General features: G+C 65.6%; 43 protein-coding genes (1 of these 43 cut by a window edge). 24 read left to right on the forward strand and 19 right to left on the reverse strand.

Annotated elements, in window-relative coordinates:
- The first annotated feature begins 406 nt into the window (after positions 1-406).
- Genes ACNQQL_RS04790 through ACNQQL_RS04800 form a run of 3 tightly spaced genes read left to right on the forward strand, consistent with a single transcriptional unit; the run spans position 407 to position 2,329 of the window.
- Positions 407-775, forward strand: a complete 369-nt coding sequence (locus tag ACNQQL_RS04790; protein WP_034181513.1) for a response regulator — start codon at positions 407-409, stop codon at positions 773-775.
- The gene (locus tag ACNQQL_RS04795) at positions 768-1,394 is read left to right on the forward strand and encodes a chemotaxis protein CheC (RefSeq protein ID WP_347063380.1); all 627 of its coding nucleotides are present in this window, start codon (positions 768-770) and stop codon (positions 1,392-1,394) included. The genes ACNQQL_RS04790 and ACNQQL_RS04795 overlap by 8 nt, the downstream gene beginning before the upstream one ends.
- Positions 1,391-2,329 (forward strand): diguanylate cyclase, encoded by a 939-nt coding sequence (locus ACNQQL_RS04800; RefSeq protein WP_347063381.1) that lies wholly within the window; start codon positions 1,391-1,393, stop codon positions 2,327-2,329. Before ACNQQL_RS04795 ends, ACNQQL_RS04800 begins: the two co-directional genes overlap by 4 nt.
- Before the next feature lie 51 nt (positions 2,330-2,380).
- On the opposite strand, the gene ACNQQL_RS04805 is transcribed toward ACNQQL_RS04800, so the two are convergent.
- The gene (locus ACNQQL_RS04805; protein ID WP_347063382.1) at positions 2,381-3,265 is read right to left on the reverse strand and encodes an alpha/beta fold hydrolase; all 885 of its coding nucleotides are present in this window, start codon (positions 3,263-3,265) and stop codon (positions 2,381-2,383) included.
- A 194-nt stretch (positions 3,266-3,459) separates the two neighbouring features.
- On the opposite strand from ACNQQL_RS04805, the gene ACNQQL_RS04810 reads away from it, so the two are divergent.
- The 10 genes from ACNQQL_RS04810 (at position 3,460) to tssM (ending at position 22,604) form a co-directional block, all read left to right on the forward strand.
- Positions 3,460-3,792, forward strand: coding sequence for a hypothetical protein (locus ACNQQL_RS04810; RefSeq protein WP_034181517.1), 333 nt, complete (start codon positions 3,460-3,462; stop codon positions 3,790-3,792).
- Positions 3,793-4,061: 269 nt separating this feature from the next.
- A complete protein-coding gene (gene hpnD / locus ACNQQL_RS04815; protein WP_105391294.1) occupies positions 4,062-4,910 on the forward strand; it encodes a presqualene diphosphate synthase HpnD in 849 nt (282 codons plus the stop codon).
- A 13-nt stretch (positions 4,911-4,923) separates the two neighbouring features.
- On the forward strand, positions 4,924-6,177 hold the full coding sequence (gene hpnE, locus ACNQQL_RS04820) for a hydroxysqualene dehydroxylase HpnE (RefSeq protein ID WP_347063383.1): 1,254 nt from the start codon (positions 4,924-4,926) through the stop codon (positions 6,175-6,177).
- An 11-nt stretch (positions 6,178-6,188) separates the two neighbouring features.
- The gene (gene shc / locus ACNQQL_RS04825) at positions 6,189-8,162 is read left to right on the forward strand and encodes a squalene--hopene cyclase (protein WP_347063384.1); all 1,974 of its coding nucleotides are present in this window, start codon (positions 6,189-6,191) and stop codon (positions 8,160-8,162) included.
- Between the two features lie 54 nt (positions 8,163-8,216).
- Positions 8,217-8,873 (forward strand): phosphorylase, encoded by a 657-nt coding sequence (locus tag ACNQQL_RS04830; RefSeq protein WP_416392528.1) that lies wholly within the window; start codon positions 8,217-8,219, stop codon positions 8,871-8,873.
- 371 nt (positions 8,874-9,244) lie between these two features.
- A complete protein-coding gene (tssF, locus tag ACNQQL_RS04835; RefSeq protein WP_347063386.1) occupies positions 9,245-11,122 on the forward strand; it encodes a type VI secretion system baseplate subunit TssF in 1,878 nt (625 codons plus the stop codon).
- Between the two features lie 70 nt (positions 11,123-11,192).
- A complete protein-coding gene (gene tssI / locus ACNQQL_RS04840; RefSeq protein WP_347063387.1) occupies positions 11,193-17,117 on the forward strand; it encodes a type VI secretion system tip protein TssI/VgrG in 5,925 nt (1,974 codons plus the stop codon).
- A 278-nt stretch (positions 17,118-17,395) separates the two neighbouring features.
- Positions 17,396-17,650 (forward strand): PAAR domain-containing protein, encoded by a 255-nt coding sequence (locus tag ACNQQL_RS04845; RefSeq protein WP_347063388.1) that lies wholly within the window; start codon positions 17,396-17,398, stop codon positions 17,648-17,650.
- Between the two features lie 267 nt (positions 17,651-17,917).
- Positions 17,918-18,622 carry a type IVB secretion system protein IcmH/DotU gene (icmH, locus tag ACNQQL_RS04850; RefSeq protein ID WP_347063389.1) on the forward strand — a complete coding sequence of 235 codons (705 nt, stop codon included), beginning with the start codon at positions 17,918-17,920 and terminating at the stop codon, positions 18,620-18,622.
- 28 nt (positions 18,623-18,650) lie between these two features.
- On the forward strand, positions 18,651-22,604 hold the full coding sequence (tssM, locus tag ACNQQL_RS04855; protein WP_347063390.1) for a type VI secretion system membrane subunit TssM: 3,954 nt from the start codon (positions 18,651-18,653) through the stop codon (positions 22,602-22,604).
- Positions 22,605-22,713: 109 nt separating this feature from the next.
- On the opposite strand, the gene ACNQQL_RS04860 is transcribed toward tssM, so the two are convergent.
- Positions 22,714-23,718, reverse strand: a complete 1,005-nt coding sequence (locus ACNQQL_RS04860) for a VacJ family lipoprotein (protein WP_347063391.1) — start codon at positions 23,716-23,718, stop codon at positions 22,714-22,716.
- Entirely contained in the window at positions 23,711-26,344 is a 2,634-nt protein-coding gene (locus ACNQQL_RS04865) for an MMPL family transporter (RefSeq protein ID WP_347063392.1), read from the reverse strand. Before ACNQQL_RS04865 ends, ACNQQL_RS04860 begins: the two co-directional genes overlap by 8 nt.
- A 328-nt stretch (positions 26,345-26,672) precedes the next feature.
- On the opposite strand from ACNQQL_RS04865, the gene ACNQQL_RS04870 reads away from it, so the two are divergent.
- Positions 26,673-27,269 (forward strand): MlaC/ttg2D family ABC transporter substrate-binding protein, encoded by a 597-nt coding sequence (locus ACNQQL_RS04870; RefSeq protein WP_034181524.1) that lies wholly within the window; start codon positions 26,673-26,675, stop codon positions 27,267-27,269.
- An 85-nt stretch (positions 27,270-27,354) separates the two neighbouring features.
- On the opposite strand, the gene ACNQQL_RS04875 is transcribed toward ACNQQL_RS04870, so the two are convergent.
- From ACNQQL_RS04875 to glcD, 8 genes are all read right to left on the reverse strand, one after another.
- Positions 27,355-27,999: a response regulator transcription factor gene (locus ACNQQL_RS04875; protein ID WP_347063393.1), complete on the reverse strand. Its 645-nt coding sequence runs from the start codon at positions 27,997-27,999 to the stop codon at positions 27,355-27,357.
- A gap of 30 nt (positions 28,000-28,029) precedes the next feature.
- Positions 28,030-29,412 carry a cache domain-containing protein gene (locus tag ACNQQL_RS04880; protein ID WP_347063394.1) on the reverse strand — a complete coding sequence of 461 codons (1,383 nt, stop codon included), beginning with the start codon at positions 29,410-29,412 and terminating at the stop codon, positions 28,030-28,032.
- Positions 29,413-29,586: 174 nt separating this feature from the next.
- Positions 29,587-31,152 carry a sensor domain-containing diguanylate cyclase gene (locus ACNQQL_RS04885; protein ID WP_072439895.1) on the reverse strand — a complete coding sequence of 522 codons (1,566 nt, stop codon included), beginning with the start codon at positions 31,150-31,152 and terminating at the stop codon, positions 29,587-29,589.
- 566 nt (positions 31,153-31,718) lie between these two features.
- The gene (locus ACNQQL_RS04890) at positions 31,719-33,893 is read right to left on the reverse strand and encodes a malate synthase G (RefSeq protein ID WP_347063395.1); all 2,175 of its coding nucleotides are present in this window, start codon (positions 33,891-33,893) and stop codon (positions 31,719-31,721) included.
- A gap of 229 nt (positions 33,894-34,122) precedes the next feature.
- Positions 34,123-34,527 carry a GlcG/HbpS family heme-binding protein gene (locus ACNQQL_RS04895; protein WP_072439899.1) on the reverse strand — a complete coding sequence of 135 codons (405 nt, stop codon included), beginning with the start codon at positions 34,525-34,527 and terminating at the stop codon, positions 34,123-34,125.
- Between the two features lie 19 nt (positions 34,528-34,546).
- Positions 34,547-35,767: a glycolate oxidase subunit GlcF gene (gene glcF / locus ACNQQL_RS04900; protein WP_347063396.1), complete on the reverse strand. Its 1,221-nt coding sequence runs from the start codon at positions 35,765-35,767 to the stop codon at positions 34,547-34,549.
- Positions 35,768-35,786: 19 nt separating this feature from the next.
- Complete coding sequence (glcE, locus tag ACNQQL_RS04905) at positions 35,787-36,863, reverse strand: glycolate oxidase subunit GlcE (RefSeq protein ID WP_347063397.1); 1,077 nt, start codon at positions 36,861-36,863, stop codon at positions 35,787-35,789.
- Complete coding sequence (gene glcD, locus ACNQQL_RS04910) at positions 36,863-38,362, reverse strand: glycolate oxidase subunit GlcD (protein ID WP_347063398.1); 1,500 nt, start codon at positions 38,360-38,362, stop codon at positions 36,863-36,865. Before glcD ends, glcE begins: the two co-directional genes overlap by 1 nt.
- A gap of 224 nt (positions 38,363-38,586) precedes the next feature.
- Here glcD and glcC point away from each other — a divergent pair, with 224 nt between their 5' ends.
- The 4 genes from glcC to ACNQQL_RS04930 all read left to right on the forward strand — a co-directional run bounded on the left by glcC (position 38,587) and on the right by ACNQQL_RS04930 (position 42,096).
- Positions 38,587-39,357, forward strand: coding sequence for a transcriptional regulator GlcC (gene glcC / locus ACNQQL_RS04915; RefSeq protein WP_204422139.1), 771 nt, complete (start codon positions 38,587-38,589; stop codon positions 39,355-39,357).
- 657 nt (positions 39,358-40,014) lie between these two features.
- Complete coding sequence (locus ACNQQL_RS04920; RefSeq protein WP_347063399.1) at positions 40,015-40,776, forward strand: hypothetical protein; 762 nt, start codon at positions 40,015-40,017, stop codon at positions 40,774-40,776.
- 61 nt (positions 40,777-40,837) lie between these two features.
- Entirely contained in the window at positions 40,838-41,221 is a 384-nt protein-coding gene (locus ACNQQL_RS04925; protein ID WP_072440275.1) for an ATP-dependent protease, read from the forward strand.
- A gap of 473 nt (positions 41,222-41,694) precedes the next feature.
- Positions 41,695-42,096 carry a hypothetical protein gene (locus ACNQQL_RS04930; RefSeq protein WP_347063400.1) on the forward strand — a complete coding sequence of 134 codons (402 nt, stop codon included), beginning with the start codon at positions 41,695-41,697 and terminating at the stop codon, positions 42,094-42,096.
- Between the two features lie 358 nt (positions 42,097-42,454).
- Here ACNQQL_RS04930 and ACNQQL_RS04935 read toward each other — a convergent pair whose 3' ends face one another.
- Positions 42,455-43,327, reverse strand: a complete 873-nt coding sequence (locus ACNQQL_RS04935; protein WP_347063401.1) for a LysR family transcriptional regulator — start codon at positions 43,325-43,327, stop codon at positions 42,455-42,457.
- A 148-nt stretch (positions 43,328-43,475) separates the two neighbouring features.
- On the opposite strand from ACNQQL_RS04935, the gene ACNQQL_RS04940 reads away from it, so the two are divergent.
- Both ACNQQL_RS04940 and ACNQQL_RS04945 read left to right on the forward strand, forming a co-directional pair.
- Complete coding sequence (locus tag ACNQQL_RS04940; RefSeq protein ID WP_347063402.1) at positions 43,476-44,120, forward strand: hydrolase; 645 nt, start codon at positions 43,476-43,478, stop codon at positions 44,118-44,120.
- A gap of 160 nt (positions 44,121-44,280) precedes the next feature.
- A complete protein-coding gene (locus ACNQQL_RS04945; RefSeq protein ID WP_347063403.1) occupies positions 44,281-44,628 on the forward strand; it encodes a MoaF-related domain-containing protein in 348 nt (115 codons plus the stop codon).
- Between the two features lie 218 nt (positions 44,629-44,846).
- Here the strand turns inward: ACNQQL_RS04945 and ACNQQL_RS04950 are convergent, their stop codons facing one another.
- The 5 genes from ACNQQL_RS04950 to ACNQQL_RS04970 all read right to left on the reverse strand — a co-directional run bounded on the left by ACNQQL_RS04950 (position 44,847) and on the right by ACNQQL_RS04970 (position 51,187).
- The gene (locus ACNQQL_RS04950) at positions 44,847-45,698 is read right to left on the reverse strand and encodes a carbohydrate ABC transporter permease (protein ID WP_072439912.1); all 852 of its coding nucleotides are present in this window, start codon (positions 45,696-45,698) and stop codon (positions 44,847-44,849) included.
- Positions 45,699-45,715: 17 nt separating this feature from the next.
- Complete coding sequence (locus ACNQQL_RS04955) at positions 45,716-46,660, reverse strand: sugar ABC transporter permease (protein WP_347063404.1); 945 nt, start codon at positions 46,658-46,660, stop codon at positions 45,716-45,718.
- 54 nt (positions 46,661-46,714) lie between these two features.
- The gene (locus ACNQQL_RS04960) at positions 46,715-47,974 is read right to left on the reverse strand and encodes an ABC transporter substrate-binding protein (protein WP_347063405.1); all 1,260 of its coding nucleotides are present in this window, start codon (positions 47,972-47,974) and stop codon (positions 46,715-46,717) included.
- A gap of 69 nt (positions 47,975-48,043) precedes the next feature.
- Positions 48,044-50,029, reverse strand: a complete 1,986-nt coding sequence (locus ACNQQL_RS04965; protein WP_347063406.1) for a beta-galactosidase — start codon at positions 50,027-50,029, stop codon at positions 48,044-48,046.
- A 9-nt stretch (positions 50,030-50,038) separates the two neighbouring features.
- On the reverse strand, positions 50,039-51,187 hold the full coding sequence (locus ACNQQL_RS04970; protein WP_347063407.1) for a sn-glycerol-3-phosphate ABC transporter ATP-binding protein UgpC: 1,149 nt from the start codon (positions 51,185-51,187) through the stop codon (positions 50,039-50,041).
- Positions 51,188-51,376: 189 nt separating this feature from the next.
- On the opposite strand from ACNQQL_RS04970, the gene ACNQQL_RS04975 reads away from it, so the two are divergent.
- The gene (locus ACNQQL_RS04975) at positions 51,377-52,411 is read left to right on the forward strand and encodes a LacI family DNA-binding transcriptional regulator (protein WP_347063524.1); all 1,035 of its coding nucleotides are present in this window, start codon (positions 51,377-51,379) and stop codon (positions 52,409-52,411) included.
- A 105-nt stretch (positions 52,412-52,516) separates the two neighbouring features.
- Here ACNQQL_RS04975 and ACNQQL_RS04980 read toward each other — a convergent pair whose 3' ends face one another.
- Positions 52,517-53,158 (reverse strand): GntR family transcriptional regulator, encoded by a 642-nt coding sequence (locus ACNQQL_RS04980; protein WP_072439924.1) that lies wholly within the window; start codon positions 53,156-53,158, stop codon positions 52,517-52,519.
- A 135-nt stretch (positions 53,159-53,293) separates the two neighbouring features.
- Between ACNQQL_RS04980 and ACNQQL_RS04985 the strand changes: the two genes are divergently transcribed.
- The gene (locus ACNQQL_RS04985) at positions 53,294-53,770 is read left to right on the forward strand and encodes an OsmC family protein (RefSeq protein ID WP_204422131.1); all 477 of its coding nucleotides are present in this window, start codon (positions 53,294-53,296) and stop codon (positions 53,768-53,770) included.
- Positions 53,771-53,887: 117 nt separating this feature from the next.
- Here ACNQQL_RS04985 and ACNQQL_RS04990 read toward each other — a convergent pair whose 3' ends face one another.
- Complete coding sequence (locus tag ACNQQL_RS04990) at positions 53,888-54,838, reverse strand: LysR substrate-binding domain-containing protein (protein ID WP_204422130.1); 951 nt, start codon at positions 54,836-54,838, stop codon at positions 53,888-53,890.
- Between the two features lie 114 nt (positions 54,839-54,952).
- Here ACNQQL_RS04990 and ACNQQL_RS04995 point away from each other — a divergent pair, with 114 nt between their 5' ends.
- Complete coding sequence (locus tag ACNQQL_RS04995; protein ID WP_034181546.1) at positions 54,953-56,704, forward strand: IlvD/Edd family dehydratase; 1,752 nt, start codon at positions 54,953-54,955, stop codon at positions 56,702-56,704.
- 79 nt (positions 56,705-56,783) lie between these two features.
- Positions 56,784-57,671, forward strand: partial view of an MFS transporter gene (locus tag ACNQQL_RS05000; RefSeq protein ID WP_347063408.1) — the 5' portion only. It continues 474 nt past the right edge of the window; the window shows 888 of its 1,362 coding nt (coding positions 1-888); its start codon is at positions 56,784-56,786; its stop codon lies off the right edge, out of view.

Below are 57,671 nucleotides of genomic sequence, written 5' to 3' on the forward strand. Positions count from 1 at the left end.
CGCCGTACGAGCACGATCCCGTCGATTCCGACAGGGGGAAATTGTCGGATTGAAAACGCGACGAATCCGGCAGCGCAAACGTACACAAGGAAAAATTTTGCGTACTTATCTCGAAAATGGTCGGGGCTGTTTTCGGAATGACGCGCGATCGGATCGATTCTGTTCGAAATGGTGAAAATGGCGAGTTGCACCGACTTCGGTTTACTCCGAGAATCGCGCCTTGCTTTCCCTATGACAGATATATGCGCCCGCCGGCGTTCGCCGCGCGGTGCGTCGCGCGCACCTGCGTCGCGGCGCCCGCGCCCGGCCGCCAGGCGGTTGCCTGCGCCCGAACGCATGGCGCCTCAAGAAGTGCGCCGCGCGGCCGTTAACGCGAGAGAGACCACTCCGTATACCGCATCGCCCCATGCCTTTGCCGATTGTAATTGCCGACGATTCGCTGCTCGCTCGCAAACTTCTGACAAAGGCGTTGCCGGGAGACTGGGACGTTGACGTCGCGTATGCAGCGAATGGTCGCGAGGCCCTGGCGCTCTATCGTGACGGCAAAGCTTCCGTGATGTTTCTGGACCTGACGATGCCCGACATGAGCGGATATCAGGTCCTGGAAACACTGCGCCACGAAGATCTGAACACGTTCGTGATCGTGGTATCCGCCGATATCCAGCCGCAGGCGCAAGCACGCGTGCGCGAATTGGGCGCGATCGCATTCGTTGCCAAGCCCGTGACGTCGGACGCATTGCTGCCCATTCTCAAGGAGTATGGGTTGTATGCCTGAATCGGTGTTCACGGCGGAGCAACGCGACGCGTTGCAGGAAATCGCCAACCTTGCAATGGGCCGCGCCGCCGCGCGGCTTGCGTTGCTGCTCGGGCGCTTCATCGAGCTGTCGGTGCCGCGCGTGCGCGTCGTGAAAGCGGCCGACGCGGGCGACGCGCTGCGCGAGATGACTGGCATTCACGACAACGTGACCGCCGTGCGCCAGGGCTTCCGTTCCGACATCAAGGGCGAGGCAATCGTGCTGTGCCGTAGCGCGGGCGTCGCGCGGCTCACGACGATCGTCGACCGCACGTTCGGCGATGGCGTGTACGGCGGGATGGCGACGCCGGACGAGCTCATGTTCGACGTCGCGAACGTGCTGATGGGCGCATGCGTCGCGTCGATCCTCGACGAGCTCGGCCGCAAGCCCGTGTTCTTTCCGCCGGGGCTGCTCGGTTCGAACGTGTCGTTCGACGATGTATTCCAGCCGCCCGAGCTCGCGTGGAGTGTCGCGCTGCTGCTCGAGGTGAACTTCGGGCTCGAGGATCATGCGTTCCGTGCCCACTTCGTGATGCTGATGGCCGAGGATTCGATCCGGCTGATGGGCGACGCGCTCGACGCGTTGCTGTCCGCGCTATGACGGCCGCCGCGCCGTCGCTGAGCGACCTCGTGATCGAGCGGGTGGGCTTCGGCCTGTTCGTGCTCGACCGTTCGATGAGCGTGCTGATGTGGAATCGCTTCATGCAGGATCACAGCGGCATCCCGGCCGCCGACGTGATCGGCCGCAACCTGTTCGACTGCTTTCCGGAGCTGCCGCGCGCATGGCTGTCGCGCAAGCTCGAGAGCGTGTTCCAACTCGGCAGCTTCGCGTTCAGCTCGTGGGAGCAGCGGCCCTACCTGTTCCGCTTCGAGCACGACCGGCCGATCACCGGCGGCGTCGACTACATGCAGCAGGACTGCACGTTCATGCCGCTCACGCGCGGCCGCGAGGTCGAGGCCGTGTGCGTGACGATCTCCGACGTCACGCATGTGAGCGTGATGCAGCGCGAGCGCGAGGAAGCGGTCGCGAAGCTGCGCGAACACGCGAATCGCGACGGCCTGACCGGCATCGCGAACCGGCGCTTCTTCGAGGCGCGGCTCGGCGACGAATTCGCGCGCTGGCAGCGCTACGGCGGCGACATGTCGGTGCTGCTGTTCGACCTCGACCACTTCAAGACGATCAACGACCGCTTCGGGCATGCGGCCGGCGACGCCGTGCTGCGCGAGACGGCGCGCCGCGTCGCATCGATCGTGCGCGCGCAGGATACGTTCGGCCGTTTCGGCGGCGAGGAATTCGCGCTGCTGCTGCCGTGCACGAGTCTCGACGAGGCCATGCTGGTGGCCGACAAGGTGCGCGACGCGATCGGCAGCTCGCCGGTCGATGCCGAGGGCGTCAGCGTGCCGGTGACGGCGAGCGTCGGCGGCGCGTGCGCGAAAACGGGCGCGCCGACCTGCGACGTGCTCGTCAACGAGGCCGACGCCGCGCTCTATCGCGCGAAGCGGCTCGGGCGCGATCGTTCGGTCGCCTACGCGTAGGCGCGCCCGCCCCGCATCGCGCGAAGCGGCTTCGCCCCGCGCGTGCCGCGCTCAGCTTTTCGCGATGTCGGCCAGTACGCCGGCCAGCACGGCCGGTTCCGACACGAACGGCGAATGGCTGCTGTCGAGCTGGTGCACGTGGGTCGGGTTGCCGGGCGCGAACGCGTCGGCTTCGTCGATGAAGCGCTGCTGCAGCGCGGGCAGGATCACGCGATCCTGCAGGCACTTGATGTAGTGACGGTCGATCGCGCCCCAGCGCGCGGCGGTCGTCGGGACCGCGGTCGCGAACGGCGCGGCCGGCACGTCGCAGGTCATCAGGTTCGCGACGGCCTCGAAGTCGGCCTGCGGTGCGTCGTCGTACAGCGCGCGCTTCATCGTGTCGCGATACGCGGCGTCGCCGCTGCGCGGATCGATGCGCAGCGCACCGGCGACGCGCGGGCTCGCGAGCATCAGCGCGCCGAGCATCTCGCCCTTGTTCTCGGGCGCGCGCACGTAGTCGAGGCCCGGCACGCCCGAGGCCGGCATGAACGCCGCGAGATAGACGATCTTCGCGATCTTTTCCGGCGCGCGTTCGGCGGCCGCCGTGATCGCGAGGCCGCCCATGCTGTGCCCGACCAGCACGACCTTGCCGCGGCCGAGCGCATACGCGTCGTCGACGGCCTGCATCACCTGCGTCGCGTAATCGTCGAGCGTCGTGTTCGCGACCGGCGACGGCTCGGCGCCGAACGCGTCCTTGTCGAGCGGCCGTTCGAGATATGACGCGGGAAAGCGGGCGTTGATGCCGTGCGCGGGCAGGTCGCGCGCGATCGACAGGTAGCCGCGCGCGGCCAGCGCGGCAGCGACGTGCGCGTAGCACCACGCGCCGTGCCAGGCGCCATGCACGAGCACGAACACGGGATGGTCGGCCTGCTGGGGGGCGGTTATGTTCGTCTCCATGGGGTGTTCGTGTTTTTTCGGGAAAGCTGTCATCTTAGACGAACCCGTGCGCGTCCAAGCGCGAACGCACGGTGCGATCGCGTTATCGACAGCGGTCCGTCCCTCTTGTCTCGCGCAGGCCACATTTCGTTCGGATCCGATATGAATTTGAGCCGAAGCGCGCTAATTTGTTGCTTTGCTCGCGATTGCGCCCCATGAACGTCGACTATCTCTTCTACCGGAAGCCGGACAAGCCCGGCCCCTATTCGCTCGACGACCTGGGCGACATTGCGCCGCCGATCGGCCCGGGCGACCTGGTGCGCGCGGGGATCGCGCGCGTGTTCGAGCAGATCGACTGGCAGGAATCGCCCGACGTGCCGGGCGCGTGGTTCGGCACGGGCGGCGCGGTATTCCAGTTCACCGTGGAGCCTGACGGCCGCGTGACGAGCTTCATGGGCTCGCGCCTCGAACGCCGCTCGATGCTGCAGCTCACCCGCGAAATGGGGCTCATTGCGCTCGACCTGCAGCGCGATATCGTTTACGGCTGACGGGCCGCCGGCGCCCGCTGGTGTCAAGTGGCGCCCGTTCCCGCCGAGGCCGGCCTGCCAACGGCCCCCGGCGCCCCGCCGGGCATGGCGCGTGTCCGCCATCGAACTTCAAAGATTGCTATACTTTCGCCCAATTCCGGCTTCCGGCCGGTAATTTGTGCCTGTCTGCGTCGATCGTTCGCATATCTCGCACGCATTGACACCCTGACCATCCCAGCCGGGCATGGCTTCTTCAATCGCCCCGCGTGGGTGTCTCCGTGGAGCTTGTCTTGGCCGTTTCCAATTCCGTCGTGGACGAACAAGAAACCGACGCCGCTGCCGTCACATCGGGCAGTTCCTTCTATCTTGCGATGCGCATCCTGCCGGCCGTGCAGCGCGATGCGATGTTCCAGGTCTACGCGTTCTGCCGCGCGGTCGACGACATCGCCGACAGCGACCTGCCGCGCGCCGAGCGTACCGCGGGCCTCGATCGCTGGCGTGCGGACATCGACGCGTGCTTCGCGGGCCGCCCGCCGCGCCATCTGGCCGCGCTCGACCGCGAGATCCGCGCATTCAACCTGCAGCGCGACGATTTCCACGCGATGATCGACGGAATGGCGATGGACGCGGTAGAAGACATCTGCGCGCCCGACGAGCCGACGCTCGATCTCTTTTGCGATCGCGTGGCGAGCGCGGCCGGCCGGCTGTCGGTGAGGATTTTCGGGATGCCGGAAGCCGAAGGGATCGAGCTGTCGCACCACCTCGGCCGCGCGCTGCAACTGACGAACATTCTGCGCGACATCGACGACGACGCGGCGATCAACCGCTGCTACCTGCCGCGCGAGCTGCTTGCGCGCGAAGGCATCGCGATCGCCGATCCGGCGACGATCGTGCGCGATCCGGCGCTGCCGCGCGTGTGCGCGACGCTCGTCGAGCGCGCGCTCGAGCACTTCCGCCAGGCCGACGCGGTGATGGATACCTGCCCGCGTGCGCAGGTGAAGGCGCCGCGCATCATGTCGGGCGCGTATCGCTGCATTCTCGAAGCCGCGATCGCACGCGGCTTTGCCGCCCCGCGCGCCCCGCTGCGCAAGCCGAAAGCGCGCATGCTGATGATCGCCGCGCGCTACGCGCTGTTCTGAGTCGACCGAGTCGATGCCCAGAACCGTCCACGTGATCGGTGCCGGACTCGCGGGCCTGTCGGCCGCGGTCGAACTGCAACGCCGCGGGCGGCACATCGTGCTGCACGATGCGCACGCGCATGCGGGCGGCCGCTGCCGATCGTGGTTCGACGGGACGCTGAACACGACGCTCGACAGCGGGCTGCATGTGGTATTCGCGGGGCAGGCGGCAACGCAGCGCTACCTGCGCGCGATCGGCGCGGCCGATCAGCTGGTCGGGCCCGCGCTGCCTGAATTTCCGGTCGTCGACGTCGCGTCGCAGCAGCGCTGGACGCTGCGCTTCGGCAACGGGCGCTGGCCGTCGTGGCTGTTCGACGCCGCGTCGCGTGCGCCTGGCACGACGCCGCTCGACTACCTCGCGCTCGCCCCGCTCGCGTTCGCGCGCACGGGCCGCTCGCTCGCACAGACGATGCGATGCGACGGCGTGCTGTGGGATCGTTGGCTGCGGCCGTATTTGCTCGGGGTACTGAACGTCGAGCCGCGCCACGCGAGTGCCGAGCTCGCGCGCGCGGTGCTGTGCAGCACGTTTGCCGCGGGCGGCCCCGGCTGCCGTCCGCTCGTCGCGCGCCACGGGCTCGGCAGCGCATTCGTCGAACCGGCGCTGCGGATGCTGCAGCACGGCGGCGCGCAGATCCGGCTGAACTCGCGGGCCGACGCGTTCGAGTTCGGCGCGCACGGCAATGCGGTCGATGCGGTCGCGATCGGCGGCGAGCGCGTCGATCTCGCACCGGGCGACGCGGTCGTGCTGGCCGTGCCGCCCGAGGTCGCGTTGCCGCTCGTACCCGAACTCACCGCGCCGGATACATTCAGCGCGGTCGTGACCGCGTATTTCGCGGTCGAGCCGCCGGCCGGCAGCCCGTTGCAGACGACCGTCGTCAACGGCGTCGTCGATGCGGTGCGCGCCGGCGGCGGCCAGCTCGCGGCGACGATCCGCGATGCGGGCCGCTGGCTCGACATGCCGCACGACACGCTCGCGCGGCGGATCTGGGAAGACGTCGCGCGCGTGATCGGCGCGAACCCGGAAACCATCCCCGCGTGGCAGCTCGTCGTCGAGCCGCGCGCGGGCTTTGCGGCGGTGCCGTCGCAGGAAATGAAACGTCCGGCCGTGCGTACGCGCTGGACCAATCTTGTGCTGGCGGGCGACTGGATTGCCACCGGCTTGCCCGCCACGATCGAGGGCGCGATCCGTTCCGGCCAATTGGCCGCGGACGTGCTCCAGACACAATAAGAGAGGGACCGATGAACGATCTCACCGAAATGGCTACCCTGTCCGCCGGCATCGCGCCGGCCGGTGTCGACGCGGCCGTCGCGCGTGCGACCGACGCGCTGCTGGCCGCGCAGAACGCGGACGGACACTGGGTCTACGAACTCGAAGCCGATTCGACGATTCCCGCCGAATACGTGCTGCTCGTCCACTATCTCGGCGAGACGCCGAACCTCGAGCTCGAACAGAAGATCGGCCGGTATCTGCGCCGCATCCAGCAGGCGGACGGCGGCTGGCCGCTGTTCACCGACGGCGCGCCGAACATCAGCGCGAGCGTGAAGGCGTATTTCGCGCTGAAGGTGATCGGCGACGACGAGAACGCCGAGCACATGCAGCGCGCGCGCAAGGCGATCCACGCGATGGGCGGCGCCGAGATGTCGAACGTGTTCACGCGCATCCAGCTCGCGCTGTACGGCGCGATTCCGTGGCGCGCGGTGCCGATGATGCCGGTCGAGATCATGCTGCTGCCGCAATGGTTCCCGTTCCACCTGTCGAAGGTGTCGTACTGGGCGCGTACCGTGATCGTGCCGCTGCTCGTGCTGAACGCGAAGCGCCCGCTCGCGAAGAACCCGCGCGGCGTGCGCATCGACGAGCTGTTCATCGATCCGCCCGTCAACGCTGGGCTGCTGCCGCGCCAGGGTCACCAGAGCGCCGGCTGGTTCGCGTTCTTCCGTGTGGTCGACCATGCGCTGCGCGCGGTCGACGGCTTGTTCCCGAGCTATACGCGCGAACGCGCGATCCGCCAGGCCGTATCGTTTGTCGACGAGCGCCTGAACGGCGAGGACGGCCTCGGCGCGATCTATCCGGCGATGGCCAACGCGGTGATGATGTACGACGTGCTCGGCTACGCGGAGGATCATCCGAACCGCGCGATCGCGCGCAAGGCGCTCGACAAGCTGCTCGTCGTGCAGGAGGACGAAGCGTATTGCCAGCCATGCCTGTCGCCGGTGTGGGACACGTCGCTCGCGGCGCACGCGCTGCTCGAAACCGGCGATGCGCGCGCCGAGGAAGCCGTGCTGCGCGGCCTCGACTGGCTGCGTCCGCTGCAGATCCTCGACGTGCGCGGCGACTGGATCTCGCGCCGCCCGAACGTGCGGCCCGGCGGCTGGGCGTTCCAGTACGCGAACGCGCACTACCCGGACGTCGACGATACGGCCGTGGTCGTGATGGCGATGGACCGCGCGCAGAAGCTCAGGCAGTCGGACGCGTACCGCGAATCGATGGCGCGCGCGCGCGAATGGGTCGTCGGCATGCAGAGCAGCGACGGCGGTTGGGGCGCGTTCGAACCGGAAAACACGCAGTACTACCTGAACAACATCCCGTTCTCCGATCACGGCGCGCTGCTCGATCCGCCTACCTCCGACGTGTCGGGCCGCTGCCTGTCGATGCTGTCGCAGCTCGGCGAGACGGCCGCGAACAGCGAGCCGGCCCGCCGCGCGCTCGACTACATGCTGAAGGAGCAGGAGCCGGACGGCAGCTGGTACGGCCGCTGGGGGATGAACTACGTGTACGGCACGTGGACCGCGCTGTGCTCGCTGAACGCGGCCGGCCTCGGGCCTGAAGACCCGCGCATGAAGCGCGGCGCGCAGTGGCTGCTGTCGATCCAGAACAAGGACGGCGGCTGGGGCGAGGACGGCGACAGCTACAAGCTGAACTACCGCGGTTTCGAGCAGGCGCCGAGCACGGCGTCGCAGACGGCCTGGGCGCTGCTCGGCCTGATGGCGGCCGGCGAGGTGAACAACCCGGCCGTTGCGCGCGGCGTCGATTACCTGATCGCCGAGCAGAACGAAGAGGGTCTGTGGGACGAGACGCGCTTCACGGCGACGGGCTTCCCGCGCGTGTTCTACCTGCGCTACCACGGCTATCGCAAGTTCTTCCCGCTGTGGGCGCTCGCGCGCTACCGCAACCTGAAGCGCGACAACGCGACGCGCGTCGCGGTCGGGATGTAACGCGTGGGCGCATCACGGCACAACGGCGCATTGCCCGTCATCGCGGTGACGGGGATGGCGTTCGAGGCGCGCATCGCGCGCGGCGACGGCGTCGAGGCCGTGTTCGCCGCGCGGGCCGACCGGCTCGAGCGTGCGCTGGCCGACGCGACCGCGCGCGGTTGCGCGGGCATCGTGAGCTTCGGCACGGCGGGCGGGCTCGCGCCCGATCTGGAACCCGGCGCGCTCGTGATCGCGAACGCGATCGACGGGCCGTTCGGCCGCGTCGAGACCGATACGGGCTGGAGCGCGCGGCTCGTCGCCGCGCTGCACGACACGCCGGTCTGGGCGCGCGTCACGCGCGGCACGATCGCGGCCGTCGGTGCGCCGGTCGTCAGTGCACAGGAAAAGGCGTCGCTGCACCACGCGAAGGGCGCGCTCGCCGTCGACATGGAGTCGCACATCGCGGCGGCCTTCGCGGCCGCGCGCGGCGTGCCGTTCGCGGTGTGCCGCGCGATCGTCGATCCGGCGTGGCGCACGCTGCCGCGCGCGGCGACGGCCGGCCTGCGCGACGACGGCAGCACGGCGATCCTGCCGATCCTGCGCGAACTGCTGAAGCAGCCGTCGCAGCTCGGCCCGCTGCTGCAGGTCGCCAGCGATGCGCGCGCGGCGCGTACGACACTGATCCAGGCACGCCACGCGTTCGAGCGTGCGGGTGCGATGCGGATCGTCTGAGCGGCGTTCGCCGCTTTCTGCTTTTCCCCTCCCCTTCTTTTTTAATTTTGCGTATGCGCAAAATGCGCGCTGCATCATGCAGCGCGCTTCGTCCATTCGAGACCAGTGCAATTAGCACAACGGTGTGGAGAATGAGATTCCTGAGATCTCCAAGCAAGGAACGCCGACACTGAATTTCAGCGGTGGATCCTATTGCGGATGATCAGGATAACGACTCATATCTCACAAAAGCTCACGGCTTAAGGCATGCGAATCCAGCCTATCAGTTCCGTCAGGTATTTTTTGAGATGGCCTTTGAGGCTAGCATTCAATGCATTGTCGACAGCGAGTCTGTCGGAGGTCTTGTACGGAATCCAGAATTCTCTCTCGTCATGAACCCTCGTCTCCTTGATGCTTACAACCGGGAATTGCTCTATTTCAAGGAATTGATGGAGGAGTTCGCCCAGGCACGTCCAAAAATAGCGCGTCGGCTCGGCATGCATGCCGGTGAGATCGCCGACCCCGTTGTCGAACGTCTGGTACAGGCAGCGAGTTTTTCAACCGCTCGGCTGCAATTGAAACTGGATGCAGAATTCCCCCTGCTGACCAGTCGACTGCTGGAAACCGTCTATCCGAATTACGTCGCACCGACGCCCTCGATTGCCGTTGCTTGCCTCCATCCCGATGATCAGGAAGGCAGTTTGCTCGAAGGGTTTTGCATACCTCGCGGCACGGAGTTCGCGAGCCGTGTGCCGGACGGCGAACGCACCTCCTGCACATTTCGTAGCGGTCTGGACGTGACGCTGTATCCGTTGGAGATCGTTTCTGCGAGGTTGACGGGGGTTCCACCTGATATTCCATCGATAGAACGATATGGCGTCGCACACAGGCCGATTCGCGGTGCGCTGCGTCTCAGGCTCCGTACTACGGGCGAAGCACGATTCAATGAGTTGCGCGGTCTGGATCGATTGCCCGTCTACCTGGCAGGTGACGAACGTGTGGCGTCACGGCTGTTCGAGTTGATCCACGCTGGCGCCGTGTCATCCGTGACGGGGGGGCCGAGCCGCTTTGCTGATCCCGATCAGGCACTCGGGATCGTCTTCGATCGGGCGGTCGACTACACGGGATTGACTACCGACGAAAGTTTGCTGCCACTGGCCGGGTCGAAGTTTCACGGTCATAACCTGCTGCACGAATATGCAGCGTGCCCCGCGCGTTTCTGGTTTTTCACGCTGACCGGTCTGAATGCGGGGCTGCGACACGTGACCGATCGTGAAGCCGAAATCGTCGTGTTGCTCGATCGCTTCGACAGTGCACTGGCCGAGCACGTCGACGCATCCCGGTTTGCACTCTTTTGTACACCGGTCATCAACCTGTTTCGTCGCAAAACCGATCCTGCCGAGATACCGCGCATGGGCGGCGAGATTCTGTTGCAACCTGACAAGCAGAACGGCTCGGACTACGAGGTGTTCGCGGTGGAAGCGTTGCATGGTCTTGTGAGCAAAGGCGCGGCGTCGCTTGAGTTTCGTCCCTTGTATCGAGCACTGGTGAACGACGAAACCAATCACGGGCGCCATTTCACGACGCGCCGCGAACATCGCATGACGGAGGCGTCATGTCGCCGTTACGGTGCTCGCGTCCCGTACACAGGTACCGATGTTTACGTTTCGCTGGTTGATCAGGACGAGGCACCCTATTCACAGGCAATGAAATATCTGTCGGTCGACGTCTGGTTGACGAACGGTGGTCTGCCAAGCTTGTTGATACCTGATGGCACGACGGACCTGACCGTTGGTATCAGTGCGCCGGTAAGCCGAACCAGACTGATTCGTGCGCCGAGCCCTGCGCGTGCGCCGCTTGCACAGGGGAGCGTGGCATGGCAGTTGATCGGTCAATTGAATCTCGGCTACGGCAAGTTGGAGGCTAAGGATGGAAGCGGACTGCGCGACATTCTCGCTTTGTTCGCTGCTGCCGACGATGTGCGCTTGCGCCGTCAGATCGACAGCCTGATCCATATCGATACGCGTCCCGTGACGAAGAAGCTGCCCGGGCAGAGCCAATTGCGGTTCGGTCGCGGCATCGAATGTGTGCTGACGGTGGATGAAACGGGCTTTGACGGCACGAGTCCGTATCTATTCGGGACGATCCTCGAATACTACGTAGCGCGTCACGTTTCGACACATTCCTTTACTCAGTCCGTGCTGCGCTCGCTGCAGCGCGGCGAGTTGATGCGCTGGCCGGTTCGAATGGGGACGCGCAGCGCACTCTGATTCACGGGGGAAATCGGCTCATGCAGTCGGTAACACAGAACAACAATCAAGCGAACGAGGGCCAGCACGCATGTTGAATTTCAAGACGAACCGGACGCTTTCGGTCAGCGGCCCTGCGCTGCCGGAGCTGGAAGGCATCGCATCGCTGCTGTATCTGAGCGCGATCCGCGGTGCGGAACGACTCTCCACGTTGTACGCCTATGAATTGTGGCTGACGACGCCCGCCGATCCGCTGCTGCCGGTCGACGTGCTGGCCAACCTGGATTTGAAGGCGATGCTCGGCAAGGAACTGACCGTCACGATTCAACTGGACGGGATGGGCAGCTTCGTCGCGGGAATGGCCGGGCAAGCGGGCGCCGTCAATCTGGGTGCCGGCACGCGAGAAATCAGCGGTGTCGTGACGGCGGCGAGTTACGTGGATCAGTTGAATCGTCAGTCGCGCTACCGGGTCGTCCTGGAACCCTGGTTCGCATTGGCGCGAGAACGAACCGACTACCGCATCTTTCAGCGCAAGAGCGTGCTGGACATTCTGCGCGAGGTGTTCAGTCTTTACCTTTACTCGTTCGAGATGCGCGTTGGCCGCACCTATAAGCCGCTACGCTATCAAGTGCAGTACGGCGAGTCCGATTTCGCATTCGCGCAGCGATTGATGGAAGAGCACGGCATCACGTGGTTCTTCGAACATTCGCAAGGCATCCACCGAATGGTACTGGTCGATGGTCCAGGTGCTTACCGGCGCGTGGAAAGCGTTGCGTACCAGACGCTTGCGTACTACCCGCCGGGCCAGAAGATCGATCGCGAGTATGTCGACCATTTCGAAGCAACCGAGCGTCTGCGCTCGGGGGGGTGGACCACGGACGATTTCGACTTCGAGAAGCCGGGTGCGACGCTGACCACGCAGAATAGCCTGCCGCGCGATACCGCGCACAATCAGCTCGAACGTTACGAATGGCCGGGTGACTACACGGAAACAGAGGACGGCCGCGTATTCGCGCAGGTACGCATGGAGGAGATTCACGCGCAGGGCGAGCGGGCGAAGGGCGAGGGCAACTTGCGCAACGTAGTGTGTGGCACGACCTTTGTGCTGACTGGTCATCCGATGGCGATCGCCAATCGCGAATATCTTGTGATCGAGTCAGAACTGGACGTGAAGGAAACCGGACAGACCACCGGGTTTTCAGCCTACGCGATTCGCAGCAAGTTTATTGTTCAGCCGTCAACCACGGTATTCCGTCCGCCGCGCACGATCGGGAAACCGCGCACGCGCGGTCCGCAAACGGCGATCGTGACCGGGCCCGAGGGTGCGGAGATCTGGACCAACAAGAACGGCGAGGTGACGCTCAAGTTCCATTGGGACCGATCTAGCGTGAAGGACCAGAATTCATCGTGCTGGGTGCGGGTGTCGTATCCGTGGGCGGGCAGCAACTTCGGCGGAATCCATATTCCCCGAGTGGGCACCGAAGTTGTCGTCGATTTCGAGAACGGCGATCCGGATCGACCGATCGTGACCGGGCGCGTCTACAACGCGATGACGATGCCCCCGTGGACGTTGCCGGCCCATGCGACGCAAAGCGGGATCCTGACGCGCTCGACCAAGGGCGGCGGATACGGCAACGCCAATGCGATCCGCTTCGAGGACAAGAAGGGTGCGGAGCAGGTCTGGATTCAGGCCGAGCGCAATCTCGATGCGGTGATCGAAGCCGACGAAACACACACGGTGGGGCATGACCGCACGAAAAGGATCGGCCACGACGAGACGGACCATATCGGACGTCACTGGAAGTTGTCGACCGGCGGCTACAAGTTCGAGACGGTGACGCTCGCGTCGGTGAAGAGCGTGGGCATGGGCGCGATGCTCAACGTCGGGATGGCGTACAACGTCAACGTCGGCGGGCTGTACTTGCGTAACGTCGGATTGCACATGGCGAGCACGGTCGGCCAGAACCGGACCGATCGCGTCGTGCAGGACTGGACGGCGGATGTCGGACACACCTACACGCTGACCGTGCGCGGTAAGGCCGTTGGCGACGCGGTGAGCGCCGACCAGGCGAACCCGATCGAACCGTCGCCCGACTTCGCTCCGCAACTGCCGGTGCCGGTATCGAGCTCGAACGCAAACCAGCTGCGCATCGCGGATACCGGCGAAAGCAGCCTGTCGGGCGCGAAACAGGCGCAACTGACGGGCCCGGGCGGGACGGTCACCATCGACGAATCCGGTATTCACCTGAAAGGCACGGCGATTTACCTGCAAGCGCCGACGATCAGCATGACGAACGGCGATGCAGGCGGCCTGGTGCCGGTGACCGAAGCCGATTGCGCGGAGTGCGCGAAGAAGACCGTCAGCGGGAACCCGGTTGACCTTGCAACGGGACAGAAGGTGCTGTCGCATACGGACTTTACGTTGCCGGGGCGCGTCTCGATTCACTGGAGCAGGAGCTACCGAAGTGCGGACCAGCGCAGCGGTAGCCTGGGCGTGGCGTGGAAGTTGCCGTATGCGACCGAGGTGCGCACGAGTTCGGCGGGATTGGTCTACTTCGATGCGGACGGGCGGCAATTGCAGTTTCCGGCGCTGAGCCCCGGCGAAGAACACTTCCATCCGATCGAAAAGATCACGCTGACACGCGGTGACGACAACGCGTCGGGCGCCACCTACGGACTGCGCTTCGGCAACGGCGTCGAAGAGCATTACAGCCGTCACCCGGTCGACGAGACCCGCTGGCAGTTGCAGCGCGTCACGACACGCGACGGGCAGAGCCTGACGCTCGGCTATACGGCCCAGGGCTGGCTGGAAACAGTCCGCAACAATCGGCATACCGTGCGCTGCGAACTGGACGACGTCGGCCGGATCACAAACGTACTGCTCGATCAGGGTTTCGGAAGTGAGCCACTGCACCTGACGCGCTATGTGTACGACGCGCACGGTGATCTGATCGCGGCCACCGATCGCGAGAACCTGACGTGGCGGTACGGCTACGACAACCATCTACTGACGACCTATCGCACGCCGGCCGGCGCGACGCACGTATCGGAGTGGAGCGATGACACGCCGAGCGCGTACTGCCTGCGCACCTACGCCTATACCGAGAACGCCGATGGCCAGCGGGTCATCACGAGCGAGACGCGTTTCGATTACCTGCCGTCGTTGCGTGCGACACGGGTGACGGATGGCTTGGGGCACACGACCGAATACCACTACAACGGTTTGTGGGCGGTCGAGAGGATCGTGCATCCGGACGGCAGCATCGAGCAAACGCATTTCGACGAGACGGGAAGCGTGGCGGGCTATACGGACGGGCTTGGCCGCACGACGCGGATGGTGAACGATACGCGAGGCAATCCGACGTCGATCATCGATCCGGCGGGCCAGGTCACGCGCATCAGCTACAACGACCAGAACTTGCCGCAGCAGATCACGGACCCGGCTGGACAGGTCTGGCAGCGTAGCTACGACGGGCAAGGTCACCTGACGAACGAAACCGATCCGCTCGGGAATGTGACGCGTTACACATACGAAAACCGCTTGCCGGTCACGCGCACGGATGCGCTGGGCAACGTGACGAAGATGCAATGGGACGACGCGGGGCAGCTCATGGCGCGCACCGATTGCTCGGGGCAGACGACGGCCTATCAGTACGATCAATTCGGCCAGTTGATCGAGACCACGGATGCGTTGGGCCAGGTCAGCCGCCACAGCGGCAGCTTGTCTGCGCGCGTGACGGCGGTGCAGCCGGCCGGCATGGGTTGGTGGAAGATCGAATACGACGACGCAGGCAGGGCAATCGCGCATACGGATCCGCTCGAGCGTGTGACGCGGGTGGACTGGGATGGATACGGGCAGCGCACGCGAATCGTCGATCCTGCGGACGGTACGCAACAGTTCCAGTATGACGCGATTGGCCGTCTGACGACGCTGACCAATGCGAACCGGGAAGCGACGACGTTCCGCTACGACAGCCGAAACCGGTTGATCGAACAGACCGGCTTCGACGGCCGCCGGCAAAGCTACCGGTACAACGCGGCAGGGGAAATGGTCGAGCGCATCGATCACGGCCAGGACGGGCAGATCACTACGCATGTGACCTACGACGTGCTCGGGCGCCCGGTGGAGCGCAGATCGAGCGACGGCAGTCAGGCGAGTTATCGGTACGACGCGCGGGGGCTGCTGACGCAGGCACAGGCGGTCTCTCCAGGCCGGGCGCCGGTGCAGGTCACTTACGAATACGACGCGGCAGGGCGCCGCACGGCAGAGGTGCAGGCGCATCACGGGCGCGTCTGGCGACTCACGCACGGGTTGGATGCGATCGGGAATCGCGACTGGACGCACGTGCCGGAAATCGGCTCGCTGGTGTGGCAGCGCTACGGCTCGGGCCATGTTCACGGGTTGCTGCTGGACGAGCATCCGCTGGCGAGCTTCGAGCGCGATGCGCTGCATCGCGAGATTCAGCGCACGCAAGGTCCTGCGTCACACCACTTCGGGTATGGTGCGAACGGCTTGCTGGCTGCGCATCGGTGGCAGAACCTCGATGAACGTGGGCGCTCGCTTGAACATCCGCGAGCCTGGCGCGCGTGGCAATACGACGCGGCCGGCCAGCTCACGACACTGGACGATGCGTGGCGGGACAAGAAGACGTACCAGTACGACGCGTTGTCGAGACTGACGCACGTGACGGCGGCAAGCGGCACGGAAGCGTTTCATTACGATCCGGCGGGGAACCTGCTGGGTGCTGCGCCGACCCTGAACGGCGCGCAGGCATGGAAGGCAAGCGGCGATCGGTTGCTGCGGTTTGCGCCGCAGACGCGCCCGGATCGGCCGGTGGATTTTACGTACGACGGGCACGGGAATCGCATTGCGCGGACGGTGCCGTTGCCGCCGAAGCCGGAGTTGAGCGAGACGGAACAGCGCAGCCAGCGCGGCGCGGACAACCTGCTGCGGGTGATGGAAGTGCTAACGGGCACGCCGAAGTACGAGGAGCCGACAGAAGAGCCGGAGGTGACGCGGTATCGATACGACGGGAGCCACCAGTTGATCGCGATAGAACACGCGGACGGTGCGAGGAGCGAGTACGAATACGACGCGCTCGGGCGGCGGGTGGCGAAGCATCACACGCAGGCGGGCGGCGTGCGGCAGACGTCACTGTTCATGTGGGACGGGGACTGGATGATGCAGGAAGTGCGGACGGGGCGTACGGCGCACGACGATAACGCTGTGACGTACGTGCCGCATCCGGATCACGAAGGTCCGTTGACGCGGCTGGCGGATGGCGAGGCGTGGCATTACGTGACGGATCACCTCGGGACGCCACAGGAGTTGTATGACGAACAACGCGAGGTGGTGTGGGCGGCAGACCTGAGTGCGTATGGGCGCACGAACCGACGGATCGCGCATGTCGTTGAAAATCCGATACGGTTTCCGGGGCAGTATTTTGATGCGGAATCCGGGCTGCACTACAACAGATTGCGGTACTACGATGCGAAAATTGGACGTTACATTAACCAAGATCCAATTGGATTGCTGGGTGGATCGAATCACTATTCCTACGCCGACCGAGATCCTGTCAATAGAATCGACCCAAGTGGGGCATTCGCGTTTCTTATACCGGTAGCGCTCTTTGTTGGGAGAGCCCTGGGCGGAGCTGCTGTTGATGCCGGTATTCAACTTGCAAAGCAAAGGGTTTTCACGGGAAAAGTAAATTGGAAGTGTCTGGACGTGGCTGATATGGCAATTTCTGGCGCGTTTTCTGCAATTCTACCGGGGCTGGGTGCTTCCGCAGGGAAGGCAATCAAGTCCGCGAAGGCGGCACGGACTCTGTCTGGGCAACTGAAGACTGCGCGTAGTACTTCCAAAGTTGCGAAACTTAGTAAGAGGATTGATGCGCACAAGTCGGAAATTTTTAACCAAGTGAAACTTCAAGGGGCAATCCAAGGTGGAAAAGCAGTTATGAAAGGGGCTGCGGGATGTCCTGTATCAGACGATTGCGATGAGGAGGTAGATTGAAGCTCGATAGAAAATTCAGTAAGGTGAATATTTATTGTGTTTTGGTGTTTTTGGGGGTTTTGCCATATTGGTGGTTGAAGTCCAGGTTGGGTGCAATTTATTTTGTGGGAATTTACGTATTGTACGCGCTAGCTATAAGACTGGTGGCTGAGAGATTTGGGAAAGAGGACTGAATTTCCGTCTTCTCATCAACGGTCCCGTCGGCAGTGCGTAACAGCCTGAATTTTTGCCTGAGAGCGTGTCGGGTACATAGAGATAGTTGTCTGAAGGGGTTTTGAATGTCAGCTTTTGTCGCAACGCTTGGCACGTTGACTACCCATGGCGGCGAAGTTACGTCAGCCAGCGTGGGCGTCACGATCAGTGGCCGTCCTGCAGCATGCGTAGGCGATTCCGTGTCGTGCCCATTGCACGGCCCGGGCGTCATTACGAACGGCGGTTTCGGCACGATCAATGGCCGTCAAATTGCTCATCACGGCAGCAGCACGAGTTGCGACGCGACTCTGGTGGTGTCTGATGGCGGCCCAACAGTTTGATCTTGCTTGCGTTGAGCACGATGAACCGAATTCTGAATTTCCGCCGGCATGGCTCAGTCCGTTAGCGCACCCAAAACCGTATCGGCTCGACGCGTGCCCACACCACCGCGACGACCGAACAGCACCTTTCTCTCTGGCAAGAACACGAGGCAGCGATCCAACTCGCGCCACAGTCGTCCATTGGGATCGATTTCGCCGCCTGAAGACGAGCAGACGAGACTGGCTGCGGTACGTGGTCACCGCAATGCCTTGCTGGAGGCGAGCAGAGTGCTGCTTCGAGCGTTTGTGGATATGCCCGCGTTAATCGGCCTCGGCCATGACGAACGCTTGCGCGACCTGCTGATGGACGAAGTTCGCGTATTCGAGCGCCTGTGTGTGCGGGCCAATATCCGCGACGAACATGTGATCGGTGCACGATATTGCCTATGTACCGCGCTGGACGAAGTTGCAATGCGCGAACTTGTCGCGCGAGGCGACACGTCCGGGAGTGTCGCATGGGCTTCCGGAGCGTTAACCCAACGCATTGGGGAGGACAACCAGGGCGGCTCGAAGATCTACGCGTTGTCGCTGCGCTTGTTGAAAGACGAAGCTGACCACTGGCCGTTGCTCGAAGTGATCTACCGGATTTTCAGCTTGGGGTTTGAAGGTCGGTATCCGCATGGCAAGACGTTCGGCGTGCACGACCGGGTACGAGAGCGGATTTGCAACGCGATTGCCGTGCACCTCCCACCTATTCCTGATGCGCTTTCGCCCCACGCGCAATCTACCGCAACGGCTCGCCGGACATTCCATTTCGAAATCCCGGTCTGGATGTCGGTGGCCTTGCTGTCAGTGGCGCTCTGCGCGCTGTATGCCTTTTGCCGCGCCGAGTTGGACGCGCAAGCGGACGATGTGCATCGACAGCTCTCCAACATTGCGCGTGTAGCTTCAGGCAGTGCGATCGACCCGGCCGTGGTCAGCCCGGCACGGTAGTACCAGTGGGACGCCATTCCCCGTACACATGAAGAAGATTCTCTCGTTTCTGCGTTCGCGCCATCTGTGGGCCATTGTGACGGTGATTGCCGCTATGGCCGTGATCTGGTTTGCCGGCCCGCTGGTGAGTTTCGGTGGGCTGCACCCACTCGCGTCGGTCGGCATTCGGCTGACCTTGATCGCGTTGGTCCTGTCCGCATGGATCTTGTGGCTGATCGATTGGTCGACGAGCATCGTAATCGTCGCGCTGCTCTGTCTCGCGATCTGGCATACCTTCCCGCTTCTGACGTTGGCCGGCAAACCGCTGTTTGCGTCGGTGATGGTCCGCGTTCTGGCAATGGCCGGCGTTGTGCTCGTATATGCCGTGTCGATGTCGCTCAGATGGTGGGGGCGCATGCGCCGGCATCCGAGCGAACTCAGACGTTTGCTTCGACTCGGCAAGCGTGGCGCTCGGCCGTTGGCCGCATCGCGCCTGACGACGATCGAAGACATGGCCCGTGCAGCGATCACGCAGTTGAAAGCCCGGCGCGGTGGTACCCATGGTTTGGCGCGGCTGTTTCAATGGCCTGTGTATCTCTACGATGTGCCGTGGTATGTCGTGCTGGGTTCGAAGGGCTCAGGCAAGACCACGGCGCTGCTTAATGCGGGTCTGGTATTCCCGCTCGATGCGCAACTTCAGCATTCGCTTGCGCCCGATGACGCCCGGGCTTTGCCGGGTTGGCGGTTGACCAATGAGGCGGTGCTGATCGATACAGCGGGCCATTACGTACAGCACGGCACGTCGCGCTACTCGCTAACAGCGGAGTCGCCAGAAGCATCGAATGACGGGCAACCGGAAAAGCGGCCGACCGACAGCGGCGGGCTTCGCAGAGACTGCGACGCTGCAGAGTGGAAGGGATTTCTCCGGCTACTTCGCCGTATCCGCCCTCGCCTGCCGCTGAATGGCGTGCTGTTGACGATCGATGTCGCCGCGTTGACGCACACGGACCTCGACGTGCGTACGGCAGAGAGCCGTGCATTGCGGGCACGTCTCGAAGAGATGGAAACGGAGTTCGGGATCGGATTCCCCGTCTGGCTCATTGTCACGAAAATGGACCGGCTTCCGGGCTTCACCGGCTATTTCGCTTCGCTTGGCGAGCGGCAGCGTGCGCAGATATGGGGCGTGACATTGCAGTTCGACCCGGAGGCGCGGACGGACGATGTGACCAGGACTGAATTGAACCTGCTAGCAACGCGTCTTGCTGATGGTGTGAGTGGTCTGCTTCGCAACGAAACCGACCTGGCTCGTCGTCGCCAGTTGGCGATGCTGCCAGAGGCATTCACGGCACTGACGGAGCCGCTGGCCGATCTGATCGGGCAAGTGTTTGCCGCAGCCGACGACGGTGCGCAAACAGTACCGCATGCGCTGTTCCGAGGTGTTTACCTGACGAGCGCGGGCCAGACCGGCCAGCCGGTCGCTGCGGAGCATCAAACGCTGTTGCAACGCATGACGGGCGCATCCGGCTCGCAATGGCCCCGCCCGCGAGGAGAGCGTAGTGAAACCAGCTATTTCCTGCGCGATTTGTTGCCCGGGGTCGTATTTCGAGAGGGGCATCTCGCCCGCCCGAATCGGAACCGGGAGCATCGTGTGCGCTTACAGCGGTGGCTGGGGCATTCCCTCGTGTGGGTGATCGCCGCAGGGTTGTGCACGAGTCTTTGGAACAGCTTTGTTGCGGAACGTGCGTCCCTGGGCACACTAGCGCACAAGACACGTACGCTGGCAGCCTTGCTGGCACGAAGTGACCTTTCCGCCAATCCTGAGCGTGTGCCGATGATGCTGGACAGTGCAAACGCACTGTTGCGCGACACAACGCATCTTGCCTACGATTCCGAGGTCGCGTTTCGCCTCGGAACGGACCGCCTCAATATGATCGAGTCCGACAGCCGCCATGTGTACGAGGCGCTGTCGGAGCAGGTTGTGTTGCCGCAAATCGTTCGCCGGATGGAGGAGATGATCAAAAGTGCCGCGGCGAGCGGTGATGCCAAGGCCGCTTACGACGCATTGCGCGTGTACTTGATGCTACACGACCGGGCAAGATTCAACGCGAACGACGTCAGGATGTGGGTGCTGGATGATTGGGCGCGCCACGACAGTGCAGCGATGTTCGGTGGGCGCGCGACAATGATCGGCCACGTACAGCGACTGTTTTCCGAAGAACATGTCGTGCAGTCGCCACTGTCCCGCAACGAAGGAATGATTCAGCGGGCGCGCGCATTTCTCGATGGCAGCAATCCGACCGATCGTCTTTATCAGCGCGCCATGGCGTCGATGTCGAAAGACGCACCCCGCGAATTTTCGCTGCTGCATGTCGTCGGGCCACAAGCAGGTGCGGTATTTACGCGCGCCAGTGGAGCGCCGTTATCCAGCGGTGTGCCGGGAATCTATACGCTGGAGGGGTATCGGGCGGTGTTCAGCAAACGCCTGCCAGAATTCCTTCAGGTGGCAAGCGAAGACGATGCCTGGGTAATGGGGCGCCGGACGCTCGATGATTTCGCAAAAAATCCAGTTGGCGCGTCAAACGTATCGAACCGGAATGGCGACGCGCTGTTGACCGCGATCACGCGTCAATACCTGAGCGAATACGCTCAACAATGGGACGCGTTTCTTGACGACATTCGCGTCGTGAGCGGAACGAGTCTTGCCTTCAACTTGACGGTACTGCGAGCCCTCGCTGCGCCCGATTCGCCGCTGACTCGTCTAGCGCGGGCGGCGGCAAACGAAACGACGCTGACGCGTCCGATGGCGAAACCGGACGGCTCCTTTCTGGAAAAAGCGACCGAGGCTGTCAACCAACAGGCCGAGAGGATACTGGGGCCGCGTGCATCGGAGCAGGTTGAGCGCGAGTTGGTAGATAACCGCTTCGCGGCATTGCGTGAAGTGGTGACGGGCCATGCCGATGCGCGATCGGAGACGCAGTTGGCCGGGGCGTCGGTGAGCAAAACGGGCCTGGACGGCGTTACCGTTCTGTTGAACGACTACTATAAGACGCTCATGATTTCCGACAATGCGCTGTTGAACAACAGCATGCCTCCGGTGAGTGAGAACGCTGCGAAGCTCAAGATGACGGCTGACACGATGCCTGCGCCGGTTCGAGCAGTCTTGCATCAACTTGCTGTCGATGGCTCGCGTGGGGTGAACCAGGGTATCGGCCAACTACTGTCGCGCCAGATGCAGGCAGCCGTTGCAGACACCTGTCGCATGACGATCGAAGGCAATTATCCGTTTGCGCCTGATAGCACGCGTGACGTCGGTATCGACGATTTCACGCGCATGTTCGCGCAGGGCGGCGTGATCGATGACTTTTTCATGAAGACGCTCGCACCGTTCGTCGACACTGCTGCGAAGCCGTGGCGCTACCGGACGCTGCCGGGCGCGACCGAACCCGTTCAGGGCCCGGACCTCGAGCCATTTGAGCATGCGAAGGCGATCCGCGACATTTTCTTCTCCGATCCTGATCGTAAGAATCCGAGTTGGAAGGCTGATATCCGATTCCCTGAGCTCGACCCAACGATCATGAGCCTGTCGCTCGACATCGACGGACAGGTGACGCTCTATCGACATGGTCCGGTCACGCCATTCACGGTTACATGGCCGGGACCGCGTGGCGGCTTCCGTGCTCAGATCTCGGCGAGTCCGCGCATCCGGCCGGACACTTCCACGATCGCGGCGGACGGGCCGTGGGCGCTGATGCGGTTGCTCCGGAAAGGTCATGTGGTCGAGGCTGCCACACCGGGCCGCACGCGAGTTGCGTTCAGTTTTGATGGTCGTCAGGCAGTACTCGACATTGCGAGCGCGGGAACTGTTGCGAACCCGCTGACAAGCGATGTGCTGACGACGTTCCGGTGTCCTGGGACGATGGCGGCGTTCAACCTGCCAGATAGCGGCCCGCCGCCGGGATTGCCCCGGGGCGGGCTACCGGTAGCAAACAAGGGCGGGCTTTGAGCGAACGATGAGCAGCCTGAAACCGATTCGCCGACGTTGTTCCGGTTGAAGTCGTCGGCCCGATCCTGGACGGCTGGCGTGTAGCCCCTCGGATCAGAGGCTGCCGCCGTTACTGCGCGGCCGGACTGCTCGCCGGCACGGTCGGTATCGCCGGGGCGATCGGCGCACCGTCGGCGGCTGGTGCCGTCGCCGGGCCCGACGATGCCGCTGCCGGTGCCGCAGCAGGTGCACTCGCGGGCATTGCATTGTCCGCACCCGGATCGTCGTACTGCGGCAACCCTGGCGCGGCCGGTGCATTGTTCGGCGCGGCGCCCGATGCACCGCCCGACTCGCCCGGATCCTCGTAGTTCGGCAGCCCCGGCACGGCCGGCGTCGCGGCCGGCACGGCGCCCGATTCGCCCGGCTCGCTGTAGTTCGGCAGCGCGGTCGACGACGACTGGCTGCGATACGTCAGCGACTTGCGCTGCTGCAGGTACGCGTCGCGCACGAACGAATACGGATCGAGCGCGGCCTGCTTCAGCAGGTCGGTCGCGCCGAGCAGGTCCGAACGCGCGCTGATGAACTGCGCGATGTACATCGGGTTGCGCGCAGCCGGCTCGATGTAGTTGAGCAGGTTGAAGCGCACGTCCACCGCACGGCCGACGCCGTCGCGGACCGTGCTCGGCCCGAACACGGGCAGCACGAGATACGGGCCGGACGGCACGCCCCAGCGCGCGAGCGTCAGGCCGAAATCCTGGTGATGCTTCGGCAGCCCGGCCGGCGTCGCGATGTCGATCAGGCCGGCGACGCCGAACAGCGAGTTCATCGTCACGCGCATCAGATCCTGCGTCGCATCGGTGATGCGCAACTGCAGCAGGTTGTTCGCCATGTTGCCGAGATCGCCTAGGTTCGAGAAGAAGTTGCTGATCGCGGTGCGCACGGGCGTCGGCGTGATCTTCTGGTAACCCTTCGCGATCGGCACGGCGATGTTCGAATCGACGGCGTCGTTGATCTTGTACATCGTCCGGTTCATCGGCTCGAGCGGATCGTTGGGATTGCGGTTCGGTCCCGTCGCGCAGCCGGTCAGCATCGCGCTGGCGGCGACGGTCGCCGCGATGATTCGCACCTTATTCATTGATTCCTTGCGATTGGTTCTTGGCGCGTTTGACGCGCGGTTTGCCCATCAGGACGGGCTGGAACACCACGGCGCCGATCAGCGTGCAGGTCAGTGCCAGCGCGAGCAGCTTGCCCATGCTCGACGTGCCCGGGTGGTGCGACAGCCACAGGCTGCCGAATGCGGTCGCCGTCGTCGCGGCGCTGAACAGCACCGCGTGCGTGAGGCTCGAGTGCAGCAATCCCGTCTGCCCCGCGCGCCACGCCATCACGAAATACACCTTGAATGCGACGCCGACGCCGAGCATCAGCGGCAGCGCGATGATGTTCGCGAAGTTGAGCGGCATGCCGAGCACGACGCACATCTCGAGCGTCACGACACCCGACACGAGCAGCGGCACCAGCGTGCGCAGCACGTCGCCGAAGCGGCGCAGCGTGACCCACAGCAGGATCGTGATCGAAATGATCGACCACACCCCCGCATGCAGGAACGCGTTGATGATCGTGTCGGCCGAATGCAGGATCGAGATCGGCCCGCCGGTCGCGCCCGGTTCCGCGGCCTTCACGGTCTGCGCGAAACGGCGCAGCATCGTGTCGTCGTTCGGGTCGACGCCCTTCGGCACCTTCGGTGAGATCTGCACGAGCGCGTGGCCGTCCGGCGCGACCCAGTCGCGCACGAGCGGCGGCGGCAGCGATGCGCGCGTGATGTCCTGCGGCTGCAGCAGCGCGGCGAGCTGGTTCAGCGCGATGCGCAGCGTATCGGAGAATGCGCGCTCGGCGCGGTCGCGCGTCGCGCTGTCGGTGGCGGCGAGCTTCGCGAGCGACGCGGACAGATGTTGCGCGGCGGCCGCGCCCGGGCCCGGGTGATCTTCCGCCGCGTAGCCGAGCAGATCCGACACGCGCTTGAGTGCGGCGACGCGCTGCGCGTCGGTCGCGGGCGGCGCGGCCGGCTGCGTCAGCGCGGGCAGCAGGTCGCTCGCGGCCGCGGCGATCGCCGCGCGCTTGGCCGGCTGGTCGGCGGGGATGAAGGTCGACAGGGTGGTGGTGCGGCCGACTTCGGGCAGCGCGTCGAGACGCTTCGCGGCCGCATCGGCTTCGGCGAGCGACGGCGCGAGCAGCGTGACGTCGTTGACGGCCGCTTCGGGCGAATCCTTCAGCGCGAGCAGCGTCGCCATCGATTCGCTGTTCGGATCCTTCAGGTGCAGCGGGTTGAAGTCGAAGCGCAGGAACGCGAGCAGCGGCAGCGCACCGATCACGACCGCGAGCGTGCCGATCAGGATCGGCTTGCGATGGCGATCGAGGAAATCGTCGACCGGCGCGAGCCACGGGAAGCCCGGCGTCTTCGATTCGCCCGGCGGCGCGAACAGGCGCAGCAGCGCGGGCAGCAGCGTGAGCGTGGTCAGCAGTGCGACGAACATCCCGACACCCGCGATCAGGCCGAGTTCGGACACGCCGCGATAGGCGGTGGGGATGAACGAGAAGAAGCTCGCCGCGACGGCCGCCGTGGCCAGCGCGAGCGGCATGCCCATCGAGTGCGCGGCGCCGATCAGCGCGTGATCGATGCGCTGGTCGCGGAAGCGTTCCTCGCGGTACTTCACGCCGTACTGGATCGAGAAATCGACGCCGAGGCCGACGAACAGCACCATGAACGCGACCGAGATCATGTTCAGCGAGCCGACCATCGCGAGGCCGAGCGCGGCGGTCACGACGAGGCCGACGAACAGCGTGACGAGCACCGAGCCGATCATCCGCTTCGAGCGCAGCGCAAGCCACAGGATGACGAGCACGGCGAGCAGCGTGAGCGCGCCGTTGAGCGCCGCGCCGTCCTCGACCGATGCGAATTCGTCGTCGGCGAGCGGCTGTTCGCCGGTCAGGCGCACGGCCGCACCGTAGCGCTTTTCGAGGTCGAGCGAACGGGCAGCGTCGCGAATCACCTGGCTGGTTTCCGCGCCGGCCTTCAGCGCGCCGTAGTTGACCACGGGCTGCACGGTGACGAATGCGCGCGCGGGCTGCCGCGCGGCATCGCTGTCGACCAGCGCGCGCCACGAGAACGCGGCCGGCTTGCCGGCCAGCACGTCGTCGACCGTCGCGGCGCTGCGCGCGAGCAGCTTCGCCATCGCCGGCAGTTTCACCTGGCCGGTCAGGAGCGGCTGGCCGAGCGTGGTGGCCAGCGTCGTCGCGAGCCCGGTCAGGCTCGGGTTCTTCGCGAGTTCGTTGACGAGCGGGCGCGCGCTCGCGAGCTGAGTCGTCGTATCGGAGACTTCCTGCGGCGCCAGGAACAGCAGCCCGTTGTGCTCGAAGAACGGCCCGCCGCCGGGCTCGGCGACCTGGCCGATGCGACCGGCTTCGGCCTGCTTCTGCAGCGCTTCGGTCAGCGCATGCGCGGCGGCATTCGCGAATTCGGGCGCTGGCGCCTCGACGACCGCGAGGATCGTGCCGTTGCGTTGCGGGAACGCTTTATCGACGGCCTGGCCGAGCGCAGCCCATTGCGGTTCCGCATCGACGAGCTTGCTGATGTCGGTATTGATCTTGAAATGCTGCGCGACGTAGACACCGCTGAGGGCAGCGATGACGAGCGACAGGACGACGACCCAGACGGGACGGCGCACCGACCACGCAACGAGTCGGACGATGAGAGATGTCACCATGTGGCGGTGGGGAGCGGCTGGCAAGGGCAAAGTAGCCAAGTATACCGGCGCGGCGTGGCGACTGACGTGACGTTGCGGGTTTCGGGGCGGGAAGGAGATTTGTTCGCGGCGGCGGAATCGATACCGGTGGCCGGCTGTTTTGTAAGGGGATATTTACATAATCGGCGCCGCGCCGTCTCGCCGTGCCGCCGCCCGCGCCTGTGACAAATGCAGCTGAAAGGTAACAGTCGGTCACGGCGCGGCAGCCGGGCGTCAGGCCCGGTATACTTTGCTGCACCGGCCGCTGCAAGGAGCCGGTCGTTTTTTCCCATCGAGTGCGAATAATCGTATGAAACGTCATCTGTTTGCTTTCGTCGCGGCTGCCGCCGTGTCGGTTTCCGCTTTCGCGCAGAGCGCGCCGGTCGACATCGTCCGCAATGCGGTCGAGGGCACCGTTACCGCGATGAAGGCCGATCCGGCCGCACGCGGCGGCGACATGGCGAAGGTCACGCAGGTCGTCGAGCAGCGCTTCCTGCCCGCGACCAACTTCGAGCGCACGACCCGCATCGCCGTCGGCGACGCGTGGAAGCAGGCGACGCCGCAACAGCAGCAGGAGCTGTACAAGCAGTTCAGGCTGCTGATGACGCGCACCTACGCCGCGTCGCTCGCGCAGCTCGGCAGCCAGGACGCGAAGTTCTCGTTCAAGGCCGGCGGCGCATCGGGCGCCGACGCGCTCGTGCAATCGACGGTGACGACGCCGGGCGACAGCCAGTCGGTCGGCTATCGGCTCGGCAAGGTCGGCAACGACTGGAAGATCTACGACATCGACATGTCGGGCGCGTGGCTGATCCAGGTCTACCAGGGCCAGTTCAAGAGCCAGCTCGCGTCGGGCGGGATCGACGGGCTGATCGCGTATCTGCAGAAGCACAATTCGCGGACGAACTGACGGCCGCTGCGCGGCTCGCGGTCCGGATGCATGAAGGGCGCCCTCGGGCGCCCTTTTTCGTTGCGGATCGCGGTGTCGCGCTACCCTACCGCCGCCGATGCTCGACCGCGAACTTGATCAGCTCGGCCTGCCCTTCGATCTCGAGCTTGCGCTTCAGGTTGAGCCGGTGCGTTTCGACCGTGCGCACCGACAGCCCCGTCTGCTGCGCGATCTGCTTGCTCGACAACCCCTCGGCCAGCGCATCGAGAATGTCGCGTTCGCGCGGCGTCAGGCGATCGAGCGGCGACGCGGTCGCGCTCGCGTGGATCATTCGCGCGGCGAGCCCTTCGCTGAAGAACGTCTGCCCGGCCAGCACCGCGCCGATCGCGCGGACGATCTCGCTCGCGGGCGAATCCTTCAGCAGATAGCCGCTCGCGCCGGCACGCACGGCCTGCGTCACGTATTCGACGTTGTCGTGCATCGACAGCATCAGCACGCGGATGCCGGGAAAGCGCTCGTGGAACACGCCCGCGAGCGTGATGCCGTTTATCCCGTTCATGCCGACATCCATCAGCGCGAGATCGGGTTCGAGCGACGCGGCGAGCGCGAGCGCCTCGTCGGCGTTGCCGGCCTCGCCGACCACGGACAGGTCGGCCGCTTCGAGCCGCATCCGCAGGCCGTCGCGCACGAGCGGGTGATCGTCGACGAGCAGCAATCGGGCGGCGGGCCGGGCGGTGTCGGGGGCGCTCATGCGAAAGGTCTCCTGTTATGGGGCGTGTCTTCACGCGGCGCTGCGCAGCGGCACGCGCGCGGCGACGATCGTGTGGCCGACCTGCGACGTGATCGTCAGCATGCCGCCGAGTGCGTCGAGGCGTTCGCGCATGTTGCGCAGGCCGATGCCGCGGCGCGCGTCGGCCTGCGAGCGTTCGGCGTCGAAGCCGCAGCCGTTGTCGGCGATGGTCAGCGTGACGGACTGGGCGCCGACGTCGAGCGTGACGGCCGCGCGCGTCGCCTGCGCATGATGCACGATGTTGCTGAGCGCTTCCTGCGCGATCCGGAACAGCGCGGTGTTGACGGCCTCGGGCAGCGGCCGCATGCCGCTGTGCGCGACCTGCGTATAGCCGATGTCGATGCCGCTTTCGGCACCGAGTTCGCGGACGAGCTGCTCGAGCGCGGCCGCGAGGCCGAGATCGTCGAGCATCGACGGACGCAGCGCATGCGAGATGCGCCGCACTTCGCGCAGCGTGTCGCCGAGCCGCCCGACGCCCGACACGAGCGCCTGCTCGGCCTCGGGCATGCGCGACGTGCCGCGTTCGAAGCGCGCGAGCGCGGATTCGAGCATCAGCTTCGCGGACACCATCATCTGGCTGATCCCGTCGTGCAGTTCGCGCGACAGCCGCGCGCGTTCCTGCTCCTGCGATTCGACGACGCGCTGCGCGAGCAGCTTGAGCTTCGCGTCGGCGCTGCGCGACTCGCTGACGTTCAGCACCAGCGCGCACACGGCGATCGCCGCCGCGCCGGTGAGCGCGATCGCGGTGAGCCAGCTCATCGTGCGCTCGATGTTCGCGGACGCGCGCGCGTCGATGCGCTGCAGCGCGGTGTCGACGTCGTCGAGATAGATGCCCGTGCCGACCATCCAGCCCCAGCGTTCGAGTGCGACGACGTAGCCGAGCTTCGGCGCGACGCGGCCCGTCGACGGCCGCTGCCATGCGTAGCGCACGTAGCCGCCGCCGTGCGACGCCGCGCCGATCAGCTTCTGGATCGTCAGCGCGCCCTGCGGGTCGCGCATCGACCAGAAGTTGTGACCGACGCGCTCGGGCTCGCGCGGATGCATCAGCGAATTGCCGTGCAGGTCGTACACGAAGAAATAGCCGTCGGGCCCGAAATCCATCTTCTGCAGCATCGCGAGCGCCTGCGTGCGCAGCAGCGCGTCGTCGCGCGCATTGCGGCCGCTCGCGTCGTAGAGCGGCATGATCGCGCTCGTCGCGAGCTCGACGTAGTGCTTCAGCTCGACTTCCTTGCTCGACAGGTACGCGGCCTGGATCGTCGCGTGCTGCGTGCGTGCGAGCGACGTCGCCTGCTGGCGCACGCCGAAGCCGATGCCGGCGATCGCGAGCAGGAACGGCACGATGGCCAGAAGGAAGATCTTTGCCTTGAGTCTCATGGTGGTGTGAAGCGGCCGCGAACCGGTGCGGCCGGCCAGGTGCGGCCGGCCAGGCGTGGGCCGGCCGGGCGCGTCAGCCGCGCGGCGGCGTATCGAGCCGACATTGTCGGCGATTTTGCACGTGGGTGGCTGCGACCAGGCGGCCACCCCGCCGCGGCTCGGGTGCCCGCGCGCTCAGGCCCGCCGCGACTCGAGATTGTCGGGGGACGCGCCCGCCAGTACGACGATGCGGTTGCGCCCGCCTTCCTTCGCGCGATACAGCGCATCGTCGGCGAGCTTCAGCGCGGCTTGCATGTTGTCGTCGAGTTCGGGATAGCTCGTCGTCACGCCGATGCTCACCGTCAGGCGGCCGGCCGTGCCGGCGTCGTGCCGGATGCCGAGATCGAGGATGCCCGTGCGGATCGTCTCGGCGATCGTCACCGCGCCGTCGGTGTCGACGTCGGGCAACACCACGACGAACTCCTCGCCGCCGTAGCGCGCCGCATAGTCGGCCGGGCGGCGCAGGCAGCCGCCGATGCAATGGCCGACCGCGGCGAGCGCGTCGTCGCCGGCCTGGTGGCCCTGCGTGTCGTTGTAGCGCTTGAAGTAATCGACGTCGATGAACAGCAGCGACAGCGCATGCTGCGAGCGCGCGGCGCGGCGCCATTCGCGCGCGAGCGTGACGTCGAGCATCCGGCGGTTGTCGAGGCCCGTGAGGCCGTCGGTCCGCGCGAGCGCCTGCAGCTCGGTTTCCGCGCGATGCCGCTTGCGCAGCTGCACGTCGAGCAGCAGCGACAGGCCGACGAAGCCGATCGCGAGCGCGACCATCGCGGAGCCGATCGGAATCGCACGGTCGTACCACGCGGCGTAGGTGTCCGCTTCCGAGCGCGCGACCATGACGATGAGCGGCAGGTGATCGAGGTGCCGGAACACGTACAGGCGCCGCACGCCGTCGATCGTCGCGGTGTCGGCGAAGCTGCCTTCGCTGGCGGTCATGAAATGCCGGAACGTGCTGGCGCGGCTGATGTCGCGGCCGACGATCTTCGGGTCGTACGGTTCGCGCGCGAGCATCAGGCCGCGCGTGTTGATCAGCGCGACCGAGCCGCGGTCGCCGAGCGACAGGCGCGAGAACAGGTTCTGGAAATATTCGAGCCGGATCGACATCACCGCGACGCCGCCGAACGACCCGTCGGGCTTCGTGATCCGCCGGCTGAGCGCGATGCTCGGCGAGCCGTCGCGCAGCCGCGAATGGTACGGGGGGCTGACGTACAGGCCGACGTCGGGCCGGTCGCGATGCACGGTGAAGTACGGCTCGTTGCCGAAGTTGGCCTTGCGCGGCACGTCGCCCTTGCCGTCGACCGCGATGTCGCCCTTTGCGTCGAGCACGTAGATGCCGCCGAGGTACTTGGCCGTCGTCGCGCGGTCGAACAGCACCTGGCGGCGCAGCGGCATCGGCAGCGCGATGACCGCGGGGTCGTTCGCGCCTTCGACGACGGCCTGCAGCGACAGCGAATAGATCTCGATGTTGCGCTCGATGTCCCACGACGCCATCAGCGCGAGGTTCTGCTGCATCGTGCGCGAGCGGTCGCGCGCGTCGATGCGGCCCTCGTACAGCACGATTCCGCACAGGAGCAGAAGGAGCAGCGCGATCAGCAGCCCCGTATAGAAGATCAGGTGCGGCAGCAGGAACCGGCGCAGATGAGCGGCGACACGGCTTGTCCGGCCGGATTCGCTGGGCATTGCGTAGTCGGTTTCTGCCATGGTCCGTGGATCGATGGGCATCGTCGCCAGGCGGCGGGCCGATGCGATTGTTCGTATGACGTGTCGGCAGCGATCCGGTGCGCGGCCCTCTTCCGGCGCCTTCTTCCCGCCCGGCGGAGAAAATGGACACCGATTATCTGTAATCGCGATCAGATATACCGGTAAATCATGCATTCATTGGCGGCATCTGCCGCGATTCGACGATCCGACGAATCGGGCGGCGCGGATTCAACGGAGTATAACGCGCGCATTCGCGTGCGCGGAAAATGTTGCGACCCGTTGATCGGGGTCAAATTACCGTGAAATCCCGGGCTTGCAAATATCGGGCAGAGCGTTACTGCGCAAGGTTTTGCCGCGTGGCGGGTGCAAGCGTGCCGCGTACGGCCGCCGATTCAGGCGGATTAACGGCCGGCGCACGCGAAACTTGAAATCGCGCGATATGTTCCGATTATCGGTTTCAACATACAGTTTCAACGGCCGCGCGAACGTAAAAATGAAAAACGGGCGGCGATGAGGGCCGCCCGTTTCGCGGAGCCGGCATGCGGGACGGGCCCGCATGCGCATGCTCAGGCGCCGTGCTGTTGCGCCTTGAACGCGAGCCGGAACCGGTGCAGCAGCGGCTCGGTATAGCCGCTCGGCTGCGACGTGCCCTGCAGCGCGAGCGCGCACGCGGCCTTGAACGCGGTCGACTGGTCGTAGCCGGGCGCCATCTGGCGATAGTTCGAGTCGCCGGCGTTCTGCTGGTCGACGACGCGCGCCATCCGCTTGAACACGTCGAGCACGAAGGCCTCGGTGATCACGCCGTGGCGCAGCCAGTTCGCGATGTGCTGGCTCGAAATGCGCAGCGTCGCGCGGTCTTCCATCAGGCCGACGTCGTGGATGTCCGGCACCTTCGAGCAGCCGACGCCCTGTTCGACCCAGCGCACGACGTAGCCGAGGATGCCCTGCGCGTTGTTCTCGACCTCCCGCAGAATCTCGTCTTCGCTCCATTCGGCACGCTCGACGACCGGCACGGTCAGCAGGCCTTCGAGCAGCGCGTCGCGTTCGCTCGCGTACGGCGTCTTTTCGAGCTCCTGCTGGACGGCCTGCACGTCGACGAGGTGGTAGTGCAGCGCGTGCAGCGTCGCGGCGGTCGGCGACGGCACCCACGCGGTGTTCGCACCCGCGCGCGGATGCGCGATCTTCTGCTCGAGCATCGCGTGCATCAGGTCCGGCATCGCCCACATGCCCTTGCCGATCTGCGCGCGGCCGCGCAGGCCGGCCGACAGGCCCGCGAGTACGTTGTTGCGCTCGTACGACGTGATCCAGGCCGACGACTTCATGTCGCCCTTGCGGATCATCGGGCCCGCTTCCATCGCCGTGTGCATCTCGTCGCCGGTGCGGTCGAGGAAGCCGGTGTTGATGAACGCGACCCGCGCGGCGGCGGCCGCGATGCACGCGGCGAGGTTCACGCTGGTGCGGCGCTCCTCGTCCATGATGCCCATCTTCAGCGTGTTGCGCGGCAGGCCGTACAGATCCTCGATGCGCGCGAACAGCGTATCGGCGAACGCGACTTCGACCGGGCCGTGCATCTTCGGCTTCACGATGTAGATCGAACCCGTGCGCGAGTTGCGCTTCGCCTTCAGGTCGTGCAGCGCGCACAGCGTCGTGACGACGCCGTCAAGGATCCCTTCCGGAATCTCGTTGCCGTCGCGGTCGAGCACCGCGCCGTTGGTCATCAGGTGGCCGACGTTGCGAACGAACAGCAGCGAGCGGCCGTGCAGCGACAGCGTGCCGCCGTCGGGCGTCGTGTAGTCGCGGTCGGCGTTCAGGCGACGCGTGAAACTCTTGCCGCCCTTCGCGACTTCCTCGACCAGCGTGCCCTGCATCAGGCCGAGCCAGTTGCGGTAGAGCTGGACCTTGTCGTCGGCGTCGACCGCCGCGACCGAATCCTCGCAGTCGATGATCGTGCTGACCGCCGCTTCGAGCACGACGTCCTTCACGTTTGCGAGATCGGCACGGCCGATCGGCGTCGACGCGTCGATCTGGATCTCGATGTGCAGGCCGTTGTGCTTCAGCAGGATCGCGGACGGCGCGTCGGCCGTGCCCTGATAGCCGACGAACAGCGCCGGCTGTGCGAGATGCACGACACCCTTCGCGGTTTCGACGGCGAGCTGGCCGTCCTGCACGCGGTAGCGCAGCGCCTCGCGGTGCGAGCCGCTCGCGAGCGGTGCCGCGTTGTCGAGCACGTTGCGCGCGTAGTCGATCACGCGCTGGCCGCGCGTCGGGTTGTAGGTCGCGGTGCGTTCGGCGCCGCCGTCCTCGGGCAGCGCGTCGGTGCCGTACAGCGCGTCGTACAGGCTGCCCCAGCGGGCGTTCGCGGCGTTCAGCGCATAACGCGCGTTCGACAGCGGCACGACGAGCTGCGGGCCGGCCTGCGTGGCGATTTCGCTGTCGACGTTCGCGGTGGCTGCCGCGACGTTCGACGGGACCGGTACCAGGTAGCCGATTTTTTCGAGGAATGCGCGATAAGCGGCGTGGTCGCGCACGGGGCCGGGGTGCGCGCGGTGCCAGGTGTCGAGTTCCTGCTGCAGGCGGTCGCGTTCCGCGAGCAGTTTGCGGTTGCGCGGCGCCAGATCGTGCACCAGGGCCGAGAAACCGCTCCAGAATGCGGCCTTGTCGATGCCGGTGCCCGGCAGTGCTTCGTTTTCAATGAACTGGCTCAGCGCTGGCGCGACTTGCAGTCCTGCTTGGTCGATCATCGTTATCCTCCCGGGGAAAAATGCGCGCGCGCGGCTAGAGGGCCTGTTCACGCTAATAACGGGCTCGTTCCCCTGATCGGAAAAAATCATTTGTGGGGCTGGCCACCAGAAGGGCCGATCGCTGCGTCATGCTCCTTGCGAATACGTCGAGTATTCGCTTCGTCGCAGTCCTTGCGCTCGGCCCTTCTGGTGTCCAGCGCAAGCCCGTTATTAGCGTGAACAGGCCCTCCTATGTCGCGACGCTTTGTGTGCCGGCGCGGGCGATCTGCGCGTCCTGCTCGGACTTTACGCCAGACACGCCGATCGCGCCCGCAATCCGGCCGCCGACCGTGACCGGCACGCCGCCTTCGAGCAACCCCGTCAGCGGCACGCTGAGAAACGCGGTGCGGCCACCGTTGATCATATCCTCATAAGCCTTCGTCTCGCGACGGCCGAGCGCCGCCGCGCGCGCCTTGTCCTGCGCGATAGTCGAGCTGGCCGGCGATGCGCCGTTCAGCCGCGCGAACGCGAGCAGGTGGCCGCCGTCGTCGACGACGGCGATCGACACGGCCCAGCCGTGGCGCTCCGCCTCCGCGCGGGCGGCGGCGAGCATGCGGTCGGCATCGGCGAGTTCGAGTTCGGGTTTCGTCTGCATGGATGTCCTCCGGAACCAGTCAGTTGATCAGTCGGTTGTCGACGAGTTCGATCCAGTGGCGCACGGGCGTGCGGCCCGCGCCGTTCAGGTGAGTCTGGCAGCCGACGTTGGCCGTGACAATCAGGTCCGGCCGCGCGGCTTCCAGCGCATCGAGCCGGTTGTCGCGCAGTTGCGTCGCGAGTGCGGGCTGCGTCAGCGAATACGTGCCGGCCGAGCCGCAGCACAGGTGGCCGTCGGCGACATTCGTCAGATCGAAGCCGAGCCGCGTCAGGATGCTTTCGACCGCGCCGCCGAGGCGCTGCGCGTGCTGCAGCGTGCACGGGCAGTGGACCGCGACGCGGCGTGGCGTCGCATCGGCCAGCGCGTCGAGCGGCTCGGCCGCGATCACCTCGGCGAGATCGCGCGCGAGCGCGCTGACGCGGCGCGCCTTCTCCGCATAGACGGGGTCGGAGCGCAGCAGGTCGCCGTATTCCTTGACGAACGCGCCGCAGCCGCTCGCCGTCAGCGCGATCGCTTCCGCGCCGGCTTCGATCGCGGGCCACCACGCGTCGATGTTGCGGCGTGCGCGGGCGAGGCCGGCGTCCTGTGCGTTCAGGTGATATTCGGTCGCGCCGCAGCAGCCGGCCTCGCGCGCCGGGCCCACGCTGATGCCGAGCCGGTCGAGCACGCGCGCGGCGGCCGCATTGGTGTTCGGCGACAGCGCGGGCTGCACGCAGCCTTCGAGCATCAGCACGCGCCGCGCGTGACGCACGGCCGGGCGCGGCGCGGCCGCGGGCACGGCGGCCGGGATCTTGTCCTGCAGCGCGCCGGGCAGCAGCGGGCGCAGCGCGCGGCCGGCCTTCAATAACGCGGCGAACGTCGCCGGGCGCGGCACCACGTGACGCAGCCCCGCGCGCAGCAGGCGCTCGCGCGTGGGACGCTGCGCGCGCTTCTCGGCTTCCGCGCGGCCGATGTCGAGCAGCGTGTGGTAGCGCACGCCGGACGGGCAGGTCGTCTCGCAGTTGCGGCAGGTCAGGCAGCGGTCGAGATGCTGCTGCGTGCGCTCGCCGCACGGCTCGCCTTCGAGCAGTTGCTTGATCAGGTAGATGCGGCCGCGCGGCCCGTCGAGCTCGTTGCCGAGCACCTGGTAGGTCGGGCAGGTCGCATTGCAGAAGCCGCAGTGCACGCACGCGCGCAGGATCGCTTCCGCTTCGTCGGCCCGGGCGAGGGCCTTGCTTGCTTCGCTGAGATTGGTTTGCATCGGCGGGTCGCTTCGAAGGTCAGAGGTCGGCGTACAGGCGCCCGGGATTGAAAATCGCGTGCGGGTCGAGTTGCGTCTTGAGTTGCCGATGCACGCGCAGCAGCGCGCGCGGCAGCGGCTGGAACGGCTCGTGCGTCGTGCCCGGCGTGAAGCAGGTCGCGTGGCCGCCCCATTGCGCGGCGAGCCGCTGCACGTCGGCTGGCGCGGCATCGCTTTTCAGCCAGCGCTGGGCGCCGCCCCAGTCGACGAGTTGCGCACCGGGCCACGCGTCGAGCGGCGCGGCGGCCGGCACCGATACGCGCCACAGCGGGCGCGGATCGTCGAAGAACGGCAGCGCGAGATCGCGCAGCCGTGCCCAGAACGCGTCGCCGATGTCGTCCATCCGGTCGCCGCCGATCGTGTCGCGCGCAGCCTTCACCGAGCCCTCGCCGCCTTCGATCCGCACGCGCAGCACGCCGTCCGCGTGGCACGCGCCCGCGAGCGGCAGCCCCGCGCGCCGCCATGCGGCGACGCGCTGCACGGCTTCGCCGGCAGCGAGCGGCAACGCGAGATCGCACGTCGCGCGCGGTTTCGGCAGCACTTTCAGCGACACCTCGGTCACGACGCCGAGACAGCCGAAGCTGCCGGCGAGTAGCCGCGACACGTCGTAGCCCGCGACGTTCTTCATCACCTCGCCGCCGAAGCGCAGGTGCTTCGCGTGGCCGGTGATCACGCGGCAGCCGAGCACGAAGTCGCGCACCGCGCCGACCCACGGGCGGCGCGGCCCCGACAGCGCCGCCGCGAACATCCCGCCGACCGTTGCCGCGCCGCCGAACGCGGGCGGTTCGCACGGCAGCATCTGGCCGGCCGAATCGAGCATCGCTTCGAGATCGGCGAGCGGCGTGCCCGCGCGCGCGGTGACGACGAGCTCGGTCGGGTCGTACGCGACGACGCCGCGATGCGTGCGCACGTCGAGTGTGCGGCCTTCGACGGGGCGGCCGAGGAACGCCTTGGTGCCGGCGCCGCGGATGTGCAGCGGCTGGCGGTCGCGGAGCGCGGCGTCAACCTGGGCGACGAGCGCCGCGCTGTCGTCGATCGATTCGATTTCGCGTCGCATCAGAAGCGCTCCAGTTCGGGAAACGGCAGCTTGCCGTGATGGACGTGCATCGCGCCGAATTCGGCGCAACGGTGCAGCGTCGGGATGTTCTTGCCGGGATTGAGCAGCCTCTGCGGATCGAATGCGGCCTTCACTGCGTGGAAGAACGTGATTTCGTCGGCGTTGAACTGCACGCACATCTGGTTGATCTTCTCGCGCCCGACGCCGTGCTCGCCGGTGATGCTGCCGCCCGCCGCGACGCACAGCTCGAGGATCCGGCCGCCGAGCGCTTCCGCGCGGTCGAGCTCGCCGGGCCGGTTCGCGTCGAACAGGATCAGCGGGTGCATGTTGCCGTCGCCCGCATGGAACACGTTCGCGACCGGCAGCCCGTATTCGGCAGACAGCGCGGCGATCCCTTCGAGCACGCGCGGCAGCTCGCGGCGCGGGATCGTGCCGTCCATGCAGTAGTAGTCGGGCGACATGCGGCCGACCGCGGGGAACGCGTTCTTGCGGCCGGCCCAGAAGCGCTGCCGCTCGGCCTCGTCGCGTGCGACTCGGATCTCGGTTGCGCCCGCGTCGCGCAGCAGCGCGGCGACGCGTTCTGCATCCTCGTCGACGTCGCTCGCCGCGCCGTCGAGCTCGCACAGCAGGATCGCCTGCGCATCGACCGGATAGCCCGCGTGGATGAAATCCTCGGCCGCGCGGATCGCGAGGTTGTCCATCATCTCGAGGCCGCCCGGAATCACGCCCGCGCCGATGATCCGCGCGACCGCCGCGCCGGCCTCGGCGACATCGTCGAAGCTCGCCATCAGCACCTTCACGCACGGCGGCAACGGCCGCAGCTTCACGGTCACTTCCGTGACGATGCCCAGCATGCCTTCGGAGCCGGTGAACAGCGCGAGCAGGTCGAAGCCCGGTGCATCGAGCGCATCGGCGCCGAGCGTGAGCGTGTCGCCGTCGATCGTCAGGATCTCGACCTTCAGGATGTTGTGCACCGTGAGCCCGTATTTCAGGCAATGCACGCCGCCCGCGTTTTCGGCGACGTTGCCACCGATCGAGCACGCGATCTGCGACGACGGATCGGGCGCGTAGTAGAGGCCGTTCGGCGCGGCCGCCTGCGAGATCGCGAGGTTGCGCACGCCGGGCTGCACGCGCGCGATGCCGGCGTCGGGGTCGATGTCGAGAATCCGGTTGAACTTCGCCATCACGAGCAGGATGCCTTTTTCGAGCGGCATCGCGCCGCCCGACAGCCCCGTGCCCGCGCCGCGCGCCACCACCGGCACGCTGTGCGCGGCTGCGACGCGCAGCACCGCGCGCACCTGCTCGACCGTGTCGGGCAGCACGACCGCGAGCGGCACCGTGCGGTACGCGGCGAGGCCGTCGCATTCGAACGGCTTGAGCGCCTCGAGTTCGTGCAGCACGTCGAGGCCGGGCGCCGCCGCATGCAGCGCGGCGACGAGCGTGTCGCGGCCGACGGTCGCCAGCGGGCCGTCGATCCGTTCGTCATAAATGAAACTCATCGGTCAGTCTCCGTCTCCACCATGCGGGCGGCCGCGCGATGCGCGACACGCCGGATGGACGGGATTCTTGGCGGGCCAGACGCGCCTGTCCAGACGTCTTCCATGTGGTCGTACCAGTTTTTATGAAGGCACCCGAAAGCCGCCGTGCGGAGAACCAGAAAACTGAATCAGGACAAGGGTTTGTGAGAAAATCGCCGATATCCGTCCAAAGTGGTCGTACCAGTATGGAAATGCAGGATCGAGAGGGGCCGGCACGGCGCGTGGCCGACGTCGTCGCCGAACGGATCGAGAAGCTGATCGTCGACGGCGTGCTGAAGGCCGGGCAGGCGCTGCCGTCCGAGCGGCGGCTGACCGAGAAGCTCGGCGTGTCGCGCACGGCCGTGCGCGAAGGGATGAAGCTGCTGCACGCGCGCGGGATCATCGACACGATGCACGGCAAGGGTTCGTTCGTCGCGAGCCTGACCCCGCAGCGCGAAATCACGCCGATGATGCATCTGCTCGGCTCGCAGCCGCGCACGCTGTACGACCTGTTCGAGGTACGCGGGATGCTCGAGGCCGAGGCCGCGCGACTCGCCGCGCTGCGCGGCACGCCGGCCGATTTCATCCTGATCAGGCGGCGCTACGACGAAATGACGGCGGCCGACGCGCAGGATCTCGATCCCGCCGCGCGCGCGAAGCTCGATCACGCGTTCCATCTCGCGATCTGCGAGGCGTCGCACAACCCCGTGCTCGTCAACACGCTGCAGTCGCTGACCGACCTGCTGCTCAGTTCGGTGTTCGCGTCGGTGAACAACCTCTATCACCGCGAACCGCTGAAGAAGCAGATCGACCGCCAGCATGCGCGGCTCTACAACGCGGTCACCGGGCGGCTGCCCGAGCAGGCGCGCAAGGCCGCGAGCGAACATATCCGCCAGTGCGTCGAGTATCTGCGCGAGATCGAGCAGGAGGAACAGCGGCTCGTGCGCTCGACGTTGCGGCTCGAAGGGTGGACGTGAGCGGGCGCAGGTGCGTTCGCGCGATGACGTGCGTCAAGCGCGCTGTATCACCGATGCGGTCGTGGAATCCAATATGTCGCAATATGATCTATTCGATGCCCGGCCAGCCGTGGCCCGTGCATGCGGTCGGTCGACATTGACGTTTGGATCGTCGACAATTTCATTGTCGTCCGAACGCTTTCGACAACCGCTACATGACTCGCCCAATCCGACAGCCTGACCTGCTAGTGACGTTCACGCTGACCGCGCTTACGTGGGAGGGCACCTTAAAGCAAGTACGGACGGGCTACCGTCCGGTGTACAAAATTCGGCCAGACTATTGGTCGTCAGCCCATCACGAGTTCGCCGGGAGACGCAGCGTAACAACGGGTGAGCAGTGCTTGGCCGAAGTCTGGCTGGTTACACCCGAGGCCTATCCGCATACGCTTTGGATCGGTCGTATGCTGGACGTTGCTGAGGGGGCCCGAATCGTCGGTCAGGCCGAGATCGTGCAATCGCAGAATCGTGGAGATCGGCTATTGGAGTAACGCCCTTACGCTTCTTCGTTCTCCTCGTACTTGGTCCGCTGGCCCCCGTTCAAGCTTTTCCCCGAAGATCCGTTAACGAGTGCGTCTTGTAAATATCTAGCCGACGAACAGGCGTGGAGATTGGACGCACATGTTACTGAACAAGAGAAGCTTCGCCGCTTTGATGCTCCTGATTTCTATCTCGGGCCATGCAAGCGATACGACGTCCGAAGTCAATAATGAACAACTGGGCGCGGTTAAAACCGTGACGGTGGTCTATCCGGGCAAGGCGGTTTACATCGCATTCGGACCGTCCGGCCCCATTCACATCCCGGTTCCAATTCCAGGTGCTGGCATAGTCGGAGCGCTCGCAACAGGAGCCGTCGCGGGCGCTGTCAACGCCGGGCTCAGCAAGAACGACAACGACTCGCCGACATCACTCAATGATCTTGTCACGGCCAAATTAGGTGATACGGGGCTTAATCGGCACTTCACCGACAGTATCGAAATGGTCCTGCGAAACCATGGCTTCACCGTAAAAGAGGTTGATGCGTCATCGCCAGGCCTCCCCACGATCAAACCGGACGGCCACCTCGTCTTGCACGCAAGCGGCTCGCCCTATCAAGGGAGCGATGCGGTCTTGTTCATTCGCGTCGGAACAGGATATGTAACGCCCGGCCGTTATCACGCGTATACACGCAGAGTGATCGGCGACATTGTCATGTTCAAGAGCGACACATACGATGCCATTCTCCGTCAACATGTCAGTTGGAAGCAGTCTGACGACCCATACAGCTATTCGTCGGTCGACGCGCTGGAAAGCGATCTTCAACATGCAATCGATGGACTCAACGAAGGCCTGATGGCACAGGTTGATCCGTTCAACAAGTTGTTCGACACGCTTCAGCGCTAAAGAACATCGACGCGTTCGCACAAGATAAAATCGATGTGCGATGACCAACTTGATGGATGGAATGACGACTACATTCGACGAGGCGACAACGGCGGCGATCGCCGCGTTTGCCCAATTGGATTTCTACACCGCTGTGCAAGCGATGCGAGCCGAGGCCGATTACGACCACGAACGAGACCAGTGGATTTCGCGCTATATCGATGAGCACGGCGGCGGCGCGGACGATGCAGCATACGACGCCTTGCACGCGCAGGCCCAGGCAACCCCGGAATACGCTCAGTTCGTCGATGCGGTACGCCGGGACATCCTGGAATACTTCGGCGTGACCGACGATCAACTGGACTGCATGATCCTGCTGCGCAATGACGACAGCGATGAGCTTTGGGCGGAAGTCAACCGACGGCGAAGCGCACTGGGAACCGGTGAAGTGCGTGGGGATCTCTGATCATTGCTTGCCTTTTGGGGTCTCAAGCCGTGCTGGGCGCGGGGCTCGAGTCAGATCAGCCACGCGGTGCGCCGGGCTCCCGGTTGTTGCAACCGATCCAATCAAGCGGGGACAAGCTTTCGGATCTTCGGAACGAGTGAGCGTTTTCCCTTGAAAGCCGCTTATATGTCGCGCTGGGTCGACCGGCCGCAACGGGTGGCGGACGCCGACTTCACGCGGAAGCGCTCGTTCGGCGCCCGTCATGGACGAGATCGCACCGATAAACGCAAGCGTTGAATTCCGGTCCCAGTCAAAACAGCGGCCGTCTAATCGTGGAGTAGTATTGCCCCATGTCCAAGTTATTGCTCGGCCTCTGCGGCGAACAGTCAACCCATCCGTGGCGAGGGCGGCAAGATCGTTAAAGGGTTTGGAAACTGCTTCAACGAGACGTGTGGTGGCGTCGGCCGTGGCGACGGCATTGATGGGAATACATCATGTCAACCGAGTGGAAGCACCGCGTCAGACTGTTTATCCAGCGTTTCTGGCAGCCGACCAGTGCGTGCATGACCTGCATGCCGGGGAGCTGGGGCAATATCATGAGCCTCGCCCATTGGACGATTGCATTTCATACCGGTCTGCTTACCGGACTCCTGGCTGTACTTTTGACTTTCACGCCCGCGGCGAAACTCTACGCGCATCGATACGGCAATGCGCTGGTCGTTGGGTTCCTGACAACGCTAGGCGACGCCTACTCGCACACGAGTCACTACCGTATCCCCTACGTCGAGCACATCGCGACGGGTGCAATTTCAGGTCTCTTGACACTGGCCGCCTCATATCTTTTCGAAGACCGTGCGCGACGCCTTCGGGCGGTATGGGCTCGAGTTTTCAGATAGCTTATCCGGTGACTTTCTGAACCCTCCTGGCCGAACGGAAAGAGGCTCCCCGGTGTGGCCATGCTTCATGATTGGGAGACTGCGTATGGACAACGGGCGTTCGCGGCCGTTACATGCGCCAGCGTCAGGGTGCGCCGCCAGTTTCAGCCAATCGCACCAGATCGCGAGCGGCTACTCGAGCGGTCGTTTAAATCTAGGTAACGGACGTTCAGAGGGTTGAATATCGAGCAGTGTGAAGGCGCTTAGAGACTTCCGTCCTCTCTGTTGTCGCACTGTCGAGGCGGATGTTTCAATGTAAAAGCGGCTTTACGCCGTCAAAATTCGTCTGTGTATCTGACGTCGTAAAGGCGCCGATTCACTACGAATGTCGGTCGAAGCACTCAATCAGCAAGTCCGTTAGCAACTGGATTTTTGCCGAGGGGTTTTGCCCTTGCGGGCGCACAACGTATATACCGGCCGTCGGTGGTGGAAAACGAGGCATGACCGGCACGAGTTCTCCGGACGCCACGTATGGGTCGGTCACACCGTCGGGGAGCCACGCGAGACCAAGACCTGCTACGGCTGCCGCGACGATGGCGATCGCGTTATCAGCCTTGAAACGCCCCTGCGGACGAACGGTAATCGTCTTGTCGCCATTCTTGAATCGCCAGCTTTCCGTCCCTTGCATTAGGGCTTGGTGCCCGAGTAGTTCGTCAGGTGTCTCAGGTGCACCGTTCGCCTCGATATAGGCAGGACTCGCGACGAGTTTTCCATCGATAGGACCCACGCACTTTGCGATGAGATTCGAATCCGGAAGGTAGCCAATTCGAATCGCGCAGTCGTATCCCTCGCCAACCAGGTCGACCATGCGGTCGCTGTAACACGTATGGATATGCAGCAGCGGGTGTCGCCGCGCCATGTCTGCCAGGACAGGTGCGAGATGAGTCGGACCGAACGTGAGCGGCGCTGCGATTCGCAAGCGGCCGCGCAGTTCTCCGGAGGGTGAGATTGTCTCCCTGGCCGCATCGATCTCGGCGACAACACGGGCGGCGTAGTCCCGAAAGGCGCTGCCCGCCTCGGTAAGAGCGGAACCGCGGGTTGTCCTGGCGAGCAATTGGACGCCAAGGTCCGATTCAAGCCGCAGAAGTCTTCGGCTGACGATGGACTTCGAGACCCCCAAACGGCGAGCAGCGGGCGAAACGCCGCCAGAGTCGGCGACCTCGACAAACGTCTGAAGCTCCTCGATATCCACTTCGGCGTTCCTCTTTAAGCGACACAGCATCGCAAAAATCTAGTCTACCGTCGCAATTCAGGGAATGCCAACATCCTCTTGCCGGCCGCTTGTCGGTGCATCGTCAACAGGAAGCATCCATCGCTTCCAATAACGCAGAGGGTTTTTTATGACATTTCGAAATGGCCTCAATTCACTCCTCCGCCCGGAAGACTCGGTCCTCGTCCTGATCGACCATCAGCCGTATCAGCTCGCCAATCTGAACAGCCACGACCCTCAGGCTGTAGTCAACGCCTCGACTGCTTTGGCAAAGTCGGCCAAAGTTTTCGGCGTTCCAACCATCCTCACAAGCGTGATCGCTGCGCGCGGAGGGCTTCTTTTCCCGCAGATCACGGATGTGTTTCCCGGCCAGGACGTAATCGACCGCACCTTCATCAACACGTGGGAAGACAAAAAAGTCGTGGACGCTGTCAAAGCGACAGGCCGTAAACAATTGATCATAGCGGGTCTGTGGACCGAAGTTTGCGTGGCGATGCCCGTGATCCAGGCACTCGGCGAAGGCTGGGACACGACGGTCATCACAGACGCGTCTGGCGGGGTTTCCGTCGAGGCGCACCAGGTCGCGATCCAACGCATGATCGCAGCGGGCGCGAACATGATGACCTGGCTCGCGCTGGCAGCCGAATGGCAACGCGATTGGGGTCGAACCGACACCGCAGCAGCGCTTACAGAGGTATTGAGCCAGCACGCTGCCGGCAGTGGCATCGCCTATTTTTGGGAGCAGCAGCTTCTCAACACGCCTGTTTCCGCCTGAGTCCGGCCTCCTTGGGAAATGAAACAGTACGCGCTCGACCACTCGTGAAGTAGGTCGGCCGTGGCACGACATTCCCTTCTCATTACGCTCACAGTCGGGCGGCCACATGAGAGCTGCACCCGCTTTCGGCGAGCCCGACTGTATCTCCCGGAAGGAACAGATGAACATGACAATGGAAGGCTTTCCCGTTGGGCAGGAAATGGAAGTGACCTACCCACCGTTCAAGGTGTACCTGACGATCAAGTCGGAGACCGAGCTGAGCTTTTCAATAAAGGAAGGCGAGTTCGCCAGAACCGAAGCCGTCGCAATCGAGGTCGTGCCGCTTGGCAAAGCCCTTTTCGCAGTGAGCTGGAAAGAGTCGAACGGTGCCACGGTGATAAACGTCCAGGACTACGATCGCGGTGTGTTCCTCTCGTTCGTGACGTTGACCAGCGGCGAGTTCTGGCGCATGGCCGGCTCGATGGTGATAACACGATCCGCGAACGCGACGTTGGATGGTCATTCGTAGCGCAACAAACCGATCGTGGTCGAGGCAATACTGGCAATTTGTGCTTCCGATCCCGGGAAGCTCTCCGGATTTTCTTGAGTTCATTTCTCAAGTCCCGAATAGCAGAAAGGGGTCGTTCAGCGTCACCCATCGAAATCCGCGCCGCATGAAAAAAGCCCGCCGAAGCGGGCAACCTCACGATGCGGAGGAGGAGATGCGTGAGCGCGGGCGGCGCGCGTTCAGCCTTTCGTCGCGCCGAACGTGAGCCCTGCGACAAAATGCTTCTGCATCGCGAAGAACATCGCGACGGAAGGGAGCGCGGCAAGAATCGAGCCGGCCGACACGAGGTTCCACGACGTCGTCCATTGCCCCTTCAGCGCCGCGACGCCCGCGGTGATCGGCGCGGCTTCGTCGCCTTGCGTGAGACACAGCGCCCAGAAGTAGTCGTTCCACACGAACGTGAACACGAGGATCGCGAGCGCCGCGAGCGCGGGCCGGATCAGCGGCAGCACGATCCGCCAGAACACCGTCCATTCGCCCGCGCCCTCGATGCGCGCGGCCTCGATCAGCTCGAACGGCAGCTGCTTGATGAAGTTGCGCAGGAACAGCGTGCAGAAGCCGGTCTGGAACGCGACGTGGAACAGGATCAGCGCTTCGACGGTATTGAACACGCCGAGCCGGAGCGACAGGTCGCGCACCGGGATCATCAGCACCTGCACCGGCACGAAGTTGCCGGCGACGAACGTGCCGAACAGCGCGGTATTGCCGCGAAACCGGTAGGTCGCGAGCGCGAAGCCGGCCATCGCCGCGAGCGCGATCGAGCCGAGCACGGACGGCACCGTGATCTGCACGCTGTTCCAGAAGTAATGCAGCATCGGCGACGTCGTCAGCGCGTCGCGATAGTTCTCGACCATCGCGAAGTGCCGCGGCCAGCCCCAGTAGTGCCCTTCGACCAGTTCCTCGGTCGAGCGCACCGACGTGACGAACACCGCGATCATCGGCAGCAGCCAGATCAGCAGCGCGACGGGCAGCGACAGCTTGTACAGCCGGCGCGAGACGGGTTTCCATTGGGCAACGGGAGTCGGAAACATGATGGCCACCGGTCGGGTTATTGCTCGTTGCGCAGCATGCGGCGCAACTGGAACACGATGTAGACGAGCATGATCGCGAACAGCACGACCGCGATCGACGCGGAATAACCGAGCCGGTAGTACTTGATCGCCTGGTCGTACATGTAATACGCGAGCACGGTCGAACTCTCGAACGGGCCGCCGCTCGTCATCACCGAGATCAGGTCGAAGCTGCGCAGCGCGCCGATCACCGTGACGACGATCGCCATGAAGGTGGTCGGCCGCAGCTGCGGCAGCACGACGTGCCACAGCAGCGCGAAGCCGCGCGCGCCTTCCATCCGCGCCGCTTCGATCTGTTCCGGGTTGACCGACGTGAGGCCGGTCAGGTACAGGATCATGCAGTACGCCGTTTGCGGCCACAGCGCGGCGAATGCGATGCCGAGCGTCGCGTAGCGCGCGTCGCCGAGCACCGGGATGCCGTGCCCGGCGAGCAGCGCGAGCAGCCCGAAGGTCGGATCGTAGAACCACGAGAAGATCAGGCCGACGACCACGCCGGACAGCACGAACGGCGCGAAGAACAGCGACTTCACGAGCCGGATGCCGCCGACCGCCTGGTTCAGGTACAGCGCGAGCGCGAGGCCGAGCGGCGGCGCGAGCATGAACAGCGCGAGCCAGATCACGTTGTTGCGCAGCGCGGTGTAGAACGTCGGCGCGTGCAGCAGTTCGGCGTAGTTCGCGAGCCCGACGAAGCTGCGCTCGGTCATCCCGTCCCAGTTGTACAGGCTCAGCCACAGCGTCGACAGGATCGGCCAGATCACATAGACGGCAACCATTGCGCAGGCCGGTGCGAGAAAGAGCCACGCGGCGCGCCGTTGCCGCCGCACGGCAGGCGACGGGCGGCGCGCGGGCAACGCGGCGGCGGGTGCTCCGCGCGGCGGCGGCGCGGCGCCGGCGGGCGGGGTGGACGTGATCGGACTGGACACGGCAAGCCTCCTGTACTGACGCGGCGGCACGGGGCCGCCGGCTGGGTCACGCGGTCACTTCTTGTAGATCCGCTTGCGGGTCTGTTCGAGCTGTGCGAGCACCGTATCGAGCTGCGCGGGATTGGCCAGGAACTGCTGCATGCCCTTCATCCCCTCGTCGGCCATTTCCTTCGTCATGTCGCGGTCGTAGAACTGCGCGACGCCGCCCTTCGTGTCGGCGAGAATCCGGAAGCCGATGCGCGAGATCGGATCGGCCGGCTCGGGCGACTTGCTGTTGGCCGATAGCGAGCCGAGGCCCTCCGCGAGCTTCGCGCCCATCTCGGGGGTTTCCACGAAAGTGAGGAACGTGTGTGCATCGGCCTTGTTCTTCGCCTTCGTCGGGATGTGCAGCGATTCGACCGGACCGTCCTCGGCGGTCGGCACCTTCGGGTCGATGATCGGGAAGCGGTAGTAGCCCATTTCAGGCTTCACGTTCGGCGGGAAGCCGGCGGCGATGAAGGTGCCCATCAGCATCATCGCGGCCTTGCCCTGGAACAGGAACGGCTGAGCGCCGTCGAGATCGTAGGACAGCGCGTTGTCGATGAAGTAGCCGGCATCGATCAGCGATTTCCACGTCGTGTAGACCTTCTTCACGCGCGGGTCGGTGTACGGCACGTCGCCGGCCATCAGCTGCTGGTGGAATGCGTTGCCGTTCACGCGCAGGTCGAGATAGTCGAACCAGCCGGCGAGTGTCCACGCGTCGCGGCCGCCGATCGCGACCGGCGTGATGCCGGCCGCCTTCAGCTTCTTGCACGCATCGAGAAACTGGTCCCAGGTCTTCGGCTCGTCGGCGATGCCGACCTTGCGGAACAGGTCCTTGCGGTAGAACAGCCCCCACGAGTAATAGACGGTCGGCGCCGCGTACTGCTTGCCGTTATACGACGACGCGTCGCGCGTCGACGCGTACATCGCACCCCAGCCGTTCTTCGTCCAGTCGCCGCTCAGGTCCTCGAACAGCCCGCGCTTCGCGTAGTACGCCATCCGCTCGCCAGCGTGCCAGTTCACGACGTCCGGCGCGACGGTCGTGAGCCACGCGGGGAGCTGCACCTTGTACGCTTCCTCGTCGACGAAGGTCGCCTTCACGTCGATGTCGGGATGCGCCTTGTGGAACGCGTCGAGCGTCGCCTGCCAGACCGCGCGCTGGCTGGCGCCCTTGAACGCGATGTTGATGGTCAGCGTGCCGGCGTTCGCCGGCGCGGCGACACCGAACGAAGCGAACGCGATGGCGGCGGCCGCGGCGAGCCGGGCGGCGGCGCGAAGGGGGCGATGTGTCATGGTTGTCTCCATTCCTGTGTGTCGTTGTGCGTGACCGGCGCGTCGCGGCGCCGGTGGCGGGTGCGGGTGCTACGAACGGCTTCGATACACGGCGACGCCTTGCGGCTCGACTTGCGGGGCGCCGAGCACGAACGCGGACGGTGGCACCGCGTCGATCGTGTGCGGCGTGCTTCCATAGTTGAATACGTAGGTCAGGCCGCCGCGCCGGCTTACGCGCACGCCGTCGCCGAGCGGCGCGGGCGCGAGGCCTGCTTCGGCCGCGACATCGGCGAACAGCCGCGCGGTGGTCGCGTCGTCGAACAGCGCGGCCCAGTAGTGCAGCGCGCCATGCGACACGCAGGCCGGATGACCGTCGGCGAAGCGCGCACGCACGACGCTGCGCGTAGCGTCGCGCAGCTCGACGAAGTCGCGCCAGTGGCGCGCATCGCCCGCGAGCGGCGAGCCGTCGCGCAGCGTGCCGTCGATCCGTTCGGTCAGGTTCGGCCGCAGCGATTCGACGCGCCACACGCGGATCGGCAGGATCGACGCGAGCGGGCCGGGCGGCAGCGCCGGCGGAATCTGCAGGTCGACGGTCTTCGAGCCGGTGCGCGGCCCGAACACGACCTGCGCACCCGAGGCGGCGAGCCGCGCCGCGAAGTCGTCCGGCACGATCGGCAGCGGCGGCACGACCACGAGCCGGTAGCCGTCGAGCGGCGCATGCGCGGAGATCACGTCGACGTCGAGGCCGAGCGAGCGCAGCGCCGAGTAGTACTCGAATGCGAAACGCGGGTAGTGGAAATCGGCGCCCTGCGGCTGCACCTCGAACAGCCACTTCGCTTCGTAGTCGTAGATCAGCGCGACGGGCGCGCGCACCGGAGCGTCCGCATCCGCGCCGGCGTCGTGCACCGCCGCGATCTCGCGCGCGACGCGTTGCGCTTCGCGGCCGCCCTCGTCGAGCCGGTCGTCCGGCGTGTGCAGGCCCGCATGCATCTGCTCCTGCGCGAACGGCGCCTGCCGCCAGCGGAAGTACGACACGCAGCCGGCGCCATGCGCGAACGCCTCCCAGCTCCACAGGCGCACCATGCCCGGCAGCGGCGCGGGGTTCCAATGCGCCCAGTTCACAGGCCCCGGCTGCTGCTCCATCACCCAGAACGGCAGCTTCGACATGCCGCGATACACGTCGTGATTGAACGACGCGAAATCGGGATGGCCGGTGCGCAGCCAGCGCGCCTTCACGTCGGGCGCGAACCATTGCTCCTCGAGCGCGCCGAGCGGATAGCTGTCCCACGTCGCGATGTCGAGGTCGCGTGCCACTTCGTAGTGATCGAACTCGGTGAACAACTGCATGAAGTTGTGCGCGACGGGCCGGCCCGGCGAGTGCGCGCGGATCACGTCGACCTGCATCCGGTGATAGCGTGCGACCTCGTCGGACGCGAAGCGCCGGTAGTCGAGGCGATGCGACGGATGGGCCTCGGTTACGGTGCCGACGGGCGCGTCGACTTCGTCGAAGTTGCGATACTCCATGCTCCAGAACACGGTGCCCCACGCGCGGTTCAGCGCGCCGATCGTGCCGTAGCGCGCCTTCAGCCATTCGCGAAAGCGCACGAGCGCGGCCGGCGAGTAGCTGACGACGGTCTGGTGGCAACCCAGCTCGTTGTCGGTCTGCCAGTAGCGCACGGCCGGATGGCGGCCGTAGCGTTCGGCGACCGCGGTGCAGATCCGGCGCGACGCTTCGAGATAGGTCGGCGACGAGAAGTCGTAGTGGCGGCGCGAACCGAACGCGCGCGGCCGGCCGTCCGCGCCGATCGCGAGGATGTCGGGATGACGGTCGACCAGCCATTTCGGCGGCGTCGCGGTCGGCGTGCACATCACGATCTCGAGGCCGGCCGCGCCGAGCACGTCGACCGCGCGGTCGAGCCAGCCCCAGTCGTATTCGCCCGGCGACGGCTCGATGCGGCTCCATGCGAATTCGGCGATCCGCACCTGCTCGATGCCGAGCGCTTTCATCCGGCGGGCGTCGTTCGCCCACATCGATTCCGGCCAGTGTTCCGGGTAGTAGCAGACTCCGAGGCGCATACGCGATCCTTAAGCGTAGTGATGGACGTGGACGTCGGCGCACGCGGGCACCGCGCGGCCGTCTTCGGTGAAGAGATGGCAGGCCGCGGCCGGCGCATGCACGGGCACGCGCTCGCCGCTGTGCACCTGTGCGTCGCCGGGCACCTTCGCGATCAGCGGCGCGCCGCCGGGCTGGTCGAGGTGCACGTAGGTCTGTTCGCCAAGGCGTTCGACGAGCGCGACGTCGCGCACGAGCGTCGTCGCGTCGCGCGCGGCGCCGAGCGTCAGGTGCTCGGGGCGAATGCCGAGCGTCACGGCTGCGCCGGCATCGAGCGCGGAGCCGTCGCGCGGCAGCGTGAAGGTTTCGCCGGAAGGCGCGACGGTAACCGTCGTGCGGCGGGCATCGGAGGCGGTGACGACGGCCGGCAGGAAGTTCATGCGCGGCGAGCCGATGAAGCCGGCGACGAAGCGGCTGGCCGGATGGTGATAGAGGTCGAGCGGCGCGCCGACCTGCGCGATGCTGCCGTGCTGCGCGGTATCCGCGCCGGCGTGCAGCAGCACGATCCTGTCGGCGAGCGTCATCGCTTCGGTCTGGTCGTGCGTCACGTAGACGACGCTCGCGCGTTCGAACTGCCGGTGCAGCCGCGCGATCTCGATGCGGGTCTGGCCGCGCAGCGCCGCGTCGAGATTCGACAGCGGTTCGTCGAACAGGAATACGCCCGGCTCGCGCACGATCGCGCGGCCGATCGCGACGCGCTGCCGCTGGCCGCCCGACAGCGCCTTCGGCTTGCGCTCGAGCAGCGTGTCGAGCTGCAGGATGCGTGCGGCATCGCGCACCTTCCGATCGATCTCGGCTTTCGGCACGCGCGCGAGCTTCAGCCCGAACGCCATGTTTTCATAGACCGTCATGTGCGGAAACAGCGCGTAGCTCTGGAACACCATCGCGACGCCGCGCTCGGCGGCCGGCACGTCGTCGACGCGGCGGCCGTCGATCGACAGCTCGCCCGCGCTCAGGTCCTCGAGCCCGGCAATCATGCGCAGCAGCGTCGACTTGCCGCATCCGGACGGCCCGAGGAACACGCAGAACTCGTGCGCGCCGATCTCCAGATCGACGTCGCGAATGACCGGCGCGTGATCGCCATAGGCTTTCTGCACGCGTCGCATCGAGATGCTCGCCATTGTCTCCGCTCCATGTTCTAATGCGCCGTCATGATTGCTTAAGCGCTTAATCATCGCGATCAAAAAAAGAGGCGATCCGATCGCGGCCAAGTCGCGCCCGATGGTCGGGCGGCAAGGTGTGCGGCGATAGTGCGCCGCTTCGGTGATCGAAGCAAATACTGGATCGACGTCTCATATAGTGAGCAAACGATGGCGACACTGGATGAAGTTGCGCGCCGCGCCGGCGTGACGGCCGCGACGGTATCGAACGTGCTGCGCGACCGCGGCCGGGTGGGCGAGGCCACGCGTGCGCGGGTGCTGGAAGCCGTGCAGGCGCTCGGGTATCGGCCGCATCTTGCCGCGCGGGCGCTGGCGGAAGGGCGCGCGCCGACGGTCGCGCTGATGGTATCGAGCATCGCGAACCCGTTTTATCCGGAGTTCGCGCTGGCGGTCGAGCGCGCGGTGCGCCGCAACGGGCAGTTCCTGATCGTCTGCAATACGAACGAAGATCCGTTGCAGGGGCGCGCGTACCTCGACCAGATCGCCGGCACGATTTCCGAAGGCATTCTCGTGACCAACGCGAACCTGCATCTGCCGGATCTGCTCGACGTGGCGCGGCGCGGCGTGCCGGTCGTGCTGTGCCTGTGGGAGCGGCCCGACGCGCCGCCCGACGGATTGCCGTGCGTGGCCGTCGATTTCCGCGAGGCGGGGCGGATCGCGACGCGGCATCTGCTCGAACTCGGGCACGAGCGCATCGGCGTGATCGTCGGCGGGGCGGCGAGCGGCGTGCAGGCGGCGCGTTACGATGGTTTCGTCGACGTGATGCGCGAAGCGGGGCTCGACGCGTCGATCGTCGCGGCCGAGCACGATTCGATCGAAGGCGGCGTGCGCGCGGCGGGCCGGCTGCTCGACGCGCATCCACGGCTGACCGCGCTGGTCGCCACCAACGACCTGCCGGCGATCGGCGCAATGCATGCGGCGGCCGATCGCGGCAGGCGCGTACCCGACGACCTGTCGATCGTTGGCATTACCGACATCCATCTGGCCAGCGACACACGCCCCACACTGACGACCGTCGCGATCCCGACCGCCGAGGCTGCCGGCCTCGCGGTCGAATTGCTCAACGCGCTGCGCGAGGCGGGCGGCCGCAGCGACGATGCTTCGCGCGTGCGGACTGCGTCGCTGCCGCGGCTGGTGGTGCGCGGTACGACTGGCCGCGTGCCGAGTAAGAGTGCGACGCGGTAAATATCGCGCGTGGCTGCGCCGAGTGCTTCGAGTTTGCCGCCGCAATCGGCGCGGCCCGGCGCGCAGCCGCGTGCGGTGTGGAAAACGGCAAACGCGGCGCCGGCCTCAACCGCCTTCGACGAGCCGCATCACGATGCTTCTGGCCGATTCGAGATGCGCGACCGTCATCGAACGGGCGGCGCGCGCATTGCGCTCGCGGCACGCCGTCAGGATGTCGTCGTGCTCGACCTGGAACGAGGGCGTATCCGCGAGCAGCGTGGCCTGCAGGCGCTCGTAGCGTTCGACCTGGCTGCGCAGTTCGCCGATCGTCTTCAACTGCCGCGCGTTGCCGCAGCACGAATACAGCAGCGCGTGGAATTCGCGGTTCAGTTCTCCCTGCCGGCGCGGTACGGTCGCGTCGCCGAGCAGGCGATGAACGAGTTCGGCGCGCGCCAGCGTTTCGTCGTCGAGCCGCTTCACGCTTCGGTAGATCGCATCGCCTTCGAGCAGCGCGCGCAGATCGTAGATTTCCTGCACGTCCGACGCGCTCAGCATGCGCACGACGGCGCCGCGATTCCTGAAGATGTCCAGCAATCCTTCGCGTTCCAGACGCTGGATGGCCTCGCGCATCGGAATCCGGCTGATGCCGAACCGGTCGGCCAGATCGCGCTCGACGAGCCGCTCGCCGGCTTCCAGCTCGCCGTTGACGATCATGTCCCGCAGCGATGCGGCCACCGCGTCCGCCGTGGAGTCGAGTTTGGCTTCCATGCCTGCGTGTTCCTCACTTCATTTTGGAATAATGGTATACCAAACGGAATTCCGGTGCCAAAATGGCGGCCATTGGCGGGCTTCATGAAATGAAATCGAGCCCGGTGGAAGCAACCGACATCAATGGAGAGCGAGATGGCATCCGGCGAACACAAGTATCGCGTTGCAGTGCAGTGGACGGGCAACCGCGGCACCGGCACGTCGGGGTATCGCGAGTACGGCCGCGATCATGTGATCCGTGCCGGTTCGAAGCCTGACATTCCCGGTTCGTCGGATGCGGCCTTCCGCGGCGACGCGTCGCGCTGGAATCCCGAAGACCTGCTGCTGGCGTCGGCATCGGCGTGCCACAAGCTCTGGTACCTGCATCTGTGCGCCGAGGCCGGTATCCGCGTGCTCGCGTATGTCGACAACGCGGAAGGGACGATGCTCGACAGCCCCGAGCACGGGCGCTTCACCGAAATCGTGCTGCGCCCGCGCGTGACCATCCAGGCCGGTGACGATCGCGAGCGGGCGGAACGCCTGCATCACGATGCGCATGCGAAGTGCTATATCGCGAATTCGGTCAACTTCCCGATCCGCTGCGAACCGGTGATCGAGTTTGCAGCCGCGTGACGCGTCGGCGATGGAAAGCACGATGAAGCTTTTCTACTACCCAAGCAATGCAGGCATGGCGCCCCGCTTCGTGCTCGAAGAAATCAACGTGGGCGTGCCACACACCCCGCTGCCGCGTCACAGCGCGACGCCGTAAACCTCGCGCGCAGCCGCCCGGATCGCGTCGGCCATCACCGTGGCGGCTGGCGAATGCAGCCGGTCGGTGCGCGTGATGATCCCGAAATCGTCCATCCGGCAATCCATCTCCAGCGGCAGCACCGTGACGATCCCGTGTCGCGCGTAGTAGCGCGCGACGTCTTCGGCCAGCACCGCGATCATGTCGCTCTGTTCGAGCAGCTGCGTGATGAACAGCAGCGCAGACGTCTCGACCAGGTTCGCCGGCGGCGCGAGGCTCGCGCGCTGGAACACGAGTTCGAAGCGATGGCGCAGCACGCTGCCGGCCGGCGGCACGACCCACGCGGCGCGCTGCACGTCCGCGAGCGACAGCGGCGCCTGCGCGAGCAGCGGATGGCCGGGCCGCACGACCGCCGCCACCGTTTCGCCGATCAGCGGCTCGTAGCGCAGCCGCAGCTTGTCGTGTTCGGCGGAGAGCCGGCCGAGCACGATGTCGATCTTGTCCTGCGCGAGATGTTCGAGCAGCACGTTGCTGGTGTCGATCTCGACCGACACGTGCAGGCCCGCATGCGTGCCCTTCACGGCGGCGACGGCCGGCGGCACGAGCCGCAGGCCCGGCGACGTGATCGCGCCCACCGCCACATGCCCGAGATGGCCGGCCTTCAGCGCGGCCAGTTCCTCGCGCGCCTGGTCGAGGCTGCCGAGCGCCGCGCGCGCGTGGCGGATCAGCGCGTCGCCGTACAGCGTCGGCCGCATCCCGCGCGGCAGGCGCTCGAACAGCACCGCGCCGATCGATTCCTCGAGTTCGCGCAGCAGCTTCGACGCGGCCGGCTGCGTCATGTTCAGCGCGGCCGCCGCGCGATGAATGCTGCCTTCGTCGGCGAGCGCGACGACCAGCAGGAGCTGGCGGGTTTTCAGGCGGCTGCGGTTTCCCCACGGGCTGGCGTCAGTCATCGTACGGGTTTATATCGATATCGGAATCGATATCGTAATCGCCTAAAACGTCATTAGCGAGTTATCAAAATTCTGCCTAGACTGCGCCGGTATCCCGTCACCACAGGACTGACGATGTCGGCAACAAAACCCAGGCTGCGCTCCACCCAATGGTTCGGCACGAATGACAAGAACGGCTTCATGTACCGGAGCTGGATGAAGAACCAGGGCATCCCCGATCACGAGTTCGACGGCCGGCCGGTCATCGGCATCTGCAACACGTGGTCCGAACTGACGCCGTGCAACGCGCACTTCCGCAAGCTCGCCGAGCACGTGAAGCGCGGGATTTCCGAGGCGGGCGGCTTCCCGGTCGAGTTCCCGGTGTTCTCGAACGGCGAATCGAACCTGCGGCCGTCGGCGATGCTCACCCGCAACCTCGCGTCGATGGACGTCGAGGAGGCGATTCGCGGCAACCCGATCGACGCGGTCGTGCTGCTCGCCGGCTGCGACAAGACGACGCCCGCGCTGCTGATGGGCGCGGCGAGCTGCGACGTGCCGGCGATCGTCGTGTCGGGCGGGCCGATGCTGAACGGCAAGCTGGAAGGCAAGAACATCGGTTCGGGCACGGCCGTGTGGCAGTTGCACGAGGCGCTGAAGGCCGGCGAGATCGACCTGCATCACTTCCTGTCGGCCGAAGCCGGCATGTCGCGCTCGGCCGGCACCTGCAACACGATGGGCACCGCGTCGACGATGGCGTGCATGGCCGAGGCGCTCGGCGTCACGCTGCCGCACAACGCGGCGATTCCGGCCGTCGATTCGCGCCGCTACGTGCTTGCGCACATGTCGGGCATCCGCATCGTCGAGATGGCGCTCGAAGGGCTCGTGCTGTCGAAGGTGCTGACGCGCGCCGCGTTCGAGAACGCGATCCGCGCGAACGCGGCGATCGGCGGCTCGACCAATGCGGTGATTCACCTGAAGGCGATCGCGGGCCGCATCGGCGTGCCGCTCGAACTCGAGGACTGGATGCGCATCGGCCGCGACACGCCGACGATCGTCGACCTGATGCCGTCGGGCCGCTTCCTGATGGAGGAGTTCTATTACGCGGGCGGGCTGCCGGCCGTGCTGCGCCGGCTCGGCGAAGGCGGGCTGCTGCCGAACCCGGACGCGTTGACGGTGAACGGCAAATCGCTGTGGGACAACGTGCGCGAAGCGCCGAACTACGACGACGAAGTGATTCGCCCGCTCGACCGGCCGCTGATCGCGGACGGCAGCATCCGCATCCTGCGCGGCAATCTCGCGCCGCGCGGCGCGGTGCTGAAGCCGTCGGCGGCGAGCCCCGAGTTGCTCAAGCATCGCGGCCGCGCGGTCGTGTTCGAGAACCTCGAACACTACAAGGCCACGATCAACGACGAAGCGCTCGACGTCGACGCGAGCTCCGTGCTCGTGCTGAAGAACTGCGGGCCGCGCGGTTATCCGGGCATGGCCGAGGTCGGCAACATGGGGCTGCCGCCGAAGCTGCTGCGCCAGGGCGTGAAGGACATGGTGCGGATTTCCGACGCGCGGATGAGCGGCACCGCGTACGGCACGGTCGTGCTGCACGTCGCGCCGGAGGCCGCCGCCGGCGGGCCGCTCGCGGCGGTGCGCAACGGCGACTGGATCGAGCTCGACTGCGAGGCCGGCACGCTGCATCTCGACATCACGGATGACGAACTGCAGCGCCGCCTGTCGGACGTCGATCCGACCGCGGCGCCGGGCGTGGCCGGCCAGCTCGGCAAGGGCGGCTACGCGCGGCTGTACATCGATCACGTGCTGCAGGCCGACGAGGGGTGCGACCTCGATTTCCTGGTCGGCACGCGCGGCGCGGACGTGCCGAGCCATTCGCATTGAGCGGCGAGCGATAAGCGAAGCACAGGTGAAGCAGGGCAGACCGGCGACGACGCCGGCGCAGCCCACCCATGGAGACACGATGACGACGACGCAGCACCCGTCCGCGACACCGGCCGCGGCTCAATCCGGCCCGTCGGCCGCCGTCGACGAACGGCAGTTGATGCGCACGCTGACGCGCAGGCTGGTGCCGTTTCTTGCATTGATCTACGTGGTGGCCTATGTCGACCGCACGGTCGTCGGCTTCGCGAAGCTGCACATGAACGCGGCCGTCGGCCTGAGCGACGCGGCGTACGGGCTCGGCGCGGGCCTGTTCTTCATCGGCTATTTCCTGTGCGAGGTGCCGAGCAATCTCGCGCTCGGCCGCTTCGGCGCGCGTGTGTGGTTCGCGCGCATTCTCGCGACGTGGGGCGTGATCACGATGGCGATGGCGCTCGTGCAGGGGCCGGCCAGTTTCTATGCGTTGCGCTTCCTGCTCGGCGCGGCCGAAGCCGGCCTGTATCCGGGCATCCTGTATTTCCTCACGCAGTGGTTTCCGATGCGCGGCCGCGCGCGCGTGATCGGGCTGCTCGTGCTCGCGCAGCCGATCGCCGGCATCGTGACGGGGCCGCTCGCGGGTTGGCTGCTGTCGACGCACGGGCTGTTCGGGCTGTCGAACTGGCAGACGCTGTTCGTCGTCAGCGGCCTGCCGGCCGTGCTGCTCGTGTGGCCGACGCTGCGGCTGCTGCCCGAAGCGCCGGACCACGCGCGCTGGCTGAACGATGACGAGCGGCGCTGGATCGCGCGCCAGCTCGCCGCCGATCGCGACACGTACCGCCCCGACGCGCACCGCAATCCGCTCGCCACGCTGGCCGACCGGCGCGTGCTGCTGCTCGCGGCGCTGTTCCTGCCGTTCCCGCTGTGCATCTACGGGCTGTCGCTGTGGCTGCCGACGATCATCCACGCGTTCGGCGCGGGCGACGCGGCCACC

The sequence above is a fragment of the Burkholderia sp. LFS061 genome (assembly GCF_047978125.1).
In the GTDB taxonomy this organism is placed as follows: Bacteria; Pseudomonadota; Gammaproteobacteria; order Burkholderiales; family Burkholderiaceae; genus Burkholderia; species Burkholderia pyrrocinia_C.

What these genes read in the sequence shown, in the direction of transcription:
- ACNQQL_RS04845 (WP_347063388.1), top strand. Translation starts at nt 17,396, where the DNA reads ATGTCAGCTTTTGTCGCAACGCTTGGCACGTTGACTACCCATGGCGGC.
- shc (WP_347063384.1), top strand. Translation starts at nt 6,189, where the DNA reads ATGAACGATCTCACCGAAATGGCTACCCTGTCCGCCGGCATCGCGCCG.
- ACNQQL_RS04940 (WP_347063402.1), top strand. Translation starts at nt 43,476, where the DNA reads ATGACATTTCGAAATGGCCTCAATTCACTCCTCCGCCCGGAAGACTCG.
- ACNQQL_RS04995 (WP_034181546.1), top strand. Translation starts at nt 54,953, where the DNA reads ATGTCGGCAACAAAACCCAGGCTGCGCTCCACCCAATGGTTCGGCACG.
- glcC (WP_204422139.1), top strand. Translation starts at nt 38,587, where the DNA reads ATGGAAATGCAGGATCGAGAGGGGCCGGCACGGCGCGTGGCCGACGTC.
- ACNQQL_RS04870 (WP_034181524.1), top strand. Translation starts at nt 26,673, where the DNA reads ATGAAACGTCATCTGTTTGCTTTCGTCGCGGCTGCCGCCGTGTCGGTT.
- glcF (WP_347063396.1), bottom strand. Translation starts at nt 35,767, where the DNA reads ATGCAAACCAATCTCAGCGAAGCAAGCAAGGCCCTCGCCCGGGCCGAC.
- ACNQQL_RS04950 (WP_072439912.1), bottom strand. Translation starts at nt 45,698, where the DNA reads ATGTTTCCGACTCCCGTTGCCCAATGGAAACCCGTCTCGCGCCGGCTG.
- ACNQQL_RS04960 (WP_347063405.1), bottom strand. Translation starts at nt 47,974, where the DNA reads ATGACACATCGCCCCCTTCGCGCCGCCGCCCGGCTCGCCGCGGCCGCC.
- ACNQQL_RS04920 (WP_347063399.1), top strand. Translation starts at nt 40,015, where the DNA reads ATGTTACTGAACAAGAGAAGCTTCGCCGCTTTGATGCTCCTGATTTCT.
- ACNQQL_RS04925 (WP_072440275.1), top strand. Translation starts at nt 40,838, where the DNA reads ATGACGACTACATTCGACGAGGCGACAACGGCGGCGATCGCCGCGTTT.
- hpnE (WP_347063383.1), top strand. Translation starts at nt 4,924, where the DNA reads ATGCCCAGAACCGTCCACGTGATCGGTGCCGGACTCGCGGGCCTGTCG.
- tssM (WP_347063390.1), top strand. Translation starts at nt 18,651, where the DNA reads ATGAAGAAGATTCTCTCGTTTCTGCGTTCGCGCCATCTGTGGGCCATT.
- ACNQQL_RS04880 (WP_347063394.1), bottom strand. Translation starts at nt 29,412, where the DNA reads ATGAGACTCAAGGCAAAGATCTTCCTTCTGGCCATCGTGCCGTTCCTG.
- ACNQQL_RS04810 (WP_034181517.1), top strand. Translation starts at nt 3,460, where the DNA reads ATGAACGTCGACTATCTCTTCTACCGGAAGCCGGACAAGCCCGGCCCC.
- ACNQQL_RS04980 (WP_072439924.1), bottom strand. Translation starts at nt 53,158, where the DNA reads ATGGAAGCCAAACTCGACTCCACGGCGGACGCGGTGGCCGCATCGCTG.
- ACNQQL_RS04945 (WP_347063403.1), top strand. Translation starts at nt 44,281, where the DNA reads ATGAACATGACAATGGAAGGCTTTCCCGTTGGGCAGGAAATGGAAGTG.
- ACNQQL_RS04790 (WP_034181513.1), top strand. Translation starts at nt 407, where the DNA reads ATGCCTTTGCCGATTGTAATTGCCGACGATTCGCTGCTCGCTCGCAAA.
- ACNQQL_RS04805 (WP_347063382.1), bottom strand. Translation starts at nt 3,265, where the DNA reads ATGGAGACGAACATAACCGCCCCCCAGCAGGCCGACCATCCCGTGTTC.
- ACNQQL_RS04890 (WP_347063395.1), bottom strand. Translation starts at nt 33,893, where the DNA reads ATGATCGACCAAGCAGGACTGCAAGTCGCGCCAGCGCTGAGCCAGTTC.
- ACNQQL_RS04965 (WP_347063406.1), bottom strand. Translation starts at nt 50,029, where the DNA reads ATGCGCCTCGGAGTCTGCTACTACCCGGAACACTGGCCGGAATCGATG.
- ACNQQL_RS04860 (WP_347063391.1), bottom strand. Translation starts at nt 23,718, where the DNA reads ATGAATAAGGTGCGAATCATCGCGGCGACCGTCGCCGCCAGCGCGATG.
- ACNQQL_RS04930 (WP_347063400.1), top strand. Translation starts at nt 41,695, where the DNA reads ATGTCAACCGAGTGGAAGCACCGCGTCAGACTGTTTATCCAGCGTTTC.
- glcE (WP_347063397.1), bottom strand. Translation starts at nt 36,863, where the DNA reads ATGCGACGCGAAATCGAATCGATCGACGACAGCGCGGCGCTCGTCGCC.
- ACNQQL_RS04800 (WP_347063381.1), top strand. Translation starts at nt 1,391, where the DNA reads ATGACGGCCGCCGCGCCGTCGCTGAGCGACCTCGTGATCGAGCGGGTG.
- ACNQQL_RS04975 (WP_347063524.1), top strand. Translation starts at nt 51,377, where the DNA reads ATGGCGACACTGGATGAAGTTGCGCGCCGCGCCGGCGTGACGGCCGCG.
- ACNQQL_RS04865 (WP_347063392.1), bottom strand. Translation starts at nt 26,344, where the DNA reads ATGGTGACATCTCTCATCGTCCGACTCGTTGCGTGGTCGGTGCGCCGT.
- ACNQQL_RS04830 (WP_416392528.1), top strand. Translation starts at nt 8,217, where the DNA reads ATGGCGTTCGAGGCGCGCATCGCGCGCGGCGACGGCGTCGAGGCCGTG.
- tssI (WP_347063387.1), top strand. Translation starts at nt 11,193, where the DNA reads ATGTTGAATTTCAAGACGAACCGGACGCTTTCGGTCAGCGGCCCTGCG.
- tssF (WP_347063386.1), top strand. Translation starts at nt 9,245, where the DNA reads ATGAACCCTCGTCTCCTTGATGCTTACAACCGGGAATTGCTCTATTTC.
- ACNQQL_RS04885 (WP_072439895.1), bottom strand. Translation starts at nt 31,152, where the DNA reads ATGGCAGAAACCGACTACGCAATGCCCAGCGAATCCGGCCGGACAAGC.
- ACNQQL_RS04970 (WP_347063407.1), bottom strand. Translation starts at nt 51,187, where the DNA reads ATGGCGAGCATCTCGATGCGACGCGTGCAGAAAGCCTATGGCGATCAC.
- ACNQQL_RS04795 (WP_347063380.1), top strand. Translation starts at nt 768, where the DNA reads ATGCCTGAATCGGTGTTCACGGCGGAGCAACGCGACGCGTTGCAGGAA.
- ACNQQL_RS04895 (WP_072439899.1), bottom strand. Translation starts at nt 34,527, where the DNA reads ATGCAGACGAAACCCGAACTCGAACTCGCCGATGCCGACCGCATGCTC.
- ACNQQL_RS04990 (WP_204422130.1), bottom strand. Translation starts at nt 54,838, where the DNA reads ATGACTGACGCCAGCCCGTGGGGAAACCGCAGCCGCCTGAAAACCCGC.
- ACNQQL_RS04985 (WP_204422131.1), top strand. Translation starts at nt 53,294, where the DNA reads ATGGCATCCGGCGAACACAAGTATCGCGTTGCAGTGCAGTGGACGGGC.
- glcD (WP_347063398.1), bottom strand. Translation starts at nt 38,362, where the DNA reads ATGAGTTTCATTTATGACGAACGGATCGACGGCCCGCTGGCGACCGTC.
- ACNQQL_RS04875 (WP_347063393.1), bottom strand. Translation starts at nt 27,999, where the DNA reads ATGAGCGCCCCCGACACCGCCCGGCCCGCCGCCCGATTGCTGCTCGTC.